General features: G+C 69.2%; 54 protein-coding genes and 1 pseudogene (1 of these 55 running past the window's edge). 18 read left to right on the top strand and 37 right to left on the bottom strand.

Features of this window, described 5'->3' with window-relative positions:
• Together ACZ5CR_RS27000 and ACZ5CR_RS26995 are read right to left on the bottom strand one after the other, a co-directional pair.
• Positions 1-840: the 5' portion of a hypothetical protein gene (locus tag ACZ5CR_RS27000; protein WP_468861873.1), read on the bottom strand. 126 nt of this gene lie to the left of the window's left edge; 840 of the gene's 966 nt are visible here — the first part of the coding sequence; it begins with the start codon at positions 838-840; its stop codon lies beyond the left edge, outside the window.
• A gap of 197 nt (positions 841-1,037) precedes the next feature.
• Positions 1,038-1,499, bottom strand: coding sequence for an ATP-binding protein (locus tag ACZ5CR_RS26995; protein WP_468861871.1), 462 nt, complete (start codon positions 1,497-1,499; stop codon positions 1,038-1,040).
• Between the two features lie 127 nt (positions 1,500-1,626).
• Between ACZ5CR_RS26995 and ACZ5CR_RS26990 the strand changes: the two genes are divergently transcribed.
• Together ACZ5CR_RS26990 and ACZ5CR_RS26985 are read left to right on the top strand one after the other, a co-directional pair.
• Positions 1,627-2,493, top strand: a complete 867-nt coding sequence (locus tag ACZ5CR_RS26990) for a helix-turn-helix domain-containing protein (RefSeq protein WP_468861870.1) — start codon at positions 1,627-1,629, stop codon at positions 2,491-2,493.
• Entirely contained in the window at positions 2,490-2,792 is a 303-nt protein-coding gene (locus ACZ5CR_RS26985) for a DUF397 domain-containing protein (protein ID WP_468861867.1), read from the top strand. The genes ACZ5CR_RS26990 and ACZ5CR_RS26985 overlap by 4 nt, the downstream gene beginning before the upstream one ends.
• Here ACZ5CR_RS26985 and ACZ5CR_RS26980 read toward each other — a convergent pair.
• From ACZ5CR_RS26980 to ACZ5CR_RS26970, 3 genes are all read right to left on the bottom strand, one after another.
• Complete coding sequence (locus ACZ5CR_RS26980) at positions 2,770-3,477, bottom strand: alpha/beta fold hydrolase (RefSeq protein WP_468861864.1); 708 nt, start codon at positions 3,475-3,477, stop codon at positions 2,770-2,772. The two genes, ACZ5CR_RS26985 and ACZ5CR_RS26980, sit on opposite strands and share 23 nt — an antisense overlap.
• 115 nt (positions 3,478-3,592) lie before the next feature.
• Complete coding sequence (locus ACZ5CR_RS26975) at positions 3,593-4,258, bottom strand: hypothetical protein (protein ID WP_468861862.1); 666 nt, start codon at positions 4,256-4,258, stop codon at positions 3,593-3,595.
• A 173-nt stretch (positions 4,259-4,431) separates the two neighbouring features.
• Entirely contained in the window at positions 4,432-5,940 is a 1,509-nt protein-coding gene (locus ACZ5CR_RS26970; protein ID WP_468861861.1) for an MFS transporter, read from the bottom strand.
• 243 nt (positions 5,941-6,183) lie between these two features.
• Here ACZ5CR_RS26970 and ACZ5CR_RS26965 point away from each other — a divergent pair, with 243 nt between their 5' ends.
• Positions 6,184-7,038: a helix-turn-helix domain-containing protein gene (locus ACZ5CR_RS26965; RefSeq protein WP_468861859.1), complete on the top strand. Its 855-nt coding sequence runs from the start codon at positions 6,184-6,186 to the stop codon at positions 7,036-7,038.
• Between the two features lie 65 nt (positions 7,039-7,103).
• Here ACZ5CR_RS26965 and ACZ5CR_RS26960 read toward each other — a convergent pair whose 3' ends face one another.
• The 4 genes from ACZ5CR_RS26960 to ACZ5CR_RS26945 form a co-directional block, all read right to left on the bottom strand.
• Positions 7,104-8,444, bottom strand: coding sequence for a hypothetical protein (locus ACZ5CR_RS26960; protein WP_468861857.1), 1,341 nt, complete (start codon positions 8,442-8,444; stop codon positions 7,104-7,106).
• 217 nt (positions 8,445-8,661) lie between these two features.
• Positions 8,662-10,239, bottom strand: coding sequence for an alpha/beta hydrolase (locus tag ACZ5CR_RS26955; protein ID WP_468861855.1), 1,578 nt, complete (start codon positions 10,237-10,239; stop codon positions 8,662-8,664).
• 117 nt (positions 10,240-10,356) lie between these two features.
• Positions 10,357-12,258, bottom strand: coding sequence for an AMP-dependent synthetase/ligase (locus ACZ5CR_RS26950; RefSeq protein WP_468861853.1), 1,902 nt, complete (start codon positions 12,256-12,258; stop codon positions 10,357-10,359).
• Positions 12,259-12,444: 186 nt separating this feature from the next.
• Positions 12,445-13,722, bottom strand: a complete 1,278-nt coding sequence (locus ACZ5CR_RS26945) for an acetyl-CoA C-acetyltransferase (protein WP_468861851.1) — start codon at positions 13,720-13,722, stop codon at positions 12,445-12,447.
• Positions 13,723-13,794: 72 nt separating this feature from the next.
• Here ACZ5CR_RS26945 and ACZ5CR_RS26940 point away from each other — a divergent pair, with 72 nt between their 5' ends.
• Positions 13,795-15,120: a 3-oxoacyl-ACP reductase gene (locus tag ACZ5CR_RS26940; RefSeq protein WP_468861849.1), complete on the top strand. Its 1,326-nt coding sequence runs from the start codon at positions 13,795-13,797 to the stop codon at positions 15,118-15,120.
• Positions 15,121-15,655: 535 nt separating this feature from the next.
• The gene (locus ACZ5CR_RS26935) at positions 15,656-16,486 is read left to right on the top strand and encodes a MaoC/PaaZ C-terminal domain-containing protein (RefSeq protein ID WP_468861847.1); all 831 of its coding nucleotides are present in this window, start codon (positions 15,656-15,658) and stop codon (positions 16,484-16,486) included.
• 23 nt (positions 16,487-16,509) lie between these two features.
• Here ACZ5CR_RS26935 and ACZ5CR_RS26930 read toward each other — a convergent pair whose 3' ends face one another.
• From ACZ5CR_RS26930 to ACZ5CR_RS26915, 4 genes are all read right to left on the bottom strand, one after another.
• The gene (locus tag ACZ5CR_RS26930) at positions 16,510-17,121 is read right to left on the bottom strand and encodes a TetR/AcrR family transcriptional regulator (protein ID WP_468862152.1); all 612 of its coding nucleotides are present in this window, start codon (positions 17,119-17,121) and stop codon (positions 16,510-16,512) included.
• A gap of 171 nt (positions 17,122-17,292) precedes the next feature.
• A complete protein-coding gene (locus tag ACZ5CR_RS26925) occupies positions 17,293-17,697 on the bottom strand; it encodes an arsenate reductase ArsC (protein WP_468861845.1) in 405 nt (134 codons plus the stop codon).
• On the bottom strand, positions 17,690-18,808 hold the full coding sequence (arsB, locus tag ACZ5CR_RS26920) for an ACR3 family arsenite efflux transporter (RefSeq protein ID WP_468862149.1): 1,119 nt from the start codon (positions 18,806-18,808) through the stop codon (positions 17,690-17,692). The genes ACZ5CR_RS26925 and arsB overlap by 8 nt, the downstream gene beginning before the upstream one ends.
• 5 nt (positions 18,809-18,813) lie before the next feature.
• On the bottom strand, positions 18,814-19,218 hold the full coding sequence (locus tag ACZ5CR_RS26915) for an ArsR/SmtB family transcription factor (protein ID WP_468861843.1): 405 nt from the start codon (positions 19,216-19,218) through the stop codon (positions 18,814-18,816).
• 106 nt (positions 19,219-19,324) lie between these two features.
• Here ACZ5CR_RS26915 and arsM point away from each other — a divergent pair, with 106 nt between their 5' ends.
• Positions 19,325-20,086 (top strand): arsenite methyltransferase, encoded by a 762-nt coding sequence (gene arsM, locus ACZ5CR_RS26910; protein WP_468861841.1) that lies wholly within the window; start codon positions 19,325-19,327, stop codon positions 20,084-20,086.
• 113 nt (positions 20,087-20,199) lie between these two features.
• On the opposite strand, the gene ACZ5CR_RS26905 is transcribed toward arsM, so the two are convergent.
• The 5 genes from ACZ5CR_RS26905 to ACZ5CR_RS26885 all read right to left on the bottom strand — a co-directional run bounded on the left by ACZ5CR_RS26905 (position 20,200) and on the right by ACZ5CR_RS26885 (position 24,881).
• The gene (locus ACZ5CR_RS26905) at positions 20,200-21,561 is read right to left on the bottom strand and encodes a dicarboxylate/amino acid:cation symporter (RefSeq protein WP_468861839.1); all 1,362 of its coding nucleotides are present in this window, start codon (positions 21,559-21,561) and stop codon (positions 20,200-20,202) included.
• Positions 21,562-22,109: 548 nt separating this feature from the next.
• Positions 22,110-22,400, bottom strand: coding sequence for a DUF4229 domain-containing protein (locus ACZ5CR_RS26900; RefSeq protein WP_468861837.1), 291 nt, complete (start codon positions 22,398-22,400; stop codon positions 22,110-22,112).
• 105 nt (positions 22,401-22,505) lie between these two features.
• Entirely contained in the window at positions 22,506-23,030 is a 525-nt protein-coding gene (locus ACZ5CR_RS26895; protein WP_468861835.1) for a GNAT family N-acetyltransferase, read from the bottom strand.
• Positions 23,031-23,193: 163 nt separating this feature from the next.
• Positions 23,194-24,357 carry an aminofutalosine synthase MqnE gene (gene mqnE, locus ACZ5CR_RS26890; protein WP_468861834.1) on the bottom strand — a complete coding sequence of 388 codons (1,164 nt, stop codon included), beginning with the start codon at positions 24,355-24,357 and terminating at the stop codon, positions 23,194-23,196.
• 71 nt (positions 24,358-24,428) lie between these two features.
• Positions 24,429-24,881: an Lrp/AsnC family transcriptional regulator gene (locus tag ACZ5CR_RS26885; protein WP_468862148.1), complete on the bottom strand. Its 453-nt coding sequence runs from the start codon at positions 24,879-24,881 to the stop codon at positions 24,429-24,431.
• A gap of 133 nt (positions 24,882-25,014) precedes the next feature.
• Here ACZ5CR_RS26885 and ACZ5CR_RS26880 point away from each other — a divergent pair, with 133 nt between their 5' ends.
• Positions 25,015-25,143 carry a hypothetical protein gene (locus ACZ5CR_RS26880; protein WP_389912677.1) on the top strand — a complete coding sequence of 43 codons (129 nt, stop codon included), beginning with the start codon at positions 25,015-25,017 and terminating at the stop codon, positions 25,141-25,143.
• On the opposite strand, the gene ACZ5CR_RS26875 is transcribed toward ACZ5CR_RS26880, so the two are convergent.
• The 3 genes from ACZ5CR_RS26875 to ACZ5CR_RS26865 are packed head-to-tail and all read right to left on the bottom strand — an operon-like array spanning position 25,140 to position 28,213.
• Positions 25,140-25,820 (bottom strand): UbiX family flavin prenyltransferase, encoded by a 681-nt coding sequence (locus ACZ5CR_RS26875; RefSeq protein WP_468861832.1) that lies wholly within the window; start codon positions 25,818-25,820, stop codon positions 25,140-25,142. The genes ACZ5CR_RS26880 and ACZ5CR_RS26875 overlap by 4 nt on opposite strands.
• A gap of 9 nt (positions 25,821-25,829) precedes the next feature.
• Entirely contained in the window at positions 25,830-26,753 is a 924-nt protein-coding gene (gene mqnP, locus ACZ5CR_RS26870) for a menaquinone biosynthesis prenyltransferase MqnP (protein ID WP_468861830.1), read from the bottom strand.
• Positions 26,754-26,755: 2 nt separating this feature from the next.
• Positions 26,756-28,213 carry a menaquinone biosynthesis decarboxylase gene (locus tag ACZ5CR_RS26865; protein ID WP_468861827.1) on the bottom strand — a complete coding sequence of 486 codons (1,458 nt, stop codon included), beginning with the start codon at positions 28,211-28,213 and terminating at the stop codon, positions 26,756-26,758.
• A gap of 89 nt (positions 28,214-28,302) precedes the next feature.
• On the opposite strand from ACZ5CR_RS26865, the gene ACZ5CR_RS26860 reads away from it, so the two are divergent.
• The gene (locus ACZ5CR_RS26860; protein ID WP_468861825.1) at positions 28,303-28,662 is read left to right on the top strand and encodes a PLD nuclease N-terminal domain-containing protein; all 360 of its coding nucleotides are present in this window, start codon (positions 28,303-28,305) and stop codon (positions 28,660-28,662) included.
• 2 nt (positions 28,663-28,664) lie between these two features.
• The gene (locus ACZ5CR_RS26855; RefSeq protein ID WP_468861823.1) at positions 28,665-29,579 is read left to right on the top strand and encodes a LysR family transcriptional regulator; all 915 of its coding nucleotides are present in this window, start codon (positions 28,665-28,667) and stop codon (positions 29,577-29,579) included.
• Here the strand turns inward: ACZ5CR_RS26855 and ACZ5CR_RS26850 are convergent.
• The 11 genes and pseudogenes from ACZ5CR_RS26850 to hemL all read right to left on the bottom strand — a co-directional run bounded on the left by ACZ5CR_RS26850 (position 29,521) and on the right by hemL (position 40,615).
• The gene (locus tag ACZ5CR_RS26850) at positions 29,521-30,456 is read right to left on the bottom strand and encodes a DMT family transporter (RefSeq protein ID WP_468861821.1); all 936 of its coding nucleotides are present in this window, start codon (positions 30,454-30,456) and stop codon (positions 29,521-29,523) included. The two genes, ACZ5CR_RS26855 and ACZ5CR_RS26850, sit on opposite strands and share 59 nt — an antisense overlap.
• A gap of 348 nt (positions 30,457-30,804) precedes the next feature.
• Positions 30,805-31,020 (bottom strand): annotated as a pseudogene (locus ACZ5CR_RS26845) (hypothetical protein); the annotation flags it as partial.
• Positions 31,021-31,045: 25 nt separating this feature from the next.
• Positions 31,046-31,969 carry a CU044_5270 family protein gene (locus ACZ5CR_RS26840; protein ID WP_468861819.1) on the bottom strand — a complete coding sequence of 308 codons (924 nt, stop codon included), beginning with the start codon at positions 31,967-31,969 and terminating at the stop codon, positions 31,046-31,048.
• A complete protein-coding gene (locus ACZ5CR_RS26835) occupies positions 31,966-32,610 on the bottom strand; it encodes an RNA polymerase sigma factor (protein ID WP_468861817.1) in 645 nt (214 codons plus the stop codon). The genes ACZ5CR_RS26840 and ACZ5CR_RS26835 overlap by 4 nt, the downstream gene beginning before the upstream one ends.
• A 91-nt stretch (positions 32,611-32,701) precedes the next feature.
• On the bottom strand, positions 32,702-33,808 hold the full coding sequence (ccsB, locus tag ACZ5CR_RS26830; protein ID WP_468861815.1) for a c-type cytochrome biogenesis protein CcsB: 1,107 nt from the start codon (positions 33,806-33,808) through the stop codon (positions 32,702-32,704).
• A complete protein-coding gene (gene resB, locus ACZ5CR_RS26825) occupies positions 33,805-35,592 on the bottom strand; it encodes a cytochrome c biogenesis protein ResB (protein WP_468861813.1) in 1,788 nt (595 codons plus the stop codon). The genes ccsB and resB overlap by 4 nt, the downstream gene beginning before the upstream one ends.
• A gap of 3 nt (positions 35,593-35,595) precedes the next feature.
• A complete protein-coding gene (locus ACZ5CR_RS26820) occupies positions 35,596-36,318 on the bottom strand; it encodes a cytochrome c biogenesis CcdA family protein (RefSeq protein WP_389912833.1) in 723 nt (240 codons plus the stop codon).
• A 112-nt stretch (positions 36,319-36,430) separates the two neighbouring features.
• The gene (locus ACZ5CR_RS26815) at positions 36,431-37,084 is read right to left on the bottom strand and encodes a TlpA family protein disulfide reductase (protein ID WP_468861811.1); all 654 of its coding nucleotides are present in this window, start codon (positions 37,082-37,084) and stop codon (positions 36,431-36,433) included.
• 66 nt (positions 37,085-37,150) lie between these two features.
• The gene (locus tag ACZ5CR_RS26810) at positions 37,151-38,371 is read right to left on the bottom strand and encodes a polysaccharide deacetylase family protein (RefSeq protein WP_468861808.1); all 1,221 of its coding nucleotides are present in this window, start codon (positions 38,369-38,371) and stop codon (positions 37,151-37,153) included.
• 229 nt (positions 38,372-38,600) lie between these two features.
• Complete coding sequence (locus ACZ5CR_RS26805; protein WP_468861807.1) at positions 38,601-39,284, bottom strand: histidine phosphatase family protein; 684 nt, start codon at positions 39,282-39,284, stop codon at positions 38,601-38,603.
• Entirely contained in the window at positions 39,281-40,615 is a 1,335-nt protein-coding gene (gene hemL, locus ACZ5CR_RS26800; RefSeq protein ID WP_468861805.1) for a glutamate-1-semialdehyde 2,1-aminomutase, read from the bottom strand. Before hemL ends, ACZ5CR_RS26805 begins: the two co-directional genes overlap by 4 nt.
• A 322-nt stretch (positions 40,616-40,937) precedes the next feature.
• On the opposite strand from hemL, the gene ACZ5CR_RS26795 reads away from it, so the two are divergent.
• A complete protein-coding gene (locus tag ACZ5CR_RS26795; protein ID WP_371750165.1) occupies positions 40,938-41,378 on the top strand; it encodes a hypothetical protein in 441 nt (146 codons plus the stop codon).
• 56 nt (positions 41,379-41,434) lie between these two features.
• Here ACZ5CR_RS26795 and ACZ5CR_RS26790 read toward each other — a convergent pair whose 3' ends face one another.
• The 3 genes from ACZ5CR_RS26790 to ACZ5CR_RS26780 form a co-directional block, all read right to left on the bottom strand.
• Positions 41,435-42,028, bottom strand: coding sequence for an FMN reductase (locus tag ACZ5CR_RS26790; RefSeq protein ID WP_468861802.1), 594 nt, complete (start codon positions 42,026-42,028; stop codon positions 41,435-41,437).
• Positions 42,025-43,137: an LLM class flavin-dependent oxidoreductase gene (locus ACZ5CR_RS26785; protein WP_468862146.1), complete on the bottom strand. Its 1,113-nt coding sequence runs from the start codon at positions 43,135-43,137 to the stop codon at positions 42,025-42,027. The genes ACZ5CR_RS26790 and ACZ5CR_RS26785 overlap by 4 nt, the downstream gene beginning before the upstream one ends.
• Before the next feature lie 188 nt (positions 43,138-43,325).
• The gene (locus ACZ5CR_RS26780; RefSeq protein WP_468861800.1) at positions 43,326-43,958 is read right to left on the bottom strand and encodes a TIGR03086 family metal-binding protein; all 633 of its coding nucleotides are present in this window, start codon (positions 43,956-43,958) and stop codon (positions 43,326-43,328) included.
• Between the two features lie 101 nt (positions 43,959-44,059).
• On the opposite strand from ACZ5CR_RS26780, the gene ACZ5CR_RS26775 reads away from it, so the two are divergent.
• Positions 44,060-44,881 carry an AraC family transcriptional regulator gene (locus ACZ5CR_RS26775; RefSeq protein ID WP_468861797.1) on the top strand — a complete coding sequence of 274 codons (822 nt, stop codon included), beginning with the start codon at positions 44,060-44,062 and terminating at the stop codon, positions 44,879-44,881.
• A gap of 95 nt (positions 44,882-44,976) precedes the next feature.
• On the opposite strand, the gene ACZ5CR_RS26770 is transcribed toward ACZ5CR_RS26775, so the two are convergent.
• Positions 44,977-45,495 carry a GNAT family N-acetyltransferase gene (locus ACZ5CR_RS26770; protein WP_468861794.1) on the bottom strand — a complete coding sequence of 173 codons (519 nt, stop codon included), beginning with the start codon at positions 45,493-45,495 and terminating at the stop codon, positions 44,977-44,979.
• A 129-nt stretch (positions 45,496-45,624) separates the two neighbouring features.
• Between ACZ5CR_RS26770 and ACZ5CR_RS26765 the strand changes: the two genes are divergently transcribed.
• The 4 genes from ACZ5CR_RS26765 (at position 45,625) to ACZ5CR_RS26750 (ending at position 50,273) form a co-directional block, all read left to right on the top strand.
• Positions 45,625-45,963: a YnfA family protein gene (locus ACZ5CR_RS26765; protein ID WP_468861793.1), complete on the top strand. Its 339-nt coding sequence runs from the start codon at positions 45,625-45,627 to the stop codon at positions 45,961-45,963.
• A 58-nt stretch (positions 45,964-46,021) separates the two neighbouring features.
• Positions 46,022-46,792 (top strand): SDR family NAD(P)-dependent oxidoreductase, encoded by a 771-nt coding sequence (locus ACZ5CR_RS26760; protein ID WP_468861791.1) that lies wholly within the window; start codon positions 46,022-46,024, stop codon positions 46,790-46,792.
• Between the two features lie 168 nt (positions 46,793-46,960).
• Complete coding sequence (locus ACZ5CR_RS26755) at positions 46,961-48,202, top strand: ATP-grasp domain-containing protein (protein ID WP_468861790.1); 1,242 nt, start codon at positions 46,961-46,963, stop codon at positions 48,200-48,202.
• A gap of 40 nt (positions 48,203-48,242) precedes the next feature.
• Complete coding sequence (locus ACZ5CR_RS26750; protein WP_468861788.1) at positions 48,243-50,273, top strand: hypothetical protein; 2,031 nt, start codon at positions 48,243-48,245, stop codon at positions 50,271-50,273.
• Between the two features lie 122 nt (positions 50,274-50,395).
• On the opposite strand, the gene ACZ5CR_RS26745 is transcribed toward ACZ5CR_RS26750, so the two are convergent.
• Entirely contained in the window at positions 50,396-51,589 is a 1,194-nt protein-coding gene (locus tag ACZ5CR_RS26745) for an RtcB family protein (RefSeq protein ID WP_468861786.1), read from the bottom strand.
• Positions 51,590-51,771: 182 nt separating this feature from the next.
• Here ACZ5CR_RS26745 and ACZ5CR_RS26740 point away from each other — a divergent pair, with 182 nt between their 5' ends.
• The 3 genes from ACZ5CR_RS26740 to ACZ5CR_RS26730 form a co-directional block, all read left to right on the top strand.
• Complete coding sequence (locus tag ACZ5CR_RS26740) at positions 51,772-52,644, top strand: DUF3558 domain-containing protein (protein WP_468861783.1); 873 nt, start codon at positions 51,772-51,774, stop codon at positions 52,642-52,644.
• 116 nt (positions 52,645-52,760) lie between these two features.
• Positions 52,761-53,666: a DUF3558 domain-containing protein gene (locus ACZ5CR_RS26735; RefSeq protein WP_468861781.1), complete on the top strand. Its 906-nt coding sequence runs from the start codon at positions 52,761-52,763 to the stop codon at positions 53,664-53,666.
• A 174-nt stretch (positions 53,667-53,840) separates the two neighbouring features.
• A partial coding sequence (locus ACZ5CR_RS26730) for a DUF2637 domain-containing protein (RefSeq protein ID WP_468861780.1) occupies positions 53,841-54,074 on the top strand: 234 nt, incomplete at its 3' end.

Here is a 54,074-nt window from a genome sequence, read left to right as displayed (position 1 = left end):
CGCGCACATGCCGTGGGCGTCGACCAGAGGGTCCTCCTCGCCCGTGGTCTCGCAGAACAGGCAGACCGTCACGCGGCGCAGCACGGTCTCGCGGCCGGTGGTGCCGCTGCTCTCGGGGGGCATCTTGTCCTCCAGTCGTCGTTTCGCGATGCCGCCGGGATTGTGGAGCGTCTCCGGAAGACCGGCGGTCAGCGCGTGGGTCAGGTGGGTCACGCTCGCCCCGCGCGCGAGCCAGGCCGCGGCGAGGGGTTCGAGTCGGGCGCAGTCCGCCGCCGAGAGCGTCAGGCGGGGTTCGGTACGGCCGAGTCCGGCGAGTGCGCGGTACGCGGTGGAGCGCGGCGGCGACACGTCGTCGGCCGGTGACCCGCCCTCCCCACCGCCGCCACCGCCACCGCCACTACCGCCACTACCGCCACTACCGCCACAGCGATCGTCCAGCATCACCCCGCGCACGCTGCGGCAGAACTCCCGCCACCAGGCGGCCGTACGCACCGTGCGCGACCAGTAGGTGCGGGTCACCCAGCGGCGCGCACCGTCCTCGCGGACGACCTGCTCTTTGATGCGGCGCAGGTGTCCGGCGTGGGCCAGGCTCTTCAGCGCACTGCGGACAGCGGCCTGGCCGTACCCGGCGATGTGCTTGGCGAGCGTCTTGTGGTCCATCGCTGCGCCCTCGGGCAGGCGGTCGATGAACCCGGCGATCGACGCTTCACGCTTGGGCAGACGTTCGAAGTCGGCCCGCTGGACACTCTCTTGGCCGGGCGCCAGGCGTTTCCCGTACCCCGGACCGGCCATGGGGTGTGCGGGTGCGGGCAGGGTGGAGCTAGGGTCTGAGCAAGCCATGTTGGATCGTTTCTTTGGTTGGCGATCTGGCTGGTCAGACCCCGGGCCCGGTGTTCGTAGCACCGTCCGGGGTCGTTTGACGTTTGTTGTCGCGAACCTAGAGCACATCGACGCTCGGTCGCAACCCGATCACAAATTGTCATCTCCCCTGGTGCATCGGGCAGTTGGGCCGTCGAAAGCAGGGCGGGAGGGTGGGTTCAAGTCTTCCTGCCATTCCTTGCAAAAAAGAGCTCGGGGCTCGGAGCTCGGAGCTCGGCCCAGACCGTCTTGCCGATCCCCCGCTCCGTGACGCCCCACGTCGCGCCGGTCGCCTCGATGAGCCGAAGCCCCCGGCCCGTCTCCGCCTCGGCATCCGGCGGGCGCAACTCCGGTACGCGGTCGCCCCGCGCGTCCGACACCTCGATACGCAGCGTGCGCGCCGACTCCGCGTAAATGAGGCGGAGCTCGAAGTCCCTTCCGGGTACGTGGCCGTGCGTGACGGCGTTGGCGGCCAGCTCCGCAGTGATGTGCGCCGCCCTGTCGGAGAGGTCGCTGCCGTGCGGGATTCCCCAGAGGTCCAGCTGGTGAGCCACCAGCCTGCGAGCGAGACGGGCACCTCTCCGGGTAGGACTGAGGCGCTGCGCGAACCGCATTTGGGGGGTGGAGATTTGGGTTTCCATGTCACTGAGCGTGGTCGGTGCGCTCTACGCTGACCAGGGACAGCGCCGATACTCCGCGTAGCTGTATGGGTGCGGTCAGTTGGGCGTATGAGACGTCGGCCGTGACCATGCAAAGGCGGTACGGGGTATGACGAACGCGGATCACGAGGCAAGGCCGGAACGGCCCTCGGAGGCGGACGGTACGGCACATCTCTTCCGGGCTCTGGGCAAACAGATCAAGGTATTGCGCGAACGGGCCGGGTTGAGCCAGAAGGAGTTCGGCGCAGTGGCCCACTGCGGGGAGGCGCTGATCTCCGCAATGGAGCGGGGAGTGCGGACTCCGCAGCCTGAGTTCCTGCTGAGAGCGGATGAACTGCTCGACGGGCGAGGTGTCCTGGCGGCGGCGGTGGATGACGTGCGGGAGGCGCAGAAGAGGTCGCGGACGCGGCATCCGGAGTGGTACCGGGGCTACGCCAACTTGGAGGCGTTGGCCGTCCAGCTGTACGTGTACACGAACCAGTCCGTGCCAGGTCTGCTCCAGACTGAGTCGTACGCACACTCCATGTTCGCCCAGTGGAAGCCGCTACTGAGCGAGGAAGCCATCGAGAAACGGGTCGCGGACCGGCTCGCTCGTCAACAGATCTTCGCCCCCTGGCCATCGCCGACATTCAGCTTCGTCCTGGACGAAAGCGTGCTGCTGCGGCCGATCGGCGGGAACGCTGTCCATCAGGAGCAACTACGTAAGCTCCTGCGCATCGGGCAGATGCGGACGGTGCAATTGCAGGTGATGCCACTGGCTCGGGAGGAACAGCCGAGCCTGGACGGCCCGTTCACCCTCCTGACACCCAAGAAGCAGCAACAGGTGGCGTACATGGAGATCCACACGTATCCGCGCTTGATCACCGTTCCGGAGGAAGTCCGTGTACTCGCCGTCCGCTATGGGATCCTGCAATCGGAAGCCCTCACACCCCGTGATTCGCTGGCCCTGATCGAGAAGATGCTGGGGGAAGTATGAACACTGCGGAACTCGCCTGGTTCAAGTCCAGCTACAGCAGCGGCGGAGGAGGCGAATGCCTCGAAGTCGCCTACGCCTGGCACAAGTCCAGCCACAGCAGTGGCGAAGGCGGCGCATGCCTCGAAGTCGCCTACGCCTGGCGCAAGTCCAGCCACAGCGGTGGCGAAGGCGGCGACTGCGTAGAGGTATCCCCCTGCCCCCACGCCATCCACGTACGCGACTCCAAGAACCCCGACGGCCCCAACTTCGGCGTCAGCGCAGCCGCTTGGGCGAGCTTCATTGCCCACGCCGCCGCCTGAGAGCTGACTCGCTCACCCCTTGATGTACGGCCACGCCCTTCCACTCCTCGGCGTCGAGCGGCTTGCCCTGCTGGGTGTCGCCCATGACCGCGATGTCGTAGGGCAGAGTGCGGGCCAGCTTGGTGAGGTTCGCCCACATCTTCGGCATGAGCTTCATGAAGAACACGGCGATGCCGGGCATGCCCTGCACGCGGGTCATGAAGTACTTGACCGCGTCACTGTCCCTGCCGTCCGCGAGCAGCGCCGTGATCTGCTGCGCGAGGTCCGTGGGCGGTCCGTCGTCTCCCTCGGCGACGACGAACGGCGGTTCGTACAGGGCAAGGCGGTCGACGTTCACTCCGGCGGCTGCCGCGCGCAGGGCGAGGACCGCTCCGGAGGACGAGCCGAACAGCGACGCCGAACCGCCGACGTGCTCGGTCAGGGCGGCTATGTCCTCGACCTCGCGGTCGGGAGCGTAGGCGTCGGCGTCACCGCTGGCACCCCGTCCGCGCCGGTCGTAGTTGATGACGGTGAAGTGCGGGGCGAGGAGAGCCGCGAGTTTGGTCGTGTCGGAACGGTCGGCCAGTGCTGAGGCGACCAGAACGACGGCCGGTCCGCTGCCCGACTGCTCGAACGCGATCTCGGTGCCGTCGGCGGAGACGACGCGGGCCTCGGGTCTGGACGACTGCTCTCGGGCTGTGGACATGTGGTGGCTATGGCCGTGGCTGTGGTGCGGGTTGCTGTTGCTACGGGTGGGACTCCCGGGAGGCAGAGAACTCATCGGCGCCGAGGGCGCCGATGGCGAGGAATACGGTCGGTCCTCAGCCGCGAGGCTCCCCGTGCCACCGCCACGACGTGAGCCGGGCCCGCCCCGACCCCGGCAACTCCCCGCGCCCGGTGGCCCAGAGCAGCGTCGGCCAGGGGTCGTCGCCCGAGGGGGCGTCCGGGAAGAGGCGGTGGAGGACGCGGGCACACACGTCGGCGGGCGGGGTCCACTCCAACCCCAGCCCCTCGGCCAGGTCGTACGTGTGGACCAGCGTCTCCACGATCCCCATCGCCGCGAAGCCCTCCGGGTCCGAGGCGCCGAAGGAGTGGTGGGCGCGGATCGTCGGCGGTGTCGTACGCACCATGGCGATCAGCAGCGCGCCGCTCGCCTCCAGGACCTGGAGCAGTCCGGCGGGGCCCGCCGTTCGGTCCGCGTGGATGGCGTTCGAGGGGCCGCCGGGCCTGCGCGGCTCCCAGACGAAGGGCACCTCGCCGTCCAGGGGCGGTTGGCGCGGGCCGAGTTGGGCGGCGTAGGCGAAGAGGTCGTCGCTGAGGTGTTCCACCGTCTCCCAGCAGTCCCACTCCAGCCCTCCCGCCTTGCCCTCCCACGCCGTGGGCGGCGCCTCGCGGAGGGCGGTGAGGGCGAGTTGGACCGCGCGGTCGAGGTCGTCGGCGGTGACGGGGCCGGGGGTGGCGGGGTCTTGTTCGGCTTGTCGGCGCATACGGGGAACGCTAACGACGCGACGGCCGCGAGCCCAACGGAATTCCGACCGGGGGTGGGGGTGGGGCGGGGATGCAGAAAAGTCCCACGAGAAAGGGGCATTTTGCCCTTCTGGGTGGGACTTTTCTGCAATGGACACCCACACGTCGGGGACCGCGCCTCGGGGGCCGCGCTTCAGGTGCGGGTGGTGTCCCTTGGGAGCAGCCAGGCCGCCAGTGCCGTCGTCGCGCACAGGAGCAGGCCGACCGTGAGGAGCGCCGTCCGCATCCCGGGGACGGAGAAGCCCGTACCGCCGCCGTCCGCTGCCAGCAGCGCGCCGAACAACGCCACCGCCATCGCGCCGCCCGTCTGCCGCAGCGCGTTGAGCAGGCCGGAGGCCGTGCCCGCGCGGTGGGCGGGGACGGCGTCCATCAGGAGGGCGGTCAGCGCGGGGACCGCGAACGCGCCGCCCATGCCGGTGGGGATGAGCAGGACGAGCACCAGCCAGAGCGGGGTGTTCGCGGCGAGGGGCAGGAGTACGAACATGGCGAGGGCGAGTACCGCCTGGCCCGCCACGATGACCCGGCGGCGGCCGATCCGCTCCGCCATGCGGGGTGAGACGAGGTTCGTCGACGTGATGATGACGGCCAGGGGCACGAACATCAGGCCTGCCGCGATCGCGGACATCCCGCGCAGCTGCTGGAAGTAGAGGCCGAGCAGGAAGACGATGCCGTAGAAGCCCGCGTTGACGGCGAAGCCGATGGCGAGGGAGACGCTGACCTTGCGCTCGCGCAGCAGGCCGAGCGGGACCATGGGCGCGCTGTGCCGCTTCTCGGCGACGTAGAAGCCGAGGCCCGCCACGACGGCGAGGGCGGCGGCGCCGAGCACCGGCGCGCTCGTCCAGCCCAGGTGTCCGCCCTCGATGACGGCGAACGCGAGGCCCGCGAGGGTGAGTACGGCGGTGGCCTGGCCTGCGATGTCGATGGGCGCGGGGCGGCGCGGGGACGGGGCCGTGCGGGCGAGGAGGGCGAGGATCACGGCGCCGATGGGCAGGTTGAGGAGGAAGACGGCACGCCAGCCCGCCCCCTCGGTGAGTACGCCGCCGAGTACGGGACCGGCGGCCATGGCGACGGAGCCGCCCACCGTCCACATCGCGATGGCGCGCGCCCGGCGGCGCGGATCGTCGTACGCCTGCCGGATCAGCGCGAGCGAGGCGGGCATGACGATGGCCGCGGCCCCGCCCTGCGCTATGCGGGCGGCGATCAGCGTGCCGATGCCGGGGGCCAGGGCGCAGGCGAGCGAGGCGAGGGTGAAGAGTCCGACGCCCCAGGCGTAGGCGCGCCGAGCTCCTGCCCGGTCGGCGAGGGCTCCCGCGGAGAGCATGAGGGCGGCGAACATCAACGTGTACGCGTCCACGACCCATTGCAGGCCCGCCATGCCGCCGTGCAGGGAGGTGCGGATGGCGGGCAGCGCGATGTTCACGGCGGACACGTCGATGGTGATGACGGTGAAGCCGAGGAGGGAGGCGAGGAGGGCGAGGGTGGGGGTGGGGGTAGGGGTAGGCGTCGGGGCAGGGGTGGAGGTGGGAGCAGGGGTGCGGGTGGGGGGCGCGGTGCTGAGGGGGGCGGAGGTGGAGGTGGAGGCGGAGGTGGAGGCAGCAGTGGGGGTGGGGGTGGTAGCGGGGGCGACGGCCGAGGGCGGCATGGGTGGTGGCTCCTGTGGGCGATCGGACGGGTGGGCAGGTGGCCGGTCGGGCCGGTGGGCCGGTCGGTCGGCCGGTGGGCCGGTGGGCGGGAAGGCGGGCCCCTGGGCCAGAAGAGCCGGTGCCCCCGCCGGGAGGCCCACGCAGAAACAGAATCCGGCAAAGCCCGTCGCCCTGGCAGACCGCAGCGTTCCTGGCCCTGACACGGCCCCCCACGGCAGCCCGCCGCCAGGGACAATGGAGAGATGGCAGCACCAGAGGGAACAGAGCTGGGCCGATATCTCCGTGCCAGGCGTGCGCAGATCAGCCCCACCGACGCGGGCCTCCCGGTAGGGACCGGCCTGCGCCGCACCCCCGGCCTGCGCCGCGAGGAACTCGCCACCCTCGCCGGAGTCAGCGTCGACTACTACACGCGTATGGAGCGGGGCCGCGAGACGAATCCGTCCCCCTCGGTCATCGACGCCCTGGCCCGCGCCCTGCGTCTCTACGGCGACGCCCACGAGCGCCTGCACGAGCTGGCCGAGCTGGCCTCCGGCCGCCTCACGGAGCCGCACCCCACCGCCGGGGACACCGTCCGCCCGAGCGTGCAGCACATGCTGGACAACCTGAGCCCGCTGCCCGCGTACGTGGTCAGCCGCTACAGCTACATGCTGGCCGCGAACCCGGCCGGGCGCCGCCTCATGCCGGGCCTGTGGGACTGGCCCGCCGAGCAGCGCAACGTCACGCGCTATCTGTTCCTCCACCCCGTGGGCCGCGTGCTCTACCAGCCCTGGGAGGAGACCGTCGCCAAGTCCGTCGCGCACCTGCGCGCGGTCGCCGGTGCCGACGTGGACTCGCCCCGCCTTGCCGCGCTGGTAGGCGAACTCCTCCTGAAGTCACCGGACTTCGCCCGCCTCTGGGAGCGCTACGAAGTCAGCGAGCGCGGCGGAGGCATCAAGTCCTTCGACCATCCGAAGGTCGGCGCGATGACGTTGACGTACGAGGTGATGAAGCTGGCGCGGACGGACGGCCAGCGGCTCGTGGTCTACCAGGCCGAGCCGGGCAGCGCGAACGAGGACGCGATGCTGCGCCTCGGCCCGGCCTCCCGCACCGACCGCTAGCCGCTAGCCGACAGCGGTCAGTAGCAACAGCAAGCAGCCGCCGCTGCCCTTCCGAACCGCCACCCTCACGGCGCGGGGTTACTGGGCACCTTCACGTTCACCTCGCCGCAGCCGACGCGCTTCGCCTCCGCCTTGACGTACGACGGCAGAACGGCAAGGGCGAGGGACTTGTCGTCGTGCGACTCGCCTTCCTCCCCCGGCTCATACGCCACGAACGCGGCCTGCCCGGATCCGCAGTCCGCCGTGTAGACGCTCAGGCCGCCCGCGTAGGCGCCCTGCCCGTCACCACCGAGACGCGTGGCCCGGTTTCCGAGCACCCGGGAGACAACGCCGGCCAGCTCCGGGTCCGCCACGGTCATCAGGCGGAGCCTGCTCGGGCCGAAAGGCTGCCGTACGTCGCACGCCCAGACTCCGTCCGCAGAGGACGCGCCCGACTTCGTGCCCGGCTTCGTGCCCGGCGTGGTGCCTACGGCCTCCGCCTCGGGCCCCTGAGCCCACCTGGGCAGTCGGACGCCCTTGATCCCGCAGAGCCGGTCGGCGTCGACGTCCGGCATCTCGTTGCCCTCCGGGGCGCGGCGGAGCTTCGGCGGGTCGGAGTACGGGCCGTCGCAGCCGTATCGTTCCATGACCCCGTTGGCCAACCGCACGACCGCGCGGGACATCGCGTCGAGGCCCCGCCGCGCGTCGACCTCGTTCTGACCCTCGGGGTCAGCTGCTTCCGAGGCGAGGGTGACCACCCGCAACGGCGGCTTCTCGCCCGGCTCGTACGAGCGTTCCTCACAGCTCGCGGGGAGCGCCACCCAAGCCCGGGTGGAGGAAGCCATGCCGGTGATCCCCTCGCCGAGCGGCGTCATACGGGAGGAGAGGTACTCCTCGGTCCAGCTCCATGCCTGCGCGCCCCGCAACTCGCCCAGCGTCCGCACCGACGCTGTGACCTCAGACTCCAGCGTGTCGGCCCCGAACCCCTGCATGCTGCACTCCGTGTGCATCTGGTCCTCTGTGGCCCGGCGCAGCGGCAGCTCACGGCTGCGGACGTCCGTGTCCGAGAACAGCGCGTGCTCGACATCGGGCGAGAGCGAACCCCAGCACACATCCCGCTCCACGAAGGGCAGTTCATTGGCGCGCCACGCCATGACGCCTGCCCCCAGCAGCGCCCCGACGAGCGCGCCGACGACAGCGATGCCACTCCGGCTACGGGTCAACCGGCGCATCCGGCCCGGGCGCTCCGGCGCGGAAGGCCGGGGGGCGGGGGCCTGCCGTAGGGGCCCATCCGCCTCGGGGGTCTCCGGCCCAGAGTTGACCGTCTTGGAGTCGACCGTCTTGGAGTCGACCGTCTTGGAGTTCTCCGGCCCGGTGCTCTCCATCCCTGGGGCTTCCGGTCCGGTGCTCTCCGGTTCGTCCGGCATCTCGTCCTTACTCTTGGGGGCTGTCCTGGCGATCCGCGCGACCTCACGGCCTCACGGCCTCACGGCCATACGGCCTTACGGCCTCACGGCCGGGCAACCGAGTCGTCGGGCAACGGTGACAGACCGCCTCCCCGCTCGCCGCCAACGGTCCGAGGAGGCTACCTGTTGGGTACACGCGTTCGGGGAGCAGGGCAGCCTCGCGGAGATGCCCGAGCCGCTAGTCCTCCTCCGCCCGCCCGCAGGAACTCCCGTTCTTCGGCATCTCCCCGTACAGCAGGAACCCGTCCACCTTGTCCCGTACGCACTTCGAACCGGAGTAACCGGTGTGACCGTCACCCTTGTTGTCCAGGACGACGGCCGAAGAGCCGAGCCGCTTCGCGGTCTCCTCGGTCCAGCGGTACGGCGTGGCCGGGTCGCCCCGCGTGCCGACGAGCAGGAAATCGGGGCTCTTCACGTCCCGTACGTCCTCGCGGATGTAGTCCGTACCGGCGGGCCGCCCGAAGCAGAAGAGCACCGGCATCAGCGTCGACTTCCCGAAGACCGCGGACGTCGAATCGAACTCCTCCTGGAGCTTGGTGACTTCCTTCTCGATGCTGTCCTCGTCGGGCCGGTCCGGATCGTCCTGGCAGTTCACGGCCATGAGCGCGGCGGCCATGTTGTCGGCGGGAACGTCCCCGGGCGAGCGCGGAGCCTGCTCGGCCAATGCGCCGCCCATCCGCAGCAAGGCCCTCGGGTCCCCGTCCGCGAGCAGCGCGCCGAGCGCCTGCGAAAGGGCGGGCCACGACTGCCTGCTGTAGAGCGCCTGCCCGAGTACGTCCACGACGTCCTGGCCGGTGAACTCCGTGCCGTCGGAGGACTGGAGGGGATACGAGTCGAGCCCCTTGATCAGCTCGGCCATGTTTTCACGCGCCGCGCGAGAGTCGGTCCCCAGAACGCAACCGGCGTTCTCCGTACACCACTTGGTGAAGTTGTCGAGGGCGGTCTGCCGCCCCTCCGCGCTGACCAGGGCCTGCTCGGCGACGTCCTCGGTCAGCGTGTCCACGCCGTCGAGGACCATCCGCCCGACCTTCTTCGGGAACTGGGCGCTGTACACGGCGCCGAGCCGCGTCCCGTACGAGAAGCCCAGGTAGTTGAGCTTCTTGTCGCCGAGCACCTGCCGCATGACGTCCATGTCGCGCGAGACGCTGACGGTCCCGACGTGCGGAAGGATCGGCCCGGACTTCTTCTCGCACGCCTCGGACAGCTTGCGCATCCGGTCGAGTACGGCGCCGGGGTCGTCGGAGTCCCCCTGCATGCCCTGCTCCTCGGCACCGGCGTCACCGCAGCTGACGGGCGAACTCTCGCCCACACCACGGGGGTCGAAGGAGACCACGTCGTACCCCTTGCCGAGATACTCGAACTCCTTCTGTGCACTGAGCAGTCCGGAGACCCCGGCGCCGCCGGGCCCGCCGAAGTTCAGCAGGAGCGAGCCCCGGGGCTTTCCACTGGACTTGATGCGGACCATGGCCACCTTGACCGTGTCGCCCTTCGGCTTCCCGTAGTCGAGGGGAACAGTGATCCTGCCGCACTGGATGCTCTTGTCCTTGGGGACGGGAGTCGCGTCGGACTCGGATTCGAGGAGGCTCGCCCCGTCTCCTTCGCAGGCACTCCACTTGATCTTCTGCGAGTAGAAGCGCGAAAGGTCGGGCGAGGGGGAAGCGGAAGGAGAAGCCGCCGCGCTCGCGCCCGGCAGCCACATCCCTGTCCCCATGACGGCCAGCGTGGTCACGCCGGCGAGCGCACCAGCTCTGCGCACGGCAACCTCCCAGGATTCCCAGGGTCGGGTCTGCCCCTCGATCACCCTAAGCGCGGGGCGGCGGCCCCGCCCGTTCAGGTGACAGTGAGTGACAACTGCTACCGTGCGTGACGGACGCTACCGTGCGTGCCCGTAAAGGCCCTCGATCTCCTCCGCGAAGTCCCGCTCGATGGCGTCCCGCTTCAGCTTCTGGGACGGGGTCAGATGGCCGCTCTCCTCCGTGAATTCCCCGGGGAGGATGGCGAACCGGCGGATGGACTCGGCCCGCGACACGAGCTTGTTGGCCTCGTCGACGGCGCGCTGGAGGGTCTCGCGCAGTTCGGCGTCGTCCACGAGGCCGGGGCCCGTGTGCACCTTCTTCTTCATACGGCACCAGTGCGCGATGCCGTCCGTCTCCAGCGTGATCAGGGCGGTGATGTAGGAGCGGCCGTCGCCGACGACCATGCACTGGGCGACCAGCGGGTGGGCGCGCAGCCAGTCCTCCAGCGGGGCGGGCGCCACGTTCTTGCCGCCGGTGGTGATGAGGATGTCCTTCTTGCGGCCGGTGATGGACAGATATCCGTCGGCGTCGAGTGCGCCGATGTCCCCCGTCGCGAACCACTCCCCCTGCGCGGGCACCACACTCCGTGCCTGCCCGTCCCAGTACCCGCAAAAGACCTGTCCCCCGGCGAGCAGCACCTCGCCGTCGTCCGCGATCCGCACCCGCGAACCGGGCAGCGGCCAGCCCACCGTGCCGAGCCGTGGCTTGAGGGGCGGGGTCACGGTCGCCGCGGCCGTGGTCTCGGTGAGGCCGTACCCCTCGAAGATCTCGATGCCCGCCCCGGCGTAGAACGCGGCGAGGCGGCGTCCGAGCGGCGAACCGCCGCAGATCGCGTACCGCACCTTGCCGCCGAGGGCCGCCCGGATCCGCCGGTAGACGAGCGGGTCGTACAGCGCGCGGGCCATCCGCAGCCCGAACGTCGGGCCAGGTCCCGTGCCGTGCTGCCGCGCCTCGACCGCCTCGCCGTAGCGGACGGCGATACGGGCCGCGCGGTCGAAGGAGGAGGCGCGGCCCATCTTCTCGGCGGTGGCGCGCCCCGTGTTGAAGACCTTCTCCAGGACGTACGGGATGGCGAGCAGGAAGGTGGGCCTGAAGCCCGCCAGGTCGCCGAGCAGATCCTCGGTCTGAATGCTGGGCGCGTGCCCGAGCCGCACCCGCGCGCGCAGACAGCCGATGGCGACCATGCGCCCGAAGACGTGGGACAGGGGCAGGAAGAGCAGCGTGGAGGCCGGTTCCTTGGTGATGGACTTGAAGACGGGGTGGAGGAGTTCGATCGCGTTGTCGACCTCGGCGAAGAAGTTGCCGTGGGTCAGGACGCAGCCCTTGGGGCGGCCGGTGGTGCCGGAGGTGTAGATGAGCGTGGCGGCGGAACCGGGGCGCGACTCCTGCCGCCTCCGCTCGACTTCGGCGTCGGGGACGTCGCCCCGCCGACCCAGCTCGGCGAGCCGCCGTACGTCCCCCTTCTCGAAGGACCACAGGTGCTCCAGGTCGGGCATCCGGTCCCGCTCGGGCCCGAGCGACGCGGCGAGCGCGACGGTCTCGACGGCGAGCGCGACGGCGCCCGAGTCCTGGAGTATCCAGCGGGTCTGATAGGCGGACGAGGTCGGATAGACGGGCACGGTGACGAGCCCGGCCGCCCAGCCCGCGAAGTCGAGCAGCGTCCATTCGTACGTCGTACGCGCCATGATCGCGAGCCGGTCCCCCGGGGCGAGCCCTTCGGCGATCAACCCCTTGGCTACGGCGAGGACTTCCTCGGCGAACTCGGCGGCCGACACGTCCCGCCACCGCCCGTCGCCGTCCTTGCGCGAGAGCACGGCTTCGGCGGGGGCCTCACGGGCGTTGTCGAAGGGGATGTCGGCGAGGGACCCACTGCGGACGGCGGCGGCGAACGGCGGCACGGAGACTTCGCGTACGGCGCCGTCGAGGTGACGCAGGTGGGGTTCTACGAGGGTGGGGCGGGGGGCCGGGGTGGGTGACATGGGTGGCGGCTCCTTGTCGGTGAGGGGGGAGAGATTCAGCCCGTCCGGCGATTGAGGACGAACTCGGCGAAGCCGGTGATCAACGGTGCGCTGGGCCCGGCGGAGTCGGCATTCGGGAAGGGGCGGGCTTGGGAAGCAGGCGGCGAGTCACCCCGCTTGCCCCGCCCGCTTACCGCCGACGGCGAGTCACTCCCGCTCCAGAATCGCCGTCACCCCCTGCCCACCTGCCGCGCAGATCGAGATCAGCCCGCGTCCGGGAGTACCGCGTTCGGCGAGCAGCTTGGCCAGGGTGGCGACGATACGCGCGCCGGTGGCGGCGAAGGGATGCCCCGTGGCGAGCGAGGACCCGGCGACGTTGAGCCGGTCCCGGTCCACGACTCCGAGGCCCCGCTTCTCCCAGGCGGCGAGCGTGGCGAGCACCTGCGAGGCGAAGGCCTCATGGATCTCGACGAAGTCGAAGTCCGCGAGCCCGAGCCCCACCCGCTCCAGCATCCGCGGCACGGCGTACGCGGGCGCCATGAGCAGCCCGTCCTCACCCCCGACGACGTCACCCCCGATGAAGTCGACGGCGGCGGTCTCGTACGCGGTCAGGTAGGCAAGCGGTTCGAGCCCGCGCGCCCCGGCCCACTCCTCACTGGCGAGCAGCGCGACGGCGGCGCCGTCCGTCAGCGGGGTCGAGTTCCCGGCGGTCATGGTGGGGTTGGCCCCCTTCGCCCCGAAGACGGGCGTCAGCTTGCCCAGCTTCTCGACGCTCGATCCCGGCCGCAGATTCTGATCCCGCTCAAGCCCGCGGAACGGTACGACGAGCCCGTCCAGAAGCCCCCGGTCGTACGCGGCGGCGAGCCGCTGGTGGCTGACCGCGGCCAGTTCGTCCTGGGCCTCGCGCGTGACGCCCCACGCCTGTGCGGTCACGGCGGCGTGCTCGCCCATCGAAAGCCCGGTACGGGGCTCGGCGTTGCGCGGGATGTCGGGCACGAGGTGTGAGGGCCGTACGCGGGCCAGCGCCTTGACCCGCCCTCCTGCCGTCTTGGCGCGGCGCGCGGCGAGGAGGATCTTCCGCAGGGAGTCGTTGACGCCGAGCGGGGCGTCGCTCGCGGTGTCGGCCCCGCCCGCGACCGCCGACTCCGTCTGCCCCAGCGCGATCTTGTTGGCGGCGGCGATGACGGCTTGCAGCCCGGTGCCGCAGGCCTGCTGGATGTCGTACGCGGGTGTGGTGGCCGCGAGTCGCGAGCCGAGGACGGTCTCGCGGGCGAGATTGAAGTCCCGGCTGTGCTTGAGCACGGCGCCGGCGACGAACTCCCCCACGACACCCGGCCCCTCAAGCCGGTACCGCTCGACGAGCCCGTCGAGCGCGGCGGTCAGCATCTCCTGGTTGGACGCGGTCGCGTACGGGCCGTCGGAGCGCGCGAACGGGATGCGGCTGCCGCCGATGACCGCCACGCGGCGGGTGGTGGGCGGTTTCATGTCTCGACCAACTCCTGACCCTTGAGTAACCTTACTCTGAAGTAAATTTACGACCGAGCTGGGAGTTGGACAATGGCCGACCGCTATCTGAACTTCACGGGCACCGCGCCCGGCCGCCTCCTCACCCGAAAGCTCGGCCTCCCCCAGCCGTCGGCTCTACGGCGCTGGACTCCCGAAAACCCGCATCTAGAGGGCGAGTTGCTGCACCTGACGGCAGGAGTGTCGGCCCACGAGGCGGAGGTGGCGTCGATCGTGACGCGCACACACCTGAAGCTCACGGACGACCCCTCTTCCTCCCGCCCGGCGGCGGTGATACTGGACGCGACGGGCATAAGCGACACTCACGCCCTGTCCGACGTGCACGCGGCGCTGCACCCCGTGGTGCGCTCGGTGGCGGAGAACGGCCGCGTGGTGGTGCTCGGCGCACCGGTCTCGCCGTCGGACCACCACCAGGCGGCGGCGCAGCAGGCTCTGGAGGGCTTCGTACGTTCCCTCGGCAAGGAACTGGGGCGTGGCCGCACGGCGACGCTGGTCCGCATGCGCTCGGCGGCGGCCGCGGAGTCGACGCTGCGTTTCCTTCTCTCACCGAGGTCGGCGTACGTCAGCGGACAGGTGATCGAGGTGGTCGGCGAGGCGGGGCCTGACGCCTCCTGCGACTGGGACCGGCCCTTGTCCGGCCGTACGGCACTGGTCACGGGGGCGGCGCGAGGGATCGGCGAGGCGGTGGCGGAGGTCCTCGCGCGGGACGGCGCGCAGGTGGTCGTACTCGATGTGCCGTCCGCGCAGGCGGATTTGGTACGGGTCGCGGACCGGCTCGGCGGTACGGCGCTCCCGCTGGACATCACGGCCGACGACGCCGGGGAGCGCATGGCGTCGGCGCTCGCCCCCGGCGGCCTGGACATCCTCGTCCACAACGCGGGGATCACGCGGGACCGCAAGCTGGCCAACATGCCCGCGGACCGCTGGAACCCGGTCATGGACGTCAACCTGACGAGCGTGCTGCGCACGACGGACGCGCTGCTCAGGTCCGGGACGCTGAACCGGGGCGGGAGCATCGTGGCCACCGCGTCGATCGCCGGGATCGCGGGGAACGTGGGGCAGACGAACTACGCCGCCAGCAAGGCGGGGATCATCGGCCTGGTGCGTTCGCTCGCGCCGGGTGCGCTCGCGGAGCACGGGGTGACGGTGAACGCGGTGGCCCCCGGCTTCATCGAGACGAAGATGACGGCGGCGGTGCCTCTCTTCATCCGCGAGGCGGGTCGCAGGATGAACTCCCTGGCGCAGGGGGGTCTGCCGGTGGACGTGGCCGAGACCACGGCGTGGCTCTCCTCGGCGGCGTCCGGCGGGGTGAACGGGCAGGTTGTACGGGTCTGTGGCCAGAGCCTGCTCGGGTCGTAGCCCTCGTTGGTACGGGCCTCTGCTTGCCCGGTGTCCTGCACGGTGTCCTGCCCGTGGCCGAGCAGGCTCTCCCGGTCACCGGGTGCACCTGCGTCCACGCCTGAACGAACGGGCTTCTCCCACCCACCCGCCCGATTACCCCGCGTCCATCCCTGCACGAACAGGCTCTCCCACCCACCCGCCCGATTGCCCCGCGTCCACCCGTGAACGAACAGGCTCTCCCTCCCACCCGCCCGATTGCCCCGCGTCCACCCGTGGGCGAACAAGCCGAGGGTGAGCAGCCCCACCCGCCCGCAGTCGGCGTCGAGACGCGAGGGGACGTGTCGGTATTTCCGCCCGGAGCACGGTAAGCAGCGCTCCCCCCGCCGAAGCAGGCAGCGCCCAGCAGCGGATGGCGAGGACGGACATACCGGCGCGGCCCCGCCCCCACAACCGAACCCGCACCGCACCACGCCAGCCGCGCACAACCCGGCCCCACCCCACCCCGCCACACCCACAACGAACCCACAACGAACCCACCGCGAAAGGCACCCCCATGCTGGCCCCCCTGCTACTCCGCGGCGCGATCCTCTCCCCCTTCAAGCGGCCCCACCCCGACGCCCCGCTCCCCGACTCCCGGCCGACCCTCACCGGCGTCCGCCCCAGCGCCACCCACCTCGCCGCCTACTCCCGCCTCTGCGGCTACCGCACCCCCGAGCACACCCTCCCCCTCACCTACCCCCACGTCCTCGGCTTCCCCCTGGCCATGCGGCTCATGACCACCCGCGCCTTCCCGCTCCCCCTGCTCGGCCTCGTCCACACGTCCATCGAGATCACCCAGCACCGCGCCCTGACGACCGCGGACAACCTCGAACTCTCCGTCCACGCATCCCAGTTGACCCCGCACCGCCGCGGAACCGAAGCCACCCTCGTCACCGACGCCCGTGTCGACGGCACCACCGTGTGGACATCCAGCAGCACCTACCTGGCCCGGCATCGCACAAGCGCACCGGGCACCTCGGCCACCCCACGCGAAAGCACCCCGCTCCCCGCCCAAGCCGAATGGCAACTGCCCCCAGACCTCGGCCGCCGCTACGGCGCCGTCTCAGGTGACCGCAACCCCATCCACCTGTACCCCCTCACCGCACGCCTCCTCGGCTTCCCCCGCGCCATCGCCCACGGCATGTGGACCGCGGCCCGCTGCCTGGCGCAGTACACGCAGCACGAGACCCCCGAAGCCGCCCACGTACACGTCGATTTCAAGGCCCCCGTACTGCTCCCCGCCACCGTCACTTACGCGGCAACGAACGGCCAGGCCTTCGAACTCCGCAGCGATACCCAGAGCGCCGAGACCACCAAGACCCACCTCAGCGGAACCCTCCACTGAGGACCATTGAGGACCACTGAGGACTAAGGGACCCAGCGCCGCCCGTCCATCAACTCCCCGAGCCCCGCCCACGCAAAGTTCATCAGCGTCGCCGCGGCCTCCTTCGCGGACACCGACGCGTCCCCGTTGGCCCAGCCTGCGAGCGACTCCGCCGCGCCCACCAACGCCTGCGCCAGGCCCGCGACTTCACGCTCGGCGAGCTCCGGCTTCCGGTGCGCCTCCCGTGCCGCCTCCGCGATCAGGGACGTGACGAACGCCACGATCTCCTCGCGCATCACGGCGACTTCGGCCGCGAACGGCTCCCCCTGCGTACGGGCCTGGTTGTGCAGGACCACCCATGCCTCGGGCTGCTCCGCGGTATGCGTGAAGAAGGCCCGCAGCCCTGCCCAGAGCTGCCGGTCGGCGGGGCCGTCGCCGCTCACCCCGTCCCGCACCGCCGCGACCAACGCCGCGGCCTCCCGCCGGATGCACGCGGTGAAAAGCTCTTCCTTGGAGTTCAAGTACAGATACACCAGCGGCTTCGAGACCCCCGCGACCTCCGCGATCTCGTCCATCGAAGCGGCCCGGTACCCCCGTTGCCCGAAGATCCGCACGGCGGCGTCCAGCATCTGCTGCTCCCGCACGGCCCGCGGCATCCGCTTCTGCCGCTTCCCCACGGCGCCTCCGGCCTTCACATCGACCACCCCCGCCACTCACCTTCCACACAACCCCCGCACAGAACGACCAGCCTACGGTCAGCCCCGAACAACAGACCACCGCAGACCGCAGACCGCAGACCGCGGACCGCGGACCGCAGACCGCGGACGTCAGGGCAGCAGGTCCGCGATGAGCGCTTCGACCCTCACCCTGATCGCGTCACGGATGGGTCGTACGGCGGCGACGCCCCGACCTGCGGGGTCAGCGAGTCGCCAGTCCAGGTAGCGCTTTCCGGGGAAGACGGGGCAGCTGTCGCCGCAGCCCATGGTGATCACGACGTCGGATGCCTGGACGGCTTCGGTCGTGAGGATCTTGGGTACTTGGGTCCAGATGTCGATGCCGACTTCGTCCATGGCTTCGGCCACGGCGGGGTTGACGGTGTCAGCGGGCGCCGACCCCGCGGAACGGACCTCCACGCGGTCACCAGCGAGGTGCGCGAGCCAGGCGGCAGCCATTTGGGAGCGTCCGGCGTTGTGGACGCAGACGAACAGCACGGAGGGCTTGGTATCAGGCACGGGCGGGGCCTTCCTCCGGCTCCGGCGCGGTCGATTCGGCTGCCAATCGGCCAGGTTGGGGGAAGTAGCGGCGGGCCGCGAGCGCGACATGGACCAGGCCGATCAGCACCGGCACCTCGATGAGGGGGCCGACGACGCCGGCCAAGGCCTGTCCCGAGGTAGCGCCGAAGGTGGCGATGGCCACGGCGATGGCGAGTTCGAAGTTGTTGCCCGCCGCGGTGAACGCCAGCGTGGCGGCCCGCGGATAGTCAAGGCCGACGGCCTTGCCCCAGGCCATGGAACCAGCCCACATCACAGCGAAGTACACCAGCAGCGGCAGCGCGATCCGCACCACGTCCACCGGTTGCGAGGTGATCGCATCCCCCTGGAGGGCGAACAGCACGACGATCGTGAACAGCAGCCCGTAGAGCGCGAACGGGCCGATCCTGGGGAGCAGTTCAGCCTCGTACCAGGCCCTCCCCTTGGCCTTCTCGCCCAGCTTGCGGGTCAGGAACCCGGCGGCGAGGGGGATGCCCAGGAAGATCAGCACGCTGCGGGCGATCTCCCACACCGACACGTCGAGGCCGGTCGTCTCCAGGCCGAGCCAACCCGGCAGGACGGAGAGATAGAACCAGCCGAGCAGGCTGAACGCGATCACCTGGAACACCGAGTTGAGAGCGACCAGAACAGCCGCCGCCTCACGGTCACCGCAGGCGAGGTCGTTCCAGATGATGACCATGGCGATGCACCGGGCGAGCCCGACGATGATCAGCCCGGTGCGGTACTCCGGCAGGTCGGGCAGGAAGATCCAGGCGAGCGCGAACATCAGCGCCGGGCCGAGGACCCAGTTCAGGACCAGGGAGGGGATCAGCAGGCGGCGATCCCGGGTGACGGAGTCGAGCCGGTCGTAACGGACCTTGGCGAGGACCGGATACATCATCACCAGCAGGCCGAGCGCGATCGGCAGCGAGACTCCGGTGACCGTCACCCTGGCCAGCGCGTCCCCAAGGCCCGGCACGAGACGCCCCAGGCCCAGGCCGACGGCCATCGCGATCAGGATCCACACCGCGAGGAACCGGTCGAGGAACGACAGGCGCGCCGCGACCGGGCCCACAGCAGCCGTGGTGGTCACCTCGCTCACGAGGTTGCCCCGGCCGGCTTGACGGATACGCCTGCGACTACCGCCCCCGGGCGGGTCAGGACCGCCGCGAGCCTGTCCGTCGTCTCGGGCAGCAGCCGGTAGTACACCCACGTCCCCCGCCGCTCGGAGTCGATGAGCCCGGCCTGCTTCAGCAGCTTGAGGTGGTGGGAGATCGTCGGCTGGGACAAGTCGAACGCCGGGGTCAGATCACAGACGCAGATCTCTCCACCCTCCTGCGAAGCGATCATCGACAGCAGCCGCAGCCGCACCGGGTCCCCGAGGGCCTTGAACACCTTCGCCAGCTCTACGGCCTGATCCTCGGCCAAGGGGGCGGTCAGCAGGGTCGGGCAGCATCCCTCGGCGCCGTCCTGGCCGAGCACCACCAGCTCTTGTTTCGACATACTTCTATGTTGACGTCTTTCGATCCAGGGCGCAAGCTTGCATCGAGGAACGTCAATGCAGCCCGATCCGGGCGCCGCCAAGCCCTGCCGTCGAGGAGTGAAAGCCATGACCGAATCCACTGACCTGCGCGAAACCGTCCGCCAGCGCTACGCGGCCGCCGCCACCCAGGTCACCGAAGGCGGCACCGCCTGTTGCGGACCGGCCGCGATCGAGGTCGACGAGAACTTCGGCGGCGCCCTCTACGCCGCCGCCGAGCGCGACCAGCTGCCCGCCGAGGCCGTCGCCGCCTCGCTGGGCTGCGGCAACCCCACCGCCGTCGCCGACCTCCACACAGGCGAGCGCGTCCTGGACCTCGGCTCCGGCGGGGGCATCGACGTTCTGCTGTCCGCTCGCCGCGTCGGACCCACCGGCAAGGCCTACGGCCTGGACATGACCGAGGAGATGCTCGCCCTCGCACTCGCCAACCAGGAGAAGGCGGGCGCCACCAACGTCGAGTTCCTCAAGGGCACGATCGAGGCCGTACCGCTGCCCGCGAACACCATCGACGTGGTCATCTCCAACTGCGTGATCAACCTGTCCACCGACAAGCCCGCGGTGTTCGCCGAAATGTTCCGCGTCCTGGCCCCCGGCGGCCGGATCGGCATCTCCGATGTCGTCGCCGACGACACCCTCACCCCCGGCCAGCGCGCCGAACGCGGCGACTACGTCGGCTGCATCGCAGGCGCCCTCTCCTTCACCGAGTACCGCGAGGGCCTGTCAGCGGCCGGCTTCACGGACATCGAACTCACCCCGACCCACGTCGTCGCCGACGGCATGCACTCCGCCATCGTCCGCGCCGCCAAGCCGACCGCGACTCCCCTGCCCTGAACCCAACAACCAACAACCAGCGACCAGCGACCAGCGACCAGCAAACGTGCCCCGCACCCGGGACGAATGAACGAATCCAGGTACGGGGCACGCTCACTGCGAGCCGGGGGACGTCAGGCGGCGACAGGCACCGTCTGCGGCTCGTCGGTGGTGCCGTCGAAGTCGTCGAGCGGCGACGCCGACGCACTCTCGTAGGCCTCGCGGTCCAGGATCTTCTCGCGGGCGGCGACGATCACCGGGATGGCGGCCTGTCCGGCCACGTTCGTGGCGGTGCGCATCATGTCCAGGACCGGGTCGATGGCGAGCAGCAGGCCCACGCCCTCCATCGGGAGGCCCAGCGTCGACAGGGTCAGCGTGAGCATGACCGTGGCGCCGGTCAGACCGGCCGTCGCCGCCGAGCCCACCACCGACACGAAGGCGATCAGTACGTACTCCTTGATGCCCATCTGCACGTCGAAGATCTGGGCGACGAAGATCGCGGCGATCGCCGGGTAGATCGCGGCGCAGCCGTCCATCTTCGTGGTGGCGCCGAACGGCACCGCGAAGGACGTGTACTCCTTCGGCACACCGAGGCGCTCGGTGACCTTCTGGGTGACCGGCATCGTGCCGACCGAGGAGCGCGAGACGAAGGCCAGCTGGATCGCGGGCCAGGCGCCCTTGAAGAACTGGAGCGGGTTGACCTTGGCGACCGTGGAGAGCAGCAGCGGGTAGACGCCGAACATCACCAGGGCGCAACCGACGTAGATGTCGACGGTGAACGTCGCGTACTTGCTGATCAGGTCCCAGCCGTAGTCGGCGATGGCGAAGCCGATGAGGCCGATGGTGCCGATCGGCGAGAGCTTGATGACCCACCACAGGGCCTTCTGGAGCAGCGCGAGAACGGACTCGCTGAGCTCCAGGATCGGCTGCGCCTTCTCACCGATCTTCAGTACGGCGATACCGGCGACGGCCGCCATGAAGACGATCTGCAACACGTTGAGCTCGGTGAACGGCGTGATGACGTCCGTCGGGATGATCCCGGTGAGGAAGTCGAGCCACGAGCCCGCGTGGTCCGGCTTGGCGCCGTCCTTCGGGGTGAGTCCTGTGCCGGCGCCCGGGTTCGTGATGAGCCCGATCGCGAGGCCGATGACGACCGCGATCAGCGACGTGATCATGAACCAGATCAGCGTCTGCGTGGCAAGGCGCGCGGCGTTGTTGACCTTACGCAGGTTGGTGATCGACACCAGGATGGCGAAGAAGACGAGCGGGGCGACCGCCAGCTTCAGCAGCCCGATGAAGGTGCTTCCCACCTTGTCCAGGGTGGTGACGAGCCAGGACACGTCCTGGCTGCGGGCCAGCCAGCCGAGCAGGACACCGAGCACCAGACCGCCGAGGATCTGCGCCCAGAACGGCAGCTTGAGGAATCTGGGTATCCGGGAGCCGGACTTCGGCTCGTCGGTCTCGGAGACCGGGGACACAGGGGAGTTCGCGGACACGGACACACTCCGGGTAATGGCGGGGGACGTGAGGGAGCGGCGACCGCGAGGGGGTCAGACGGGACGGCCGAGACGGCGCCGCTGCAGTGCGGATGTCACTTGATGCTTGTCGCTTGCGCTGTTCAGAGAGGCTCAGCGAGAACTCAGAGACGGCGACGACAGGCCGCGGACACGCAGCGGCAGAGATCGACATGCAGGCGCTCCACGAGCGGAACGCTCATGAGGATGCGGGGCGCGGCTGCTGTCTTCATGTCGAACACGTTAACACTTGTACTTTGAGAACATCAAAGGTGTTGTTTGAGGTAGACGAGGCCGATCGGAGGCGAGGGCACCTCCGGGACGCAAGAAACCCCGGCCCGGAGCGGCTGCTCCAGTACCGGGGTCGCGGCGGTCTCTGTGACGAAGCTGACGAAGCTCACGGAACTTACGAAGCTGACGGACCTTCGAAGTCGACGGAGCTTACGACCTACGGCTCACGCCTTGCGCGACTTACGGCTGCGCACCTCACGACTGCGTACGTCACGGCGCCGCCCCTCACGCCTGTACGTCTACGACTGCGCCCGAGCGGCGTCGTCGGCGACGTCCTCCTGGGTGCGGTTCGCCTCCAGGTTGGCCTTGGTCCGCTCCACGCGCTCGACGACCTGGACCGACGCCCGGTCCCGCTCCTTGCGCAGCAGCACAAGGCTGAGGGGAGCGGAGATGACGAGGGCGAGCAGCAGCACCCAGAGGAGGTTGGAGTCCCCGAGGCCCTTCGGCAGGATCCCGGCGTAGACAAGTCCCCAGACCGCGAAAAAGCAGCCCACGAAGAGTCCGAGGCGCATCAGCGTGTAGCGGAGCATGTCAATCCACTCTTCCGTTCCGAAATGGGCCCGAGTAGGACGAGCACCTCCAGTGAAGCATGGGAGGGGTCGCGTCCAGCAAGGGGGTGAGCCCTCCCGCGAACGTCAGCCGAGCGGGAGCAGCATCGTGATGTCGTCGCGGTCGTCACCGGGGGCGACGCGGATCGCGCCGGGCACCCGTCCGACCTCCTTGTATCCGCAGGACTCGTAGAACCGGTCGACTCCCGTGCCGCCCCGGCAGGTCAGCCGGATCGCCTCGATCCCGTCGATCCCGCGGGCGGCGTCCGCGGCGGCGGCCATCAGGTCGCGCCCGCATCCCTTGCCCTGGTGCTCGGGGTGCACCATCACCACGTACAGCCAGATCCAGTGCCGCATGAGGCGGTGCGTGTTGTACGCGAGGAAGGCGGTCGCGGCGACGGCGCCGTCCTCGTCGTGGCCGACGAGCAGCCTGGTGTGGCCTTCGCTCAGCTGGGCCAGGCGCTTCAGCCACTCGGGGCGTATGTCCTCGACCGTCACTGGCGGTACGAAACCGACGGCTCCGCCGGCGTTGGACACGTCGGCCCAGAGGGCGAGGACGCCGTCGCGAAGGGCGGGGTCGATCTCCGGGTCCAGCCGGAAGGTAAGCGTCATTGGGCGAGATTAACCATTACCGACTCCACGCCTCAACCGTGTTTCGCATGCCGGACAACAACACGAGCCCCGACCGAAGAGGCCGGGGCTCGTCTCGTTGTCCGTGTCCGTACTTCAGCCGGCCCGTCAGACCCGCATCACTTCAGTCGGCTCAGCCGTCCCGTCAGACCCGCATCGCCTGCGGAGTCTCACGCAGCGCCCGGTCAGGACCCTCGTACTCACGGATCGACTCGTAGCGCGTGTTCCGCTCGACGGGGCGGAAGCCCGCCTCGCGGATCAGGTCGAGCAGGTCGTCGCGCGTCAGCTTGTTCGGCGTACCGAAGTTGTCCGCGTCATGCGTGATCTTGTACTCGACGACCGAGCCGTCCATGTCGTCCGCGCCGTGCTGGAGCGCGAGCTGCGTCGTCTGCAGGCCGTGCATGACCCAGAAGACCTTGACGTGCGGGACGTTGTCGAAGAGCAGCCGCGAGACCGCGAAGGTCTTCAAGGCCTCGGCGCCCGACGCCATGGTCGTCCGCGCCTGGAGGCGGTTCCTGACCTTGCCGTCCTTCATGTCCACGAAGTCGTGCTGGTAGCGGAGCGGGATGAAGACCTGGAAGCCGCCGGTCTCGTCCTGGAGTTCGCGCAGGCGCAGCACGTGGTCGACCCGGTGACGGGGCTCCTCGATGTGGCCGTACAGCATCGTGCTCGGGGTCTTCAGACCCTTCTCGTGCGCGAGGCGGTGGATGCGCGACCAGTCCTCCCAGTGGGTGCGGTGGTCGACGATGTGCTGGCGCACCTCCCAGTCGAAGATCTCCGCGCCGCCACCGGTCAGCGACTCCAGACCCGCCTCGATCAGCTCGTCCAGGATGTCGGAGGCCGACATCCCCGAGATCGTCTCGAAGTGGTGGATCTCCGTGGCCGTGAACGCCTTCAGGGAGACGCTCGGGAGCGCCTTCTTCAGCTCGCTCAGCGACCGCGGGTAGTAACGCCACGGCAGGTTCGGGTGCAGGCCGTTGACGATGTGCAGCTCGGTGAGGTTCTCGCCCTCCATCGCCTTGGCGAGGCGGACGGCCTCCTCGATGCGCATCGTGTACGCGTCCTTCTCGCCCGGCTTGCGCTGGAACGAGCAGTACGCGCACGAGGCGGTGCACACGTTCGTCATGTTGAGGTGACGGTTGACGTTGAAGTGCACGACGTCGCCGTTCTTGCGCGTGCGCACCTCGTGTGCGAGACCGCCGAGCCAGGCCAGATCGTCCGACTCATAGAGGGCGATGCCGTCCTCGCGGGACAGCCGCTCACCGGCCCGGACCTTCTCCTCGAGCTCGCGCTTGAGTCCCGCGTCCATACCCCGGCCGCCTCTCCATGTCTACATGTCTGCGCACATCACGCCTCGCCCACGGTACGCCCCCGCACCTATCACTCCTCGGGCAGCTCCCCGACCCGGTTCTCCCACTTCGTGGAGAGCACGATCGTCGTACGCGTCCTGGAGACGCCCTTCGTTCCGCTCAGCCTGCGGATCGTCTTCTCCAGACCGTCCACGTCACTGGCCCGCACCTTGAGCATGTACGAGTCGTCGCCCGCGATGAACCAGCAGTCCTCGATCTCGTGCAGGTCCTTCAGCCGCCGCGCCACGTCCTCGTGGTCCGCGGCGTCCGAGAGGGAGATGCCGATGAGGGCGATGACGCCCAGGCCGAGCGATGCGGAGTCCACCGTCGCGCGGTAGCCGGTGATGACGCCCGCCGCTTCGAGGCGGTTGATCCGGTCCGTGACGCTCGGTCCCGAGAGGCCGACGAGCCGGCCAAGTTCGGCGTACGAGGCCCTGCCGTTCTCGCGCAGGGCCTGGATGAGCTGCCTGTCCACGGCGTCCATAGGTGCGATGCCTTTCATTATTCAGCGATACCGCGAGTCTATGTGTAGAATCTAAGGCGCAACAGGGTCTGCACCCTGTGAATCTTTCCAAATTTCAGCAGATCAACGACGATCCTTCAGGAGTGAGTCACCCGTGTACTCGATCGAGATGGCCTACGCCCGGATGCGCGAGCTGCAGGACCTGGCCAACCGCTCGCGTGCCCACAAGCCCACCGCGCCCAAGGGCGAGCGCCGCACGTCGCGCGCCGCCAAGAAGCGCTAGTCCCCCGGAGGGGCGGAGCCCGAACCGAGCTCTCCCTTCCAGCGGCGGTACAGCCGATGCGGCACCCCTGCCGCGTCCAGCGTCCGCCCGGCGACGAAGTCCACCAGATCCTGGATGTGCGTCGCCCCCGCGTAGAACGCCGGAGAGGCGGGCAGCACCACGGCGCCCGCTTCGTCCAGCGTCACCAAGTGCTTCAGCGTCTGCCCGTTGAGCGGTGTCTCGCGTACGCAGACGACCAGCTGTCGGCCTTCCTTGAGCGTCACGCTCGCCGACCGCTGGAGCAGATCCTTCGAGAGCCCGAGCGCGACCCCGGCCACGCACGCCGTGGACGCGGGCACGATCAGCATTCCCTTGGTCGCGTACGACCCCGACGAAGGACCGGCGGCCAGGTCCCCGGCCGCCCAGTACCGCACGTCGTCCACCGGAACGTCGAACGTCCCCGGCTTCCCGTCGGCACCGCGCCCGAGCCACTCCCGCAGGTCGTCCTGCCAGTGCGCGTCCCGGAAGGCGATGCCCGTCTCGTCCAGGATCGTCAGGCGCGAGGCCCGCGAGACCACCAGGTCGACACTCTCCCCCGCCGCGAGCAACGCCCGCAGCACGGCAGCGGCGTACGGGGTCCCTGAGGCCCCCGACACCCCCACGATCCAAGGCTTACGCTGTGTATCTCCTGGCTTCACGCTGTGAGCCTAGACGGTCAGACCGCGCACCAGCAGATCGAGCAGGGCGCAGACGAACAGCGCGATGCCGATGAAGCCGTTGACCTGGAAGAAGGCGCGGTTGAGGCGCGAGAGGTCGTGCGGCTTCACGAGGGAGTGCTCGTAGAGGAACGCGCCCGCGACGACCGCGATGCCGATCCAGAGGAACGGGCCCGCGCCGGTGTCCGCGGCGTACCAGACGAAGAGCGCCGTGGTCACCAGGTGACAGCCGCGCGCGCCCCGGATGGCGGCCGGGATGCCGAACCGCGCGGGCACCGACTTCACGCCGACCTCGCGGTCCGTCTCCACGTCCTGGCAGGCGTAGATCAGGTCGAAGCCGCCGATCCAGATGCCGACCGCGAGCCCGAGGATGACCGCCTGCCACGACCACTCGCCGGTGATCGCGATCCAGGCGCCGATCGGCCCCATGGCCTGGGCGATGCCGAGGATCGCCTGCGGGAAGTTCGTGAACCGCTTGCCGTACGGATAGACCACCATCGGGATCACCGCGAGGGGCGCGAGCGCCAGACAGAGCGGGTTGAGCAGGGCGGCGGCGCCCAGGAACACGACGAGCGCGATCAGCGCCCCGGTCCAGGCGGACTTCACCGAGACGGCGCCCGTGACGAGCTCGCGGTGCGCGGTCCTCGGGTTACGGGCGTCGATCTCCCGGTCGATGATCCGGTTGGCGGCCATGGCGAACGTCCGCAGGCCCACCATGCAGATGGTGACCAGGAGCAGGCGGCCCCAGTGGATGTTCTCGTCCAGCTGGAACATCGCGGTCAGCGCGGCGATGTAGGCGAAGGGCAGCGCGAAGACCGAGTGCTCGATCATGACGAGGCGCAGGAACGCCTTGACCTTGCCGGGCGGGGCGGGTTCGGGCCCGACGAGTTCCGGGGTTGCTGAATCAGCACTCATCTTTAGAGCCCGTACTCCTTCCAGCGGCGGTCGACCTTCGACGCCGTCTCCGGGTCGGACTCGACCATGTTCGGCCAGCCTCCGTCCCGCGTGTATCCCTCTTCGGGCAGCTTCTTCGTCGCGTCGATGCCCGCCTTGCCGCCCCAGAACTGCTGGTAGGAGGCGTGGTCGAGATGGTCGACGGGACCTGCGGCCACCGTCAGGTCGCGCGCGTAGTCGGTGTTGCCGAGCGCGCGCCAGGACACTTCGTGCAGGTCATGGACATCGCAATCCTTGTCCACGACCACGATCAGTTTGGTCAGCGACATCATGTGGGCGCCCCAGATGGCGTGCATGACCTTCTGCGCGTGCTTCGGGTACTTCTTGTCGATCGAGACGATCGCGCAGTTGTGGAAGCCGCCGGACTCCGGCAGGTGGTAGTCGACGATGTCCGGGACGATCACCTTGAGCAGCGGCAGGAAGAAGCGCTCGGTGGCGCGGCCGAGCGGCCCGTCCTCCGTCGGCGGGCGGCCCACCACGATCGACTGGAGCAGCGGACGCTTCCGCATCGTCACGCAGTCGATCTTCAGGGCGGGGAAGTCCTCCTGCGGCGTGTAGAAACCGGTGTGGTCGCCGAAGGGGCCCTCCGGCAGCATCTCGCCCGGCTCGAGCCAGCCCTCGATGACGACCTCGGCGTGCGCCGGGACCTGGAGCGGGACCGTCTTGCAGTCGACCATCTCCACGCGCTTGCCCTGGATGAACCCGGCCAGCATGTACTCGTCCATGTCACCGGGCAGCGGCGCCGTGGAGGCGTACGTGACGGCGGGCGGACAGCCGAAGGCGATCGCGACCGGCAGCTTCTCGCCCCTGCGGGCGGCCACCTGGTAGTGGTTGCGGCTGTCCTTGTGGATCTGCCAGTGCATGCCGATGGTGCGCTTGTCGTGGCGCTGGAGGCGGTACAGGCCGAGGTTGCGCACCCCGGTGTCCGGGTCCTTGGTGTGGGTCAGGCCCAGGTTGAAGAAGGAGCCGCCGTCCTCGGGCCAGGTGAAGAGCGCGGGCAGCCGCTCCAGGTCGACGTCGTCGCCGGTGAGGACGGTCTCCTGCACGGGCGCGTTGTCGGACTTCACCTTCTTCGGCGGTACGTGCGTCATCGCGCCGAGCTTCCCGAAGGCCTCGCGCACACCGACGAAGCCGTGCGGCAGCTCCGGCTTGAGGAGGCCGCCGATCTTCTCGCTGATCTCGCTGTACGACTTCAGGCCGAGCGCCTTCAGGAGGCGCCGGTCCGTCCCGTACACATTCATCGCGAGGGGCATCGCCGAGCCGCGCACGTTCTCGAAGAGGAGCGCGGGGCCACCGGCCTTCTGGACGCGGTCGGTGATCTCGCCGACCTCCAGATACGGGTCGACCTCGGCCTTGATGCGCTTGAGATCGCCCTCGCGCTCCAGTGCACGGAGCAGGGAGCGAAGATCGTCATAAGCCATGCGTTCCAGTATCGGTCACCGGCTACCCTGGCCCCGTCACCGGGGGCATGCTCGCTCCCCGCCGCCACCGCTTGGGGGACCGCGCCACCATGCTCAGGTATCTGCCGTTCCTTCTGGTCCTGGCGGTGTGGATCTACGCCTTCATCGACGTCCTGAACACTCCGGAGAAGGAGGTCAGGCACCTGCCGAAGGTGGCCTGGGTCTTCATCGTGCTGCTCTTCGGCGAGGTCCTGCTCGGGCCGATCGCCTGGTTCGTCACGGGCAAGGTGCGCAAGGCACCTGCCGGTGGGGGTGGCCCGCGCGCCGGGCGCGGCGGACAGTGGGTGGCACCGGACGACAATCCCGAGTTCCTGAAGTCCCTCAGGAACGAGGACCCGGACGACAAGCCTGACAACAAGAACGACGGCAAGGACGACGACAAGAAGCGGGACAAGGGCACGGAAGGCTGACCATGGAACTGCGGCTGCTCGTCACCTTCGAAAAAGTCGCGTCCGTACTCAGCTTCACGCAGGCCGCCGCCGAGCTGAAGTACGCCCAGTCAAGCGTCACCAGCCAGATCCGCTCCCTGGAGTCCTCGCTCGGCACCGAACTCTTCGACCGGCTCGGCAGCCGCATCCGCCTGACGGAGGCCGGTGAGCGCCTGCTCCCCTACGCCCGGCAGATCATCGAGCTGACGGACGAGGCACGGGCCGCGGTCGTCGACGCCGATGAGCCGACGGGCGCGATCGCGGTCGGCACGATGGAGTCGCTGACCTCCTACCGCCTGCCCCCGCTGCTCGAACTCTTCCACCACCGCTACCCCAGGGTGCAGCTCTCCCTGCGCCCCACGCTGGGCGACGAGACCCGGCACGCGCTGCGGCAGGGGACGTACGACGTCGGGTTCCTGATGGAGCGCGAGACCGAGCACGCGGGCCTGGAGACCGAGGTCCTGGCCGAGGAGCCGCTGGTCCTGGTCTGCGCTCCGACCCATCCGCTGGCCGCGCACGGGGCGGACTCTCTCGCCACGGGCGATCTGGCGGCGGTGCAGCTGGTCGGGACGGAGCCGGGCTGCCCCTACCGGGATCTGTTCGAGGACGAGCTGCGGGTGCGCAACGGCGGCCCGCCGCCCTTCATGGAGTTCGGCACGATCGAGGCCACCAAGCGGGGTGTCGCCGGTGGCCTCGGGGTGGCGCTCCTGCCGCGGATGGCGGTGCGGGATGAGCTGGCTTCCGGGGTGCTTGTCGCGCTGCCGTGGGAGCCGCCGTTCGTCCTTTACACACAGCTCGCGTGGCGGTCGGGGAAGCGGCTGCCCGCTCATGTGCGGCTCTTCATCGAGCAGTCGGTACGGCTGGTGCGGGAGCAGGCAGCACAGTCGCCGAACCCGTGACCACCTTCGGTGACTTGGCCCGGTTGACCTTGAGGCTCGCGAGGACGATCAGCGGGACGCCGAGGGCCTGGACGAGCCCGATGTGGTGCCCGTAGACGGCCCAGTCGGCGACCATCGCGACCGCCGGGTACGTGAAGGCGAGTACGGCGATCTTGGCGGTGGGCAGCTTCGCGTACGCCGCGTACATCAGGACGTACATCAGGCCGGTGTGAATGACGCCGAGCCCCACGAGCCAGCCCCATCCGGTGCCCGTTCCGCTCATCGCTCCGAAGTCGGAGAAGGGCAGCAACAGCGGGACGCCGACGAGGACTTGGATCAGGGCGATGAGGTGGGGGCGTACGCCGGTGATGCGTTTGGTGACGAGCGTGGAGAGGCCGTAGAGCAGCGCGGCGATGAGCGCGAAGCCGATGCCGGTGAGCGAGCCGAGGTCGCCGGGGCGCACTCCGGAGACCAGGACGAGCCCGGCGAACGCGGTGGCCAGCCACATGAGTTGATGCCTGGTCAGGCGCTCGCGGAAGATGACCGCGCTGAGCAGCACGAGCAGGAACGGCTGCGTGTGGTAGACGACGGTCGCGAGCGAGATCGAGGTGGCCTCGTACGCCTTGAAGAGGAACACCCAGTTGAAGACGATGAACGCGCCGCCGAGCGCGGCGAGTCCGAGCTTCTTCGGGGTGATGCCGTGGTCGCGGAAGTAGCCGCGGGCGAAGGCGTAGGCGCCCAGGGCGAGCGCGCCGAAGAGCACCCGGAAGAACACGACGTTGAACGCCGACGCACCGGATTCGACGACGAATACACCGAGGGTGCCGGAGAGCATCATCGCGGCGGTGAGCTGGGCCGTGCCCTTGTTCTCTGCGGTCATGGAGGTCATGGAGGTCATGCCCAAGAAGCTACGAGCGGACGTATGCCCTGGTCCACGAGCCAGTGGGGCGTCCTGCCGATGGGGTCATCGGCGGGGACGATGGCCCCGGTCGTGGCGGACCGGTCGGGCCGCAGGGCCAGCGCGAGCAGCCCGGGGAAGCGGGCGTCGAACTCCTCCCGGCGGAGCCTGTTGGACCGGCGTGGCCCCTAGGGCCCTTCTGATGGATCTCCGAGGGAGAAGGCGCGGCGTTCGGTGCGTGCCATCGGCGTGTGGTGTGAAGGGTCATGTGGCGGAGTCACCTGTCCCTTTGCGCCGTGCGGCGAGGGTGCGTGCCGGGCGTCGCGACGCCGCGGAGATCCATCAGAAGGGGCCCTGGTCCCGCTGCTCGACGAGGCCCGCTCCTCTCAGCACCCCGAAGTGATGACTCAGCGCCGCCTTGCCGACGGGCACGTCGAAGCCGCCGGTCACGGCGGAGTTCGCGCTGGCGGACGCTTCCGAGACCCATCGCTTGATGGGCGCGCGCACGGGCACGGGGAAGCTGCTGCTGCGGGTGGCGGGCTGATCGCGACGCCTGCCGGGCACCGGCGTCGCGATCAGCCCGTGACGCTCAGGGGCGCTGACCCGCCTTGTCGACGACGACGCGCTTCAGGACGGCGGTGTGGGCGGTCACCGTGCCCTTCTTGAAGCCCATCGGCAGATCCTCGACCGCCACCTGCCGCTCGCCGAGGAACTGCTTGGTCTTCTTGTCGAAGATCAGCTCCTGCCGCTCGCCGTCGTTCTCGCGCGTGATGGCCACACCATGCCGTCCCGCCGCGTCCACCGCGTCCCCGCGCACCTCGACGCCGGGGATCTTCGACGCGGCGAGGTAGAGCGCGGCGGCCTGCTTCGGCGGCATCAGAGCACCGCAGAGGTCGCCGACCTGGACGAACGCGTTCTGATCCTTGCTCTCGCCCCCCGAGGCCACCCGGTAGAGCCAGTCCCGCATGTTGACCGGGTCAGTCGGCAGCTTCTGCAGGCTGCGGTAGTGGGAGTCGCCCTCCGCCAGGGGCAGGTCCGGTGGCATGCGCTCGTGGTCGAAGTGGTCGACACGGTCGTTCACCACCTCCGTGTGCTTGCCGTCCACCGAGTTCCAGTACTCCCGGACGTGCAGGGGCTGGATGCGGGCCTTCTCGTCGCTGCCCGTCTCCATGTACCTCTCTTTGGTCTTGATGTACACGAACTGGTCGTCGCGCAGGCCCTTCGGGGCGGGCTGCGCCTTCGCCGCCGCGGCGATCTCCTCCAGCATCTGCACGGTCTCCTTCGACGGTGGCCCCGCCTGCGCCGCCTGATCGCCGAACGGCGAGGCGACAAGCACGCCCGCCGCGACGGCCACGGCGGTCGCTCCCGCGACGAGCGCGGGCCGGAACCAGACCTTGGAACTCTTCCTCGGCTCGGCCGCTGCGGCCTCGCTCTGCCGGATCTCGGTCAACAGGTGCTCCCTGAGCAGGTGATGACGGGCCGACGGAAGGTCACGCTCGCGAAATTCACTCATCGGTTTCCCTCCCTGATGGGCCCGACCGCGGTGGTGCGGTCATCTCTCATCTGTCCGCGCCCGGCAGGCGGTTCCATATGTTTCGCGAGTTTCGTCCGGGCCCGCGAAAGGCGCGAGCGTACTGTCCCGACCGGCACCCCGAGCGCCTCCGCCGCCGCCACATAGCTCAGCCCCGACCACACGCACAGCGCGAGGACCTCGCGCTCGGCACGCCGCAGGGTCGCCAGGGCCGCCCGTACGAGAGCGAGCTGCTCCTTGTCGTCGATGCGCTCGGCGACCTCGTCGGCGAAGTCGGCCACGGTCTCGTCGCGCGGCAGCCGTGCGACCGCGGCGGCGTGCCGCCGGGCGGCGCGGCGCGCGTTGCGGGTCACGTTCGTGGCGACACCGAGCAGCCACGGCCGCAGCGAGCCGCCGTCCTCGTCAAGCTTGCCCCGCAGCCGCCACGCCTCCAGGAAGGTGAGCGACACCATGTCCTCCGCCGTCGACCAGTCCCCCGTCAGGCGGTAGGCGTGGTTGTAGACGGAGCGCGCGTACGCGTCGAAGACCTCGCCGAAGGCGTCGGCGTCCCCGTTCCTGATGCGGACGCGCAGCGCTCTGCGGCGGGCCTGAAGTTCCCGAAATTCCCCCTGGTTCGTCTCCACACCCTCTGACTGTCCGTACGACGAAGGCCGGTTCCCGTGGCCTGGAGAACAGGTCACGCGAACCGGCCCCGGAGGCCGTGCGAGAAGGGTGTCAGACGCCCGCGTACGAGTGCTTGCCGGTGACGAAGATGTTCACGCCGTAGTAGTTGAACAGCCAGCAGCCGAAGGCGATCAGGGCCAGGTAGGCGGCCTTGCGGCCCTTCCAGCCCGCTGTCGCGCGTGCGTGCAGGTAGCAGGCGAAGGCGACCCAGGTGATGAAGGACCAGACCTCCTTGGGGTCCCAGCCCCAGTAGCGGCCCCACGCGTCGCCGGCCCAGATCGCGCCCGCGATGATCGTGAACGTCCACAGCGGGAAGACCGCGGCGTTCACGCGGTAGCCGAACTTGTCGAGCGAGGCCGCGGCGGGCAGCCGCTCCATGACGGACGTGGCGAACCTGCCGGGCTGACCGCCGCGCTCCAGCTTCGCCTCGTAGCTGTCCCGGAAGAGGTAGAGCACCGTGGCGACGCCACCGACGTAGAAGCACGCACCGCAGAAGATCGCGGTGGAGACGTGGATCCACAGCCAGTACGAGTGCAGGGCGGGGACCAGCTGGTCGCTGGCGGTGTACAGGACGGTGACGGCGAGTCCGAGATCGAGGAGGACCGTGGTGATCAGCGGAAGGCCGAGCCAGTTGACGTTCTTCTTCAGCGCCATGAGCACGAGGTACACGCCGACGGCCATCGTGGAGAACGTCAGGTTGAACTCGTACATGTTGCCCCACGGCGCCCGCTGCACCGAGAGGGCGCGGGTGAGCACACCGCCGAACTCGACGAGGAACCCGAGCACGGTGAGGGACACGGCGATACGGCCGTAGAGGTCGCCCTTCTCGTCACCGGCCGCGGCGCCGGGACCGTCCGGCACGTCACGGCGTCCCGCGGCGGAGCGGGTGACGACCTTGGGGGCGGTCTGCGGCCGGTCGAGGACGGCGGTGCCGCCCTTCGCCTTGGCGGTGACCGCGGGCGCCTCGACGGCGGCGTCGGTCTTCGCGGTGATCGCGGATGCCGTGCGGGCGACCTTGCTGCGGCTGCCGAGGATCCACTCCGCCATGTGCGCGAAGAAGGCAAGGAGATAGACGGCCATCGCGGAGTAGATCAGCACATTGCTGATGCTCGCGAGGTTCTCGTTCGGTTCGGCGGCGAGGGTGGTGGCGAGATTCACTTCTCAGCCCCTTCGGCAGGAACAACTTGGGGGGTGGAATCGGCATGCCCGGAACCGGCATGTCCGGCTTGGTCTGCGTCGGGCGCGCTCGGCGCCTTCTCATGGAGGTGCGCGGCGAGGCCGCCGAGTTCTTCGGGCAGCTTGGCGGACTCGCTGCGGCCGAGCCCGGCCATCTCGACGACGGTGACGCCGTCGGCGCCCCGGGCGGCCCGCACCCACACGCGGCGGCGCTGGATGAACAGCGATCCGGCGAGGCCGGCGATGGCGGAGATCGCTCCGACAAGGGCCCACATGCTGCCGGGCTGCTGGGAGACCTGGAAGGTCGCCCAGCGCTTGATGTCCTTGTCGAAGGTGATCGAGCCCGCGCCGTTCGGCAGCTTCATCGTCTCGCCGGGCCGCATCCGCTGCTTGAGCAGTTCGCCCTTGGAGTCCTTGAACTTGTCCATCTTGCTGGTGTCCAGCTGATAGACGTTCTGCGGAAGGCCGGAGTCCACACCGAGGCTCCCGTGGTACGCGGAGAGCGCGAGCACGGGATTGTCGAGGGCGGGGAACTGGGAGAACATCTGGCCGTGGCCCTCGCCCGCGAACGTGGGCACGAAGAAGGCGTTGAAGCCGAGCTGTTCCTTCTTGCCGCTCTTGTCGCGGTAGCCGTCGAGGACCTTGACGGCGCCGGTGGCCGTGCCGTTGGAGTCGATCGGCAGGAGCGGCACCGACTGGGTGCTGACGACCTTGCCCTTCCCGTCGCGCACGGTGACGGTCGGCGCGTAGCCGTGTCCGATCAGGTAGACCTTCGAGCCGTCGACCTCAAGCGGCTTGTTGACCTCGATGGCCTTCTTCTTCTCGGGGCCGTCGACACCCTCGCTGTAGGTGACGTTCGCCCGGTAGGTGCGGGCCGTGCCCTTCTCGGGGCCCTTGCGCTCGAACGTCGAGTCGAAGCTGTCCAGCTTGAAGCTGAACGGCGCCAGGTCGTCGGTGTTGAAGAGGTTGCCGGACTTGAAGTTGTCGTACTGGGTGAGGGTGTTGGAGAACCCGTCGCCCTGGACGATGAGCTTGCCGCCCTCGGACTTGAACAGGGCGCCGACGGCGAAGGCCACCAGGAGCACGATCAGCGAGATGTGGAAGAAGAGGTTGCCCGCCTCTCGCAGGTAGCCCTTCTCCGCGGCGACGGACGCCCCCGCATCTCCCTTGCCGGTCGTGAGGTCCGCGCGGAACCGACGGCCCTTGAGCAGGCCGAGGGCTGCCTCGTGGATCTGCTCGGGCTCGGCCTCGGTGCGCCACGTGGTGTACGCGGGCAGCCGGTCGAGCCGTTTGGGTGCGCCCGGCGGGCGGCCGCGCAGCTGGCCGACGAACTGCCAGGTGCGGGGCACGATGCAGCCGATGAGGGAGACGAAGAGAAGGATGTAGATCGCCGAGAACCACACCGAGCTGTAGACGTCGAACAGCTGGAACTTCTCGTAGAGCGGCCCGAGCGTGGTGTGGGCCTTCTTGAAGTCCGCGACCTTCAGCTCGTCGATGCTGGTCTGCGGGATCAGGGAGCCCGGGATCGCGCCGAGCGAGAGCAGCAGAAGGAGGAGCAGCGCGACCCGCATCGAGGTCAGCTGCCGCCACATCCAGCGCACCCAGCCGAAGGCCTCACGGCCCGCCCAGGCCAGCAAGCCCGCGGCACCGGGTGCGCGCTTCCCGCCGAAGGATCCGGGCATCGCCCGGTCCACGGGTGCGGTGGAGAGCTGGGAGCCCGCGGCGCCCAGCTCGTTCTGCTCTTCAGGGGCTTCGGTCTTGCTCATGGATCAGATTCCCACCGTGTAGCCGTTGGACCAGACCTGCATCTGCTGCAAGATGCTGTCCCAGACGCCGGTGACAAGCAGCAGTCCGGTCGCGATCATCATGATGCCGCCGATGCGCATGACCCAGACGTAATGCTTCTTGACCCAGCTGAACGCGCCGAGCGCCTTGCGGAAGGCGATCGCCGCGAGGATGAACGGGACTCCGAGTCCCAGGCAGTACGCGACGCTCAGTATGGCCCCGCGGCCCGCGCTCGCCTGATCGAGGGCCAGCGCGTTGACGGACGTGAGTGTCGGCCCGACGCAGGGCGCCCAGCCGACGGCGAACAGCGCGCCGAGTACGGGAGCGCCCGCGAGCCCGGCGGCGGGCTTCTTGTGGAAGCGGAACTCCCGCTGGGACAGCCACGGCATGAGCCCCATGAAGAAGATGCCGAGGACGATCATCAGTGCGCCGAGCACCTTGGTGATGACGTCCTGGTACTGCTGCAGGTTCTGCCCGGCGTAGCCGAAGAGCGCGCCCGTGGAGACGAAGACGGCGGTGAAGCCGAGCACGAAGAGCCCGGCCCCCGCGGTCATCCGCCCCCGCTTGGCCTCCGCGAGATCCGTGCCGCCGACCCCGGTGACGTAGGACAGATAGCCCGGCACGAGCGGCAGGACGCACGGCGAGAAGAAGGAGACGAGGCCGCCGAGCAGTGCGACGGGGAGCGCGAGGAGGAGCGCTCCGTTCATGACGGTCTGGTTCGCTTCGCCGACGGCGGCGATGGTCTGGTGCGCTTGGCCGACGGCGGCGATGCTCTGGTGCGCTTCGCCGACGGCGGCGAGAGTGGACATCACGGGGAGATCACTTCTCCGCGATCAGCGGGTCGATCATCTTGCGCAGGTTCTTCTCGCTGAGCGCCTGCTGCGAGCGGGCCGCGATCTTGCCCTCCCGGTCCAGGACGATCGTGGAGGGGATGTACTTCGGGTTCATCGTGCCCTTGGGGAAGCGCAGCATCAGCTTGCCCATCGGATCGTGCAGGCTCGGGTAGGAGATCTTCCACTCCTTCTCGAACGCGATCGCCGGGTCCTTCTGCGGGTCGCGGGTGTTGATCCCGACGAACTGCACGCTCTTGTACTTGGCGTCCCTGGAGACCTTCGAGAAGTTCGGCGCCTCGGCCCGGCAGGGCGAACACCAGGAGCCCCAGACGTTCAGGACGACGATCTTGCCCTTGTAGGCGTCGACGTCGAGGTGCTTGCCCGTGAGGGTCTCCCCTTCGAGCTTCGGCCCGTCCTGGCGCTCGCCCTTGTCGGCGGTGGCGATGCCGTCGGAGCCGGTGACGAAGTTGGTGTTCCCGGAGCCGCCGGACGTGCCGCCCGAGCTGCACGCCGACAGGGTCAGCGCGGCGACCGCGGCCCCAGCGCCCAGAAGGACGGTGCGGCTGCGGCTACGGCTACGGCTACGGCTACGGCTACGGCTGCGGTTCGTGCTGTGTGGGGCGCGGCAGGCGGCACTCATGTGAAAAGTTTCGCATGTCTGTTTCGGGGATCTTCCGCACCCCCCGGGGTTGCGGAAAGTCCCATTTCAGACGGCCTTTCCGAGTCCCTTCCAGCCGGCTGCGGGCGCCTGGCCGACCTCAAGACCTTGCAGGTCGGCGAGGACCTTCGGGTCCTGGACGTCGAGCCAGTCGACGAACTGCCTGAACGAGACGAGGCGTACGTCCTTCTTCCCCGCGATGTGCTTCAGGGCCTCCTCGACGGCGTCCATGTAGATGCCGCCGTTCCACTCCTCGAAGTGGTTGCCGATGAAGAACGGCGCGCGGTTGGACTCGTGGGCCCGCTTGAATCCGGCTATGTAGGACTCGGCGGCCTGCTTGCGCCAGCCCGGGTAGTTGGCCGGCGGCGCCTTCGTGGAGTTCTGCGACTGGTTGGCCAGGATGTTGTAGTCCATGGACAGGACCTCGAAGGTGTGGCCCGGGAACGGCATCGCCTGCAGCGGCAGGTCCCAGACGCCCATCTTCTTCTGGGGCCAGCGCTGACGGCCGCCGGGCGACGAGGCGTCGTAACGCCAGCCGAGCTTCTTCGCCGTCGGCAGCAGGTTGTCCTGGCCGAGGAGGCACGGGGTGCGGCCGCCGACGAGTTCCTTGTCGTAGTCGAAAGGCAGCGACGGCAGATCGGTCCAGCCCGTATTCGTGCGCCATTCCTTGACGAACGAGATGGCCTGGTCGATTTCGCTCTGCCATTGTGCGGACGTCCAGTTGGCGACCGTGCCGCTGCCCGTGCAGAAGTGTCCGTTGAAGTGCGTGCCGATCTCATGGCCTTCGAGCCAGGCCTGCCGGACGTACTTCAGCGTCTCCTTGATGTGACCGTCGGTGAGATAACCGATGTCGGAGGCGCCGACTCCGTTGTTCGGCGGCTTGTAGAGACGCTTCTTGGATTCGGGAAGGAGATAGAGCCCGGAGAGGAAGAACGTCATCTTCGCGTCGTGCTCCTCGGCCAGCTTCAGGAAGCGCGGGAAGAGGCCGTTGCCGACCTCGCCCGCACCGTCCCAGGAGAAGACCACGAACTGCGGAGGCGTCTCGCCAGGCTCCAGGGGCACGGGCTTGGCCGGCTGCTTCGGCTGCTTTCCCGTGTACGAGGTCGAACCGTCGCCGATCGGCTTCGCCGGACGCTTGCCCGCGCCCTTGCCCGGACCCGCGGAACCGCCCGAGCCACCGCTGCCGCCCGTGCCGCAGCCCGCGAGACCCAGAGCGGCCGCGGACCCCACTCCGAGACCGAGCATTCCCCTGCGACTGATGTCGCGCATTCCATCCCCATTCGTCGTGCTCGTCGTCCATGCACGATGGACGCCCCCTTAGAGGGCATGACGAACAATGGGGTTCCTGGCAACAGGTACATATTTAGCGCCTGTTACCAAGAGTGGACATTCAGTGGACATTCAGTCGCCGGGTAATTACTCGACGTCGACAACGAATCGGCCGACAGTGAGCCGGCAACGAATCGAAGGCGCACCGCGCACCCCGGACGGGATCGGGTTATGCGCCGAACGCCTTGGCCTTCCCCTTCACCGGCTTGGCGCCCGCGAGGAGATGCGCGGGGACGAGATCCCGCGCCGGTTCGGTGTACCCCACCGACACGATCTTGTCGCCGCGGTACGTGAACGTCGTCAGCGAGGCGAGCGTGCACTGCCGCTTGCGCGGGTCGTGCCACAGGCGCCGCTTCTCCACGAAGCTCCGCACGATCCAGATCGGCAGCTGATGGCTGACGCACACCGCTTCATGCCCGCGGGCCGCGTCCTTCGCGGCGTCCAGGGCGCCCATCATCCGCACGACCTGCTCCACGTACGGCTCACCCCAGGACGGCTTGAAGGGGTTGACCAGGTGCTTCCAGTTCTCCGGGTTCTTCAGGGCGCCGTCGCCCACGCCGAAGGTCTTGCCCTCGAAGACGTTGCCCGCCTCGATGAGCCGCCCGTCTGTCGCCAGATCCAGGCCCTGCGCCTTGGCGATCGGCGTCGCCGTCTCCTGCGCGCGGTCGAGCGGCGATGCCACGACGTGCGTGATGTCACGCGGGGCGAGGTGCTCGGCGACCCGGTCGGCCATCTGCCTGCCGAGCTCGGAGAGGTGGTAGTCGGGAAGGCGCCCGTAGAGGATGCCCTCCGGGTTCTCCACCTCGCCGTGGCGCATCAGGTGGACGACGGTGAGCTCGCTGTCCGCGCTCATGCGGTGGCCTCCGTGGATTCAGTGGCTTCGGCGGCCGCGCGCGCGGCACTCGGCAGGGCCGCGGCGATCCGCTCGATGGCCCGCTCGTCATGGGCGGTGGACACGAACCAGGACTCGAAGGCCGACGGCGGCAGATACACGCCCTGCGACAGCATCGAGTGGAAGAACGCGGTGAAGCGGAACGACTCCTGCGTCTTCGCGTCGTCGTAATTACGCACGTCGCCGTCGGTGAAGAAGACGGAGAACATGTTCGACGCGTTCTGCAGCCGGTGCGCGACGCCCTCCTTGGAGAGCGCCTCGGTGACCAGGCCGCGCAGCTGCTCCGAGACGGCGTCGACCTTCGCGTACGCCGCGTCGTCGAGCAGACGCAGCTGCGCGAGGCCCGCGGCCGTCGCGACCGGGTTCCCGGACAGCGTGCCCGCCTGGTAGACGGGACCGGTCGGGGCGAGGTGCTCCATGACGTCCGCACGGCCTCCGAAAGCGGCGGCCGGGAAGCCGCCGCCCATGACCTTGCCGAAGGTCATCAGATCGGGCCGCACACCGTCGACGCCGAACCAGCCCGCCTTCGACGTACGGAAGCCGGTCATCACCTCGTCCGAGATGTACAGCGCGCCGTTCTCCCGGCACAGGTCGGCGAGCCCCTGGTTGAAGCCCTCACGCGGCGGAACGACGCCCATGTTGCCCGGCGACGCCTCGGTGATGACGCACGCGACCTCACCGGCGTTCGCGGCGAACGCGGCACGCACGGCGTCGAGGTCGTTGTACGGGACGACGATCGTGTCGCCCGCCTGGGCGCCGGTGACGCCCGGGGTGTCAGGAAGCCCGAAGGTGGCGAGACCGGAGCCTGCCGCGGCGAGCAGCGCGTCCACGTGACCGTGGTAGCACCCGGCGAACTTGATGATCTTCGCGCGGCCGGTGAACCCGCGCGCGAGACGGATCGCGGACATCGTCGCCTCGGTGCCGCTGGACACGAGCCGCACCTGCTCGACGGGCGCGATGCGCGCGACGATCTCCTCGGCGAGCGCGACCTCGCCCTCGCCGGGCGTGCCGAAGGACGTGCCGCGGGCGACGGCCTCCTGGACGGCGGCGATCACATCGGGGTGGGAGTGGCCGAGGATCATCGGCCCCCACGAGCAGACGAGGTCGACGTACTCACGGCCGTCGGCGTCCGTGAGGTACGGACCGGTACCGGACACCATGAAGCGGGGCGTACCACCCACAGCGCGGAAAGCGCGCACGGGAGAGTTCACACCGCCGGGTGTCACGGCCGCCGCACGGTCGAAGAGAGTCTGCGAAACTGGGGCGCTATACGGGAAGCTCACATGAACCATGGTGTCAGAGGCTTCGGACATCCTGCGGACAGGTGTTTCACTCCACGTTTTAGCCGGTGACCGTGGGGGAGGTCACTGACACGATGATCGGGTTGCGTGGCGGGGGCCGCGAGGCCTAGAAAAGCAGGGGCGGGCGCCCTGGGAAAAGCAGTCGGGTGGAGATATGCATCGCGGTGGCGGACTGGGCGAGGGGACCGACGGCCTGGGTCCGCGGCGTGCCCGGCGGATCGGCAAGCACCGGCGCGAGGCGGAAGCGGCCGAGGCGGCTGCTCTGGCACGGGGCGAGACGGAGCAGGACCGGGCGGGAACCAGGAGTGGCCGGGTGGGCGGGGTGACCTACAAGTACTTCGGAGCCCCGGACGGCGCGACCGCCGCCCGAGTGCCCATCTCGATGCGCCCTGAAGAGCTCGGCGGTGACGAGCTCGGCATGAACGGCATGTTCACGAAGATCAAGCCGGAGACGGTGGCCGCGATGGTCCTGACCGGCATCGAGGGCATACCCCTGTCCAAGGTGCCCCCGCTCGAACTGGTCGTCCTGCACCCCGACTACGCCGTGGTGAAGCTCCCCATGACGGTCGTCGATCCGCTGCGCGGCATCGGCGAGGAGTCGGTCGGCGCCGCGGCGTTCATCTGGTCCACGGTCCCCGACCGCGGCGGCCCGCGCGACGCGTTCAACGTCTACCAACTGCTGCACGAATGGCAGGACTTCAGCCACCGGCTGCATGACGCGGGGCATCAGGCGTACTGCCTGGTGTGGCCGTGACGGGGCATCAGGCGCACTGCCTGGTGTGGCTGTGACCTGAAGCCCCGCGTACGGATCTACTCCGGCCGCAGCGCCGCCAGTTGCTGCTCGAAGGGGATCAGCTCCTCGGCCAGCCCCTCGTCCCGCACCGGCGCGGGGCGCATGATTCCGGCCAGTTCGGCCGCGCCCCTCTCGACGCGCTCGTCCAGGCCGTCCGCGCCCCAGTCCTCGGACGCCGCGTACACGGCCGTCGGTACGACCACCGCCCGCAGATAGGCGAACAGCGGGCGCATCGCGTGTTCCAGGACCAGCGAATGCCGTGCGGTGCCGCCGGTCGCCGCGATCAGGACCGGCGTACCGGCGATCGCGTCCTTGTCCAGAACGGTCAGCACGTCGAAGAACGACTTGAACAGTCCGCTGTACGACGCGGAGAAGACCGGCGTGACGACGATCAGGCCGTCCGCGCTCTTCACCGCTTCCGCCGCCGCGCTCAGCTCAGGACCCGGGAATCCGGTGACGTAGTTGTGCGCGATCTCCACGGCCAGGTCGCGGAGTTCGACGACCTGGATCTCCACGTCGGCGTGGCGTCCGGTGGCCGCCGCGAGACGGTCGGCGAGGAGACGGGTGGAGGAGGGGACGCTCAGTCCCGCGGAGACGACGACGAGCTTCATGCGGTGACTCCCTTCTCGCTCTGCTGGGCCTTCTCGCTCCGGTGGGCCGACACGCGTGCGGCATGGGTGGGTGCGTCCGGGACCGTCGCCGGGCGGTTCTTGGCGAACTCCTCGCGCAGGACCGGGACGACTTCCTCGCCGAGGATGTCCAGCTGCTCCAGGACGGTCTTGAGGGGCAGGCCCGCGTGGTCCATCAGGAACAGCTGCCGCTGGTAGTCGCCGACGCTGTCACGGAAGGACAGCGTCCGGTCGATCACCTGCTGCGGGGAGCCGACGGTCAGCGGCGTCTGCGAGGTGAACTCCTCAAGCGAGGGCCCGTGGCCGTAGACGGGCGCGTTGTCGAAGTACGGCCTGAACTCCTTCACCGCGTCCTGGGAGTTCTTCCGCATGAACACCTGACCGCCGAGCCCGACGATCGCCTGCTCCTCGGTGCCGTGCCCGTAGTGCGCGAACCGGCGGCGGTAGAGGTCGACCATCTTCTTGGTGTGCTCCTGCGGCCAGAAGATGTTGTTGTGGAAGAAGCCGTCTCCGTAGTACGCGGCCTGTTCGGCGATCTCCGGGGAGCGGATGGAGCCGTGCCAGACGAAGGGCGCGACGCCGTCGAGCGGGCGGGGCGTCGAGGTGAACGACTGCAGGGGCGTACGGAACTTGCCCTCCCAGGTCACGACGTCCTCGCGCCACAGGCGGTGCAGCAGGGCGTAGTTCTCGACGGCGAGGTTGATGCCCTCCCGGATGTCCTTGCCGAACCACGGGTACACCGGGCCCGTGTTGCCACGGCCCATCATCACGTCGGCCCGGCCGCCGGCCAGGTGCTGGAGCATCGCGAAGTCCTCGGCGATCTTCACCGGGTCGTTCGTCGTGATGAGGGTGGTGGAGGTGGAGAGGATCAGGTTCTCGGTACGGGCGGCGATGTAGCCGAGCATCGTGGTGGGCGAGGAGGGGACGAACGGCGGGTTGTGGTGCTCGCCGGTCGCGAAGACGTCGAGCCCGACCTCCTCCGCCTTCAGCGCGATGGCCACCATGGCCTTGATGCGCTCGTGCTCGGTGGGGGTGCGGCCCGTGGTGGGGTCCGGCGTCACGTCGCCGACGCTGAAGATCCCGAACTGCATGCCGGATCCGGACTGCATGACTGACTCACTCTCCGCAGGTTGTTGACGCTTCAACTATACCTACGGAACGGTGGAGTGCCAGGGGGTATTCCCCGGGCGGCTTCGGGCCCGACCGCGGAGGGGTCCGGCGGGAACGGGCGGACAGGGCCCGATCGCAGAGGGATAACGGATATCGGGCGAACAGGCCCCTACGGCGTCCAGCGGGGGTCGCGTCCCGTCTCGGCCAGGAGCCGCTCCAGCTCACCGGCCCCCTCGGGCACGGCGACCGGCTCCCCGAAGACGCCCATCTTCCGGGCCGTCGGACCCAGGCCCGCGACCGATTCCCGCAGTGCGGCGACCACGCCACTGCTCTCGGGGGCGGCCTCGTACTCCTGGCCCGTCGCGCGGGCCAGATCCCAGGCGTGCACCGTCAGATCGAGCAGCACCATGCAGCCGACGGTCCTCGCGGGCATGTCCATCGCGCCCGTGGTGCCCTCTTCGGCGCCGGGCGCGGACCAGGCGGCGACCAGCTTTCCGGCCTCGTCGGCGAAACGGTCGCGCCAGTCGGGGTTCTCGGCCACGAAATCAGGGGCTTCGGCACCGAACTCGGAGTTCCGCTTGGCGGCCAGCGCCTGGAACTGGACGATCACCTGAACGAGGTGGTTGACCAGGGCCTTCACGTCGTACTCGGCACAGGGCGTGGGGGCGGCGATGCGGTCGTCGGGGATGGCGCGGACCACCGGGACGGCATGGGCCGTGGCCGCCTTCAGGAGATCGGCGATGCTGTTCTCGGTCACGCCGGTCACGCCGGTCACGTCATTCATGTCATTGGTGTCAGTCATGACATGACGGTAGGGCGGCGGGCGCTCCCGCGGCTTGAAGAAACGCGACACGGCTGACAGGCCGGGCCCCGGCATACGATCCAGCGGCATACGATCCGGCCATGGCCGACGTCTCCGCCCCGCGCAGCGACACCAGGGGCATCGTCGACGCCGCCGGACTCTTCGCCCGCGTACGCTTCCGCCGTCTCGCGCCGGGCGCCGCCTCCCTGCATCCGTACGTGGAGCAGTACTGGCTGATCGACTGGGACCTCACAGAGCCGTATGCCTCGCACATCGTGCCGCACCCGTCCGTGAACGTCGTCTTCCAGACACTCCCCGGGCAGGAGCCCTTCGCCGAGGTCGCGGGGGTCGGGCTCGGCCTCTTCACGCAGAAGCTGGAGGGGCGGGGGAGGGTGTGCGGGGTGAAGTTCCGGCCGGGCGGTTTCCGGCCGTTCGCCCCATCGGCGCCGGTGTCCGCGTGGACGGGGCGGCGGCTGCTGCCGCTGGACGAGGTCTTCGGGGAGGTCCCCGAGGGTGCGCTCGACGCGGTGCTCTCCCCCGACGAGGAGCACGCGCGCGTGGCCGGGCTCGATGCCTTCCTGCTGAGCATCGGGCCCGCGCCCGATCCACAGGCGGACCTCGCCATGGCCCTCGCCGAACGCATCCGCGCGGACCGCGGGATCCGCCGGGTCGGCCCGTTCGCAGAGGCGGAGGGCATGTCGGTACGGGCGCTGCAACGGCTCTTCTCGGCGTACGTGGGCGTAGGACCGAAGTGGCTGATCCTGCGCCACCGGATCCACGAGGCGCTGGATCGGGCGGAGAGGGACACGGAGGTGGACTGGGCGGATCTGGCCGCGACGCTGGGCTACGCCGACCAGGCCCACCTGATCCGGGACTTCACGGCGACGGTGGGGGTGCCCCCTACGGCTTACTCTCCGCACTGAGGCTCAGGTCGACGCCCGGCCCACGCTCAGGTCGACGCCCGGCCCACGCTCAGGTCCACGCCCAGCCCACGCTCAGGTCGACGCCCAGCCCACGCTCAGGTCGCGCTCAGGTCCACGCTCCAGTCGTTGCACCGCATCCAGTGCCCCTTCGGATACTCGAAGTCGTACTCGCCCCCCTGCGTGAACCCGGCCTTCCGGCACACCCCGTTGGAAGCCGCGTGGTCCGCCGCGGGGAAGGCGTGCAGCTGCCGGTGACGGCCCGCGGCCCGAGCCTCCTCCACCACAAGGCGCGCGGCCGTCGCCGCGATGCCCCGTCCCTGGAACCAGGGCAACACGCCCCACCCCGTCTCCCACACGGGCTCTCCCTGCCAGATCGTCTCCCAGTACCCGATGGACCCGACGGACCCGACGGCGTCACCGTCGAGCGCTATCCGGAACATGCGCCCCCGCTCCTCAAGCGCCAGATAGCGGTGATGCCGGGCCACCAACTGCTCGTGTGTCTCCGGGCCGCCCAAATGCGCGGTCATCTCGGCGGAGTTGCAAGCGACCAACAGCTCGAAGTCACCCTCCGACCAGGGAACCAGACTCGGACCAACCAGCGGCGATCTCTCCATGCCCGCCACGGTACGGCGAGGGTCTGACAACGGGCCCCGGGAAAGAAACGGCCCCGGGGAAAGACCGGGAGAACCGCCCGAGGGCCTGCCGCCTCCGGCACCCGCCCGGGTCCGTGCCACGATCTCCCCATGCTCGCCGTCGCCCGCTCCGTAGCCCTCTTCGCCGTAGCCGCACTCTTCGAGATCGGCGGCGCCTGGCTCGTCTGGCAGGGCGTGCGCGAGCACAAGGGCTGGGCCTGGATCGGCGCGGGCGTCATCGCCCTCGGCGTCTACGGCTTCGTGGCCACGCTCCAGCCCGACGCCGAGTTCGGCCGCATCCTCGCCGCGTACGGCGGGGTCTTCGTCGGGGGCTCGATCGCCTGGGGCATGGTCGCCGACGGCTACCGGCCGGACCGCTGGGACGTGACGGGGGCCCTGATCTGCCTCGCCGGAATGGCGGTCATCATGTACGCGCCACGAACCCGCTAGGCAGGCGACTTATCCTGGCGGAACAGGCCAGGAACGTACGCACGTCCAAGGAGCAACCATGACCGCCGCGCCCGCCGCCACCCGCATCGCGATCGTCACCGGCGCGAGCAGCGGCATCGGCGCCGCCACCGCGCGCGGACTCGCGGCCGCCGGCTACCGCGTCGTCCTCACCGCCCGCCGCAAGGACCGCATCGAGGCCCTCGCCGCCGAGATCACGGCCGCGGGACACGACGCGATGGCGTACGCGCTCGACATCACCGACCGCACGGCCGTGGACGAGTTCGCCACCGCCTTCCGCAAGGTCGCCGTCCTGGTCAACAACGCGGGCGGCGCGCTCGGCGCCGACACCATCGCCACCGGCGACCCCGCCGACTGGCGCCAGATGTACGAGACGAACGTCATCGGCACCCTGAACGTCACCCAGGCCCTGCTCCCCGCGCTCACCGAGAGCGGCGACGGCACCGTCGTGGTCCTCTCCTCCACGGCCGGGCACGGCACGTACGAGGGCGGCGGTGGCTACGTGGCCGCCAAGCACGCCGAGCACGTCCTCGCCGAGACCCTGCGCCTGGAGATCGTCGGCACCCCGGTCCGCGTCATCGAGGTCGCCCCCGGCATGGTCAAGACGGAGGAGTTCGCCACGACCCGCTTCGGCGGCGACACGGAGAAGGCCGCGAAGGTCTACGCGGGCGTGGCCGCCCCCCTCACGGCCGGCGACGTGGCGGACACGATCACCTGGGCGGTGACCCGCCCGCCCCACGTGAACATCGACCTCCTGGTGGTCCGCCCCCGCGCCCAGGCCTCGAACACGAAGGTCCACAGGGAACTCTGACGCCGGAGCCCGTACGCGGGAACGAGGTGGCCGCAGGCGGAACGAGGTGCCCGTACGCGGGAATGAGGTGCTTGCTCGCGGGCAGGGGATGCTTGCGCGGCAGTTAGCCGGGCACGGTCGTGCCAGTCACGCCGTCGATGGGCGCTCGCGCCGAAGGAGAAGCGGCCTATGACACAGGGCGAACCTGCCACCAAGAACCCGGACAAAGGCTATGTAGCACTTCTTGGCTGGAGTCTCAATGCGGTGGAAGCCCTAGATCGATTCGACCGGCGATACGTCGTCGTGGCCCCGGAGTGGGCAGAAAAGTACTGCGTCGAGCACGACATCCCCTACCTGCCGTGGAATTTCGAACGGCTCAACGACCGCTCAGTGGAGATCGCCGAGACCCTCCGGGACGAGGGTGTCGACGTCGCGATCCCGCTGTACGAGGAGACGGTCGAATGGGCAGGGGCGATCAACTCCGTCCTCCTCGGCAACCCGCGGCTGTACGGTCAGGCCCTGCTGCTTCGGGACAAGGCGCTGATGAAGCGCCGCGCGCAACTCGGCGGCATCCGGGTCGGAATCTTCGAGGAAGCCCACGACCGGGACGACGTGACCCGCTTCCTCAAGCGCGTCAATCAGACCCTGCTCAAGCTGGACGGCGACCCGAACGACCCGATCCACCTCAAGGCGTTCGACAAGGCAGGATGCCTCGGGCACCGCGTCATCCGCACCCCGGACGAGGTCGACACGATTCCGGACGAGGAGTTCCCGGTCCTCATGGAATCCCACCTCGACGGCTGGGAGTTCGCGGTCGAGGCGTGGGTGCACAACGGGAAGATCAAGTTCCTCAACATCTCCGAATACGTCACGCTCGGATATTCGGTGTTCGTGCCGGCGACCCCGGAACTGGAGCGGTACCGCCCGCAGATCACGGCGCAGATCGAGAAGCTCATCAAGACGTTCGACATCGAGTTCGGCTTCGTGCACCCGGAGTATTTCGTCACCAGCGACGGCGAGATGTACTTCGGCGAGGTCGCCTACCGGCCGCCGGGCTTCAAGGTGTTCGAGTTGCTTGAACGGGCATACGGCTTCAACGCCTACCATGCGCTGGTGCTGGCATTCGACCCGAAGACGACCGAGGAGGAGATCGATGCCTTCTTCCCGCGCGAGGTCGTCGACGCGTCCGGGGTCGCCGGCTGCTTCGGCGTCTACCCGCGCCGCCGCGTCGTCAGCGAGCTCGAGATCCCGGCGGAGACCGAGGACGACGACTACTACGAGTCGCACGACCTCTCGACGCCGCTCGAGGAGACTGTCACCAAGAGGACCGCGTTCGGCACCCACTGGGGCCTGGTGTACTTCTTCGGTGATGACCCCTACCGGATGCGCGACCTGTTGAAGAAGCAGGAAGAGCTCGACTTCTACGTCTGACGACACCGTGGACGCAGGAGGCCAACCCGAGGGAAACCCTTTGAAACCGACCGTCGACGTCAACAGTGAGGCCACGACGCTGGACAAGCGCGTGACCTCACTCGACGACGCCATCCAGGCCATGGCCGAAACCCGCGACTTCGGCAAGCACACGAAGCTGCGGCGGGTCCTGGAAGCATTGCGGCGGGTGCTCACGCAGCCGGGCGGCGCCGCGGCGGTCCAGGCCAGGGCGCAGGCCCTTGAGGAGGCCGGGCTTTTCCAGGGGACGGACTGGGCGTCACCGGAGATCCTTGTCCCGGCGCTGGTCAGCGGGAGCCTGCACAGCTCGGACGCGGACACCGTCGTCATGGAGGCGACCAGCGAGCTGCGGATGCTCGCCGTCGCCCGCGGTGACTTCGCGCACCCGACGCTGCCCGCCGATGACGCCCGCCAGTTCCTCTCCCAGGTACTGGCGACCAACCTGGAACTGCTGTTCAGCTCGACCGGCGAGGCGGAGCGGATCCAGCAGGGCCGGACCGCACAGCTCGTCCGGGACCTGTTCCGCCGCCTCGCCGACGAGATCGGTTACGACAGCGTCCTGGACGGCCTGGTCGACGAGATCTGGCGGATCCTGCGCCAGCGTCCGATCCAGGTCGATGCGGTGCAGTCCCTGATCACCCGGATCTCGGTCCACCGCAACGACCCGGACGTCGCTCTCGGCGCGTCGTCGGGGCAGGGCATCGACCGGCTCGTCACGAGCCTGTTCGGGACCACCGAGGCGTGCCGGGACGACCCGGGCGTCGACGTCTTCCGCTCCCGGCTCGAGGCGATGGACGCCGGCGGCCTCCAGTACGAGGCGGCGGGGTTCGCGCGGGCGATGCACGACACCGGCCTGGTCTCCCCGTACCACGCGGAGCTGCTCCGGTTCCTGCTGCGCGAGAGCGACTACCTCGTCGGTGAGGCGCTCGGCCTCTCCGACACCGGCCGGAACTGCCTGATGCGCTTCAGCCAACTGGTGCACCGGCTGATCGAGGTGGCCGTCCACCCGCAGACCGCGCAGAGCGTCTACGGGCTCGCGCTGCTGCTCGACCGCGGCATCCTCTACGAGCCGCCGGTGGTGCCCGCGCTGTGGCGCCAGCTGTCGCTTGAGCTCTCCCCGGTCGCGCGGGAGCGGTTGACGACGGTCTTCGGCGACGTACCGGGGCCGCGGGAGCGTCTTGTCGCGGGGGTGCTCTCGATGCTGGGCCAGCCGCTCGGCGTCGGCCAGGGCGACAACCCCACCTGCCAGTCGGCCCGCGCCCTGTCGATGTGGTCCTACAACGACCCGGACTACCTGCTGCAGATGGTGGTCTGGGCGGCCCGCGACGACGAGATCCTCATGCACTTCGAGGGCCAGCCGATCTCGTCGAAGGACAGTGCGTCCGGAGTCGCGACCACGCTGCCGATGGACCTCGACCCCGTGTCGCTGCTCGTGGTGCCCCACCTGGACCGGATCTACGCCGAGATGGGGCGGCACTGCGCCGCCCGGCCGGGGGACCCGCACCGGTGGATCAACCCCGAGTTCCACGGCTGGTGGGCGTGCCGCGGGTTCCACATCAACGTCGACGTCGCCACCGGAAACCTGGTCGACCTCGACGAGTTCCTGCGGCAGTTCCACGCCGGCTACCACCCCTCCTACAACGGCGGGCAGCCGCTGATCCATCCGCAGCCGGCCGGCGTCGCCGTCACCGACAGCGCGGCCCGCTACGTCGGCTGGCACGCGATCACGATCCTGCGGGCCGCGCCGGACCCGCAGGACGTCATGCGCGTGTACTTCTTCAACCCGAACAACGACAGCGGCCAGGACTGGGGCGACGGCGTCGTCGTCTCCACCGCGGGCAACGGCGAGCGGTTCGGCGAGTCCTCACTGCCGTTCGACCAGTTCGCCTCGCGGCTCTACATCTTCCACGCCGACCCGCTGGAGCACGGCGAACCGGAGCGGGTGCCCGCCGAAGACATCGCGCGGATCATCGGCTACATCGAGCGCAGCTGGGGCAACGACCGGCTGCCCGCGGGGTCGCTGCAAGCCCTCGAAAGGCCCTCGCCCCTGTGAGCCCGGTGCCCCGGATGTAGATCGTGATCCTCGTGTCCGATCGTGATCCTCGTGTCCGGGGCGGGTTCTCGGTCCCGTGCGGAACAGCGGGTTCAGCCCTGTCAGCGCGTGGAACAGCGGCTTCAGCCCTTGACGCAGACGACCTGCTTCAGCTTCGCCACGACCTCGACGAGGTCACGCTGATGCTCCATGACCTGCTCGATCGGCTTGTACGCACCGGGGATCTCGTCCACGACGCCGGAGTCCTTACGGCACTCGACGCCCTGCGTCTGCTCTTCCAGGTCCCGCACCGAGAAGCGCTTCTTCGCCGCGTTACGGCTCATCCGCCGACCTGCGCCGTGCGAGGCCGAGTTGAAGGCCTTCTCGTTGCCGAGGCCCTTCACGATGTACGAGCCCGCGCCCATGGATCCCGGGATGATCCCGTAGTCACCGCTGCCGGCACGGATCGCGCCCTTCCTGGTGACCAGCAGGTCCATGCCGTCGTACCGCTCCTCGCTCACGTAGTTGTGATGGCAGCTGATCTCCGGTTCGAACAACGGCTTCGCCTTCTTGAACTCCTTGCGGACCACGTCCTTCAGGAGCGCCATCATGATCGAGCGGTTGTACTTGGCGTACTCCTGGGCCCAGAAGAGGTCGTTCCGGTACGCCGCCATCTGCGGGGTGTCCGAGACGAACACCGCGAGATCACGGTCCACCAGGCCCTGATTGAACGGGAGCTTCTGCGCGACGCCGATGTGGTGGTCCGCGAGCTCCTTGCCGATGTTCCTGGACCCGGAATGCAGCATGAGCCACACCGAATCGTCCGTATCCACGCAGACCTCTACGAAGTGGTTGCCCGCTCCGAGCGTGCCCATCTGCTTCGTCGCCCGCTCATGACGGAACTTGACCGCGTCGGCGATCCCGTCGAAGCGCGACCAGAAATCACCCCACGCGGACGTCCCGAACCCGTGCAGCCGCCCCGGGTCGACAGCATCGTCATGCATCCCCCGCCCCACCGGAATGGCCTGCTCGATCTTCGAGCGAAGCCGCGACAGATCCCCCGGCAGGTCGTTCGCCGTCAGGGACGTCTTCACCGCCGACATGCCGCAGCCGATGTCGACCCCCACCGCCGCCGGGCACACCGCGCCCTTCATGGCGATGACCGAACCGACCGTCGCGCCCTTGCCGTAGTGGACGTCCGGCATGACGGCCAGACCCTTGATCCAGGGCAGCGTCGCCACGTTCTGGAGCTGCTGGAGTGCCACGTCCTCGACCGAGGCCGGGTCCGTCCACATGCGGATCGGTACCTTTGCCCCGGGGACCTCCACGTACGACATAACGTCCTCATTCCCCCGTAGTTGAACAGAAGTTCTCAAAGTCTCTTAGCGCAAATACCGGATCCAAGATCCACGAAAGGGACGACGGACCGGCGTCCACGGCATTGCGTGCGATACACATTGTGTCCACCGGTCGCCCACCAGCGGCAACCGAATATCCCCGGCCAGAAGGAGCCCACACGGTGCAGCGGAAGGCCTACGTACCGGGCGTCGCAGCCCTCCTCACGGTGCTGCTCGCCGGCTGCACGGGCGGAGGCGCGCTCGGCGGCGAGCCGGACGACTCGAAGCCCGGCGACACCGGCGGCACGACCGCGGCCGCCGAGCCCGGCAAGTACCGCACGCTCCGCGAGCCCTGCAGCCAGGTCGACTCCGACTCGCTCGACTCGATGCTGCCCGGCATCAAGGAGATGCCGGACGAGAGCCAGCAGGAGAAGGCGTACGAGGGCGTGCCGACCGTCACGTACGACACCGACCGGCGTGTGGGCTGCCGCTGGAAGGTGGAGTCCTCGGACGCCACCCACCATCTGCTCGTCGACTTCGAGCGCGTCGTCTCGTACGACACCTCCGTGAGCGACGACACCCGCGCGACGGAGGTCTACTCCTCGAAGGCGCAGAAGGCCGACCTGTCCGAGCCCTCCGGCACCGCGACCTCCGAAGAGGGGGACGCCGCGGAGACCGAGCCAGGTACGGACGAGCCCGGCAAGGGGGACGAAAAGGGCACCGACGAGGGGAAGGGGAAAGGGAAGGGCGAGGGTGACGCGGGCGACAGTGACGCCTCAAGCGACTCCCCGCAAACCGGCGCCACACTCCCCGGCCTCGAGCCCCGCATCCTCGACGACCTGGGCGACGAGGCCTTCCTCGACGACGCGCTGACCACGTCCGCGTCCGCGACCCGGCACCGCACGGTGACTGTGGTGTTCCGCACGTCCAACGTCATCGTGACCGTCGAGTACGACGAGCAGCCGGGGCGTCGCACAGACATCCCCGGCAGCAAGGAAATGCAGGACAAGGCGCAGGAACTGGCCGGAAAGCTGGCCGACAAGTTCAGCGATTAGGGATGGTTTCGGTGGGTGCCCGACCCTCCGGAAGCGGAGTCGTCCGCGTCGGGCACGGCGTACCGTGGCCCATCGAACCGACGACAGCCGTCTTGAGCGACTTGAGTGAAGGAACCATGCACCGACCAGCACAGCGACTCACCCGCATTCTCACCTGCGCAGCCGCCGTTCCGGTGATCCTCATTGCCTCCGGCTGCTCCTCCGACTCCGACTCGGGCTCGGACGGGGCCAAGAAGGACTCGGGCTCGAAGGCTTCCGCCTCGGCCTCGGGCAAGGGCAAGGACAAGGCCGCGAGCGTGGAGAAGGCGGCGTTCAGCAAGCTGCCCGAGCCCTGCGACGTCCTGTCGAAGAAGTCGCTCGACGACCTCGTCCCGAAGGCCAAGGACAAGTCGGGCAAGGCGGGCACGTCCGACGACACGTCCGCGCGCGGCACCTGCTCCTGGGACAGCCTGGAGAACAACGGCGTCGACGGCTCGCAGTTCCGCTGGCTGCGCGTCTCGCTGATGCGCTTCGACTCGGACGCGTCCCTCGGCAGCGGCGCCAAGCGCGCGCAGAACAACTTCGCCAAGCAGGTCGCGGACGCGCAGGAGACGGACGGCGCGAAGAGCGTCAAGACGGAGCCGGTGCCGGGGATGGGCGACCAGACGACGGTCGTGCACTACGACCTGAAGAAGGACAAGGAGAACTTCAAGCAGCAGACGGTCGTGACGCGCGTGGAGAACGCCGTCGTCACGATCGACTACAACGGCGCGGGCCTCGCGGGCGACAAGGCGCCGAGCTCGAAGGACCTGTCCAAGTCCGCCGAGAAGGCCGCGAAGGAGGCCTCGGAAGCGGTCGTCGCCGCGAACAAGGCGGGCGGCGCCTCCTCCTCCCCCTCGAAGGGCTCGGACGACTCCAAGAAGTCGGACGCCCCCAAGTCGGACGACTCCAAGAAGTCCGACGACTCCAAGAAGTCCGATGACTCGAAGAAGTCCGACGACTCGAAGTCGGGCTCCAAGTCCAGCGACAAGCCCAAGAGCTGACGCCGGGCGGATAGACCGCGGCGCGCACCCACGCGGGCAACTCGCCGCGCAGTCAAGGCAGTTGTGGAGCCCGGCCCCTCTGGTGGCCGGGCTCCAGCCGTACCGGCACACCGTGTTCCGCATGCGTGTGCCAGGCTGTCGCTCGCAACAAACCGAACAGGGAGGGGTTCGCGGGTGGCCGCGATGCAGCTGACACGCACGCACCGAATACTCATCGGGGTGGTCGTCGCCGGTGCGGTCGTCATCGCCGGCATCGGTTTCGCGGGGTCGTACGCGGCCGTGCGCGAGCTCGCCGAGCAGAAGGGCTTCGGCAGCTTCTCGGCGGTCTTCCCGATCGGCATCGACGCGGGTATCTGCGTCCTGCTGGCCCTCGACCTGCTGTTGACGTGGATCCGTATCCCGTTCCCG

Source organism: Streptomyces sp. NPDC031274, from assembly GCF_055570235.1.
The sequence above is the reverse complement of the archived record's forward strand: the minus strand, read 5'-3'. Positions and strand labels throughout refer to the sequence as shown.

Excerpts from the sequence above, each read along its gene's own strand:
- ACZ5CR_RS26995 (WP_468861871.1), bottom strand. The coding sequence starts at position 1,499 with ATGGAAACCCAAATCTCCACCCCCCAAATGCGGTTCGCGCAGCGCCTC.
- ACZ5CR_RS26990 (WP_468861870.1), top strand. The coding sequence starts at position 1,627 with ATGACGAACGCGGATCACGAGGCAAGGCCGGAACGGCCCTCGGAGGCG.
- ACZ5CR_RS26985 (WP_468861867.1), top strand. The coding sequence starts at position 2,490 with ATGAACACTGCGGAACTCGCCTGGTTCAAGTCCAGCTACAGCAGCGGC.
- ACZ5CR_RS26980 (WP_468861864.1), bottom strand. The coding sequence starts at position 3,477 with ATGTCCACAGCCCGAGAGCAGTCGTCCAGACCCGAGGCCCGCGTCGTC.
- ACZ5CR_RS26975 (WP_468861862.1), bottom strand. The coding sequence starts at position 4,258 with ATGCGCCGACAAGCCGAACAAGACCCCGCCACCCCCGGCCCCGTCACC.
- ACZ5CR_RS26970 (WP_468861861.1), bottom strand. The coding sequence starts at position 5,940 with ATGCCGCCCTCGGCCGTCGCCCCCGCTACCACCCCCACCCCCACTGCT.
- ACZ5CR_RS26965 (WP_468861859.1), top strand. The coding sequence starts at position 6,184 with ATGGCAGCACCAGAGGGAACAGAGCTGGGCCGATATCTCCGTGCCAGG.
- ACZ5CR_RS26960 (WP_468861857.1), bottom strand. The coding sequence starts at position 8,444 with ATGCCGGACGAACCGGAGAGCACCGGACCGGAAGCCCCAGGGATGGAG.
- ACZ5CR_RS26950 (WP_468861853.1), bottom strand. The coding sequence starts at position 12,258 with ATGTCACCCACCCCGGCCCCCCGCCCCACCCTCGTAGAACCCCACCTG.
- ACZ5CR_RS26945 (WP_468861851.1), bottom strand. The coding sequence starts at position 13,722 with ATGAAACCGCCCACCACCCGCCGCGTGGCGGTCATCGGCGGCAGCCGC.
- ACZ5CR_RS26940 (WP_468861849.1), top strand. The coding sequence starts at position 13,795 with ATGGCCGACCGCTATCTGAACTTCACGGGCACCGCGCCCGGCCGCCTC.
- ACZ5CR_RS26935 (WP_468861847.1), top strand. The coding sequence starts at position 15,656 with ATGCTGGCCCCCCTGCTACTCCGCGGCGCGATCCTCTCCCCCTTCAAG.
- ACZ5CR_RS26930 (WP_468862152.1), bottom strand. The coding sequence starts at position 17,121 with ATGCCGCGGGCCGTGCGGGAGCAGCAGATGCTGGACGCCGCCGTGCGG.
- ACZ5CR_RS26915 (WP_468861843.1), bottom strand. The coding sequence starts at position 19,218 with ATGTCGAAACAAGAGCTGGTGGTGCTCGGCCAGGACGGCGCCGAGGGA.
- arsM (WP_468861841.1), top strand. The coding sequence starts at position 19,325 with ATGACCGAATCCACTGACCTGCGCGAAACCGTCCGCCAGCGCTACGCG.
- ACZ5CR_RS26900 (WP_468861837.1), bottom strand. The coding sequence starts at position 22,400 with ATGCTCCGCTACACGCTGATGCGCCTCGGACTCTTCGTGGGCTGCTTT.
- ACZ5CR_RS26895 (WP_468861835.1), bottom strand. The coding sequence starts at position 23,030 with ATGACGCTTACCTTCCGGCTGGACCCGGAGATCGACCCCGCCCTTCGC.
- mqnE (WP_468861834.1), bottom strand. The coding sequence starts at position 24,357 with ATGGACGCGGGACTCAAGCGCGAGCTCGAGGAGAAGGTCCGGGCCGGT.
- ACZ5CR_RS26885 (WP_468862148.1), bottom strand. The coding sequence starts at position 24,881 with ATGGACGCCGTGGACAGGCAGCTCATCCAGGCCCTGCGCGAGAACGGC.
- mqnP (WP_468861830.1), bottom strand. The coding sequence starts at position 26,753 with ATGAGTGCTGATTCAGCAACCCCGGAACTCGTCGGGCCCGAACCCGCC.
- ACZ5CR_RS26865 (WP_468861827.1), bottom strand. The coding sequence starts at position 28,213 with ATGGCTTATGACGATCTTCGCTCCCTGCTCCGTGCACTGGAGCGCGAG.
- ACZ5CR_RS26860 (WP_468861825.1), top strand. The coding sequence starts at position 28,303 with ATGCTCAGGTATCTGCCGTTCCTTCTGGTCCTGGCGGTGTGGATCTAC.
- ACZ5CR_RS26855 (WP_468861823.1), top strand. The coding sequence starts at position 28,665 with ATGGAACTGCGGCTGCTCGTCACCTTCGAAAAAGTCGCGTCCGTACTC.
- ACZ5CR_RS26850 (WP_468861821.1), bottom strand. The coding sequence starts at position 30,456 with ATGACCTCCATGACCTCCATGACCGCAGAGAACAAGGGCACGGCCCAG.
- ACZ5CR_RS26840 (WP_468861819.1), bottom strand. The coding sequence starts at position 31,969 with ATGAGTGAATTTCGCGAGCGTGACCTTCCGTCGGCCCGTCATCACCTG.
- resB (WP_468861813.1), bottom strand. The coding sequence starts at position 35,592 with ATGAGCAAGACCGAAGCCCCTGAAGAGCAGAACGAGCTGGGCGCCGCG.
- ACZ5CR_RS26820 (WP_389912833.1), bottom strand. The coding sequence starts at position 36,318 with ATGAACGGAGCGCTCCTCCTCGCGCTCCCCGTCGCACTGCTCGGCGGC.
- ACZ5CR_RS26815 (WP_468861811.1), bottom strand. The coding sequence starts at position 37,084 with ATGAGTGCCGCCTGCCGCGCCCCACACAGCACGAACCGCAGCCGTAGC.
- ACZ5CR_RS26810 (WP_468861808.1), bottom strand. The coding sequence starts at position 38,371 with ATGCGCGACATCAGTCGCAGGGGAATGCTCGGTCTCGGAGTGGGGTCC.
- ACZ5CR_RS26805 (WP_468861807.1), bottom strand. The coding sequence starts at position 39,284 with ATGAGCGCGGACAGCGAGCTCACCGTCGTCCACCTGATGCGCCACGGC.
- hemL (WP_468861805.1), bottom strand. The coding sequence starts at position 40,615 with ATGGTTCATGTGAGCTTCCCGTATAGCGCCCCAGTTTCGCAGACTCTC.
- ACZ5CR_RS26790 (WP_468861802.1), bottom strand. The coding sequence starts at position 42,028 with ATGAAGCTCGTCGTCGTCTCCGCGGGACTGAGCGTCCCCTCCTCCACC.
- ACZ5CR_RS26785 (WP_468862146.1), bottom strand. The coding sequence starts at position 43,137 with ATGCAGTTCGGGATCTTCAGCGTCGGCGACGTGACGCCGGACCCCACC.
- ACZ5CR_RS26780 (WP_468861800.1), bottom strand. The coding sequence starts at position 43,958 with ATGACTGACACCAATGACATGAATGACGTGACCGGCGTGACCGGCGTG.
- ACZ5CR_RS26775 (WP_468861797.1), top strand. The coding sequence starts at position 44,060 with ATGGCCGACGTCTCCGCCCCGCGCAGCGACACCAGGGGCATCGTCGAC.
- ACZ5CR_RS26770 (WP_468861794.1), bottom strand. The coding sequence starts at position 45,495 with ATGGAGAGATCGCCGCTGGTTGGTCCGAGTCTGGTTCCCTGGTCGGAG.
- ACZ5CR_RS26765 (WP_468861793.1), top strand. The coding sequence starts at position 45,625 with ATGCTCGCCGTCGCCCGCTCCGTAGCCCTCTTCGCCGTAGCCGCACTC.
- ACZ5CR_RS26760 (WP_468861791.1), top strand. The coding sequence starts at position 46,022 with ATGACCGCCGCGCCCGCCGCCACCCGCATCGCGATCGTCACCGGCGCG.
- ACZ5CR_RS26755 (WP_468861790.1), top strand. The coding sequence starts at position 46,961 with ATGACACAGGGCGAACCTGCCACCAAGAACCCGGACAAAGGCTATGTA.
- ACZ5CR_RS26745 (WP_468861786.1), bottom strand. The coding sequence starts at position 51,589 with ATGTCGTACGTGGAGGTCCCCGGGGCAAAGGTACCGATCCGCATGTGG.
- ACZ5CR_RS26735 (WP_468861781.1), top strand. The coding sequence starts at position 52,761 with ATGCACCGACCAGCACAGCGACTCACCCGCATTCTCACCTGCGCAGCC.